Raw genomic sequence first — 54106 nt, forward strand, 5'->3', positions numbered from 1 at the left:
ACGAGTGGGTCGTACAGGCAGAATTCGTGGCCGTAGAGGCCGTGTTCCCCGTGAAGTTCTCCGTGGTCGGCACAGACGACGACCATGGTGTCGTCCCACTGGCCGGTCTCTTTCAGGTAGTCGAAGAGGCGAGTGAGCTGGTCGTCGATGTGGGCGATTTCGGCGTCGTAGAGGCCGCGAATGTCCTCCCACTCGTCGTCGTCGATCTCGTACGCGCCCGAGTTGTACTCCTTGGAGTTCTGGCACACTTCGGTCGAGTCGACGCCCGGTGCGAACTCCGCTTTGTACTCCGCAGGCGGGTGGTACGGGAGGTGTGCGTCCATCAGGTTGATGAACGCGAAGAACTGGTCGGCGTCGTCGACGAAGTCGATGGTCTGGTCGATGACCGCAGGGGTCTTCGAGTCAGCACCCTCGCCGCCGGCGAGATACTCGTGGGCGGTGTTGCCGAGACTGACGAGTTTGTCTGCGAGTGCACGGAGGGTGTCGCTGTCGTTCATCGTCTTCCAGGCTTTCGCCAACGGACCAGAGAGGAATTCCCCCGGCATGACCTCGAAGAAATTGTCCTGCTCCGCGAATCCGTCCGTCAGGTGGGTGTACGGCGTAATCCACGCGTTCGAGGAGTAACACGCGGTGTCGTATCCAGCGGCCGAGAGCGTCTCGGCCAGCGTGGTTGCGCCGTCGAGGTAGGGGTTCTCCTGGTCGGCACCGTGTTGACTCGGGTACATCCCGGTAAAGAGCGAGGCGTGAACCGGGAGGGTCCACGGTGCGGGCGCGACGGCCTGCTCGAAGACGGTCGCTTCTTCGGCGAATCGTTCGAGGCCCGGCGTCGTCGGGCGGTCGTAGCCGTACGGCGTGAGGTGGTCCTTTCGGACCGTGTCCATGACGACGAAGAGAACGTTCTCGGGCGACTCGGCAGTCATACCTGAGGGTGGGGTGTGGTCGCCGATAAAACTCCTGTTCTCCGACGCGTTTCGAAACGAAACGCCGGCGAATCCGACTTAGAACGGTGCTTGTGGGCCCTGGTCGTCTTCGATGTCGGTCGTGTCGCTGCTGGTCTCGCCGGGGAACGATGGCGAATCGCCACGACTCTGACCGCCCATGTCGCCGCCCATGCCGGTGTCGGCGTGGACTTCGTTGATCTCGGGAATCTCCTTGACCATGCGGGTCTTGATGGCCTGAATGGTCATCGGGGAGATACCGCACCCGGAGCAAGCACCGCCGAGAAGAATCGTGACCTCGCCGGTCTCGCGGTCCAGGTCGCGAATGGCCGCACTGCCGCCGTGCATCTGAATCTGTGGGAAGTTCCGACGGAGGAAGTTCACGACACGCTCTTTGAGGTCGTCCTCGCCGTCCTGCGTCTCCGTGCTCATAAACGCGCGTTCGGGATGAATGGGCTTAGGCCTTTGGATGGGTTACGCTTCGACGCCGAAGACACGGTAGAGTTCGGCCTCGATTTCGTCGAGATAGCGGTCGAGAACGGCTTCGAGTTTGTCGTCGTCGACGACGACTGCAGTGAGTCGTTCGGCCGGATTGTCGGGGAGTTCGACGAAGAATTCGCCGTCTTCGTAGAACGGTTCGGACTCGTTGAGAATCTGCTGGTCGATGCCGTGGATGAGCGTCGAGTCGAACTCGTCGTTCATCGTCTCGAAGGCGTTCTTGTACGCGCGCTGGAGCTGCGGGAAGTAGTGGACGTACTTGTCTTCGAACTTCTCCGGGTCGAAGTCGGTCATACCTGTCCTACCTTACTGGCGGCAAAAAATCGGACGGTTGGCCGGTGTCGATTTTCGGAGTTTCGTATAGCACCCTGCCATTTATCGAATGGGGTTCTCACTTGCGCTCGCGATGTCGGAATCTCTCCGTAAACTTGTTGCAGCGCTTCTCAACAGGCTCTGCGGGGATTTGCGTCTGGTACTTGCGTCGATTCCGGACCGTCCTGGGCTCCTGTTGCTCTGAAGTGGTGGGTTCGCATGAAAATGATGAGTGACGTGCCGCGCGTCACTCGATGAGTGGGGTGTCCACACGTGCGGCGAATAGTTCGCTCGCCGTGAAGATGGACACGAGTTCGTTGATCAGTTCGTCGTACGACTCGTCCTCCTCGCGCACTGCGTCGAGTCGCTCGACGGTTCGACGGTCCAACTCGACCGTCTCTGTTTGTACCTCCGGTTCGTAGCCAACCGGGTATTCGTATTCGAATCGGTTTGTTCTCGCGGTCGCCATCGTAGCCCTCGCCGGCCTTGGTTGCCGGTACCATGTCATACACAACCATGTGATAAGAGGATTTCGCGGATCGAGAACGCTGAGACAGTTCTCGTGGGGAGTTTCTGGTGAAACAGGACGTTTCACGACCCAGTCTATAAATCACATGCTGCGATACAAAACGGAGTTCACTTCCTCACACCGGGAGTGATACACATTATATTGGGTGTTTAAGGAGAAAGTGTTTTATCCGGGGCGTGGTCCCGATTGTGTGGACAAATGACTTTGAATTTGGAAAATACCCTGAACTATTTCACGAATAGCCGTGTGTTGGTTCCATTCCAGCACAGAACACTCGCCGGTCTCTCCCCCGGCCACCGCTCGAATCGTCGTGGAACCGTGCTTGGAACGCGGTGGGATACGCGTGGTCCGACCTAGTATGGTCGACCGTCGTGTTCTCATCGACGCCCTCGCGCATCGACCACTCCTCCGTCGGATGGTCCGCCCGCTCGTCGCGGTTGGACTCCTCGTCGTCGCTGGCGTCGTCGGATTCAGTACGTTGGGTGGGGCGAGCGTCGTCGACTCGGTGTTCTGGTTGCTCGACCCGACCAGTATCGAACTGCACTACCAGACGCACGAGGGGCCAGCGACGCTGGTCAAAGCGTACGCCATCGTGATACTCACCGGACTCCTCGGGACCGGTCTCTGGGCCGGCGAGACGTTCGTCTCGGCGGCGTTTGGCGGACAGATACAGGCTGAAATCGAACAGATGAAAATAGAACGAAAGATAGACGAACTCGAATCGCACGTCGTCGTCTGTGGATACGGTACGTTCGGCAAGACGGTGGCGTCTCGACTCCAATCGACGGGTCGCGGCGTCGTCGTCGTCGAGAGTCAAGAATCACAGTACAGACAGGCCCTCGACGCCGGGTTCCTCACAATCGAGGGAGACGCCCGGCGTGAGGAGAATCTGGCCGCTGCCGGCATCAAGCGGGCATCGACGCTCGTCGGTGCAATCGACGACTCGAAGATGAACATCCAGATCGCCATCACGGCGAGTCAACTCGCGCCGACGGCGAAACTCGTCGTCCGTGCGGGTGACCAGATGGACGAAGCGCTCGCACGCCGAGCGGGTGCCGACGAAGTCGTCGTTCCCGAAATCGTGAGCGGCGAGCAGGTCTGCTCGAACCTCTAATCGTCCGTTCGCGCCCGGTTCGCAAGCAGATGTACCCCCATCGAATGGAGCGGCGACTTCGGGACGGCGGAGAAGATGGGGCCGTGAAACGGAGGAGAGACGTGCTGCCTCTCATCGGTTCATCCTGTGTCGCGGGTGACGACTCCCCGTCCGCCCGTTTCGTCGCTAAACTGTGAGCCACGCTATATTTGGCAGGCTGTTTATACGTCTTCGCTTCGAGACGTTGGTCATGGGGACGTCAGGCCGGCCTCCAGAGAATTTACTCGACGACGTCCGAGCAGTCTTTTCTGACTTACCTCGGCCATGTACACCGGTCACCGCCACGGAGATAGCGGCCGAACTCGATTGCACTCCGCACACGGCGAAACAGCACCTCGAACAACTCACGGAATGGGGGGCGCTCGAGACGAAAGATGTCGATTCGGCTTGTCGTGTCTGGTGGCGACCGGCCGGAGACGACGAGTTCAGTGAGTTCGTGAATGCGGTAGAGGACTACGCCATCTTCACACTGGATTCCGATGGTGAAGTCGTCAGTTGGAATCGGGGTGCCGAACGAATCAAGGGATACACCGAAGACGAGATCCTGGGTGAGCACATCTCGGTCTTCTATACCGACGAAGAAGTCGAGCAAGGGACGCCAACGAAGAACCTCGAAACTGCCGTTGAACGTGGCCGCGTCGAAGACGAAGGGTGGCGGGTTCGAAAAGACGGCACCGTATTCTGGGCGAACGTCGTCATCACGGCGATACACGACGGCGACGGTTCACTCAGAGGATACACCAAAGTCACGCGTGACTTGACCGAGCGCAAAATCGAACGAGACAAGCGCCAGTTACACCACGACGTCGGGTCGTCGATTGCGACTGCGGACTCGCTTGAGGGTGGCTTCGAAAACGTCGTCACCGCCATCTGTCAGATGACCGATTGGGAGTACAGTGAAGTCTGGTATCCTACGGACAGGGACCGAGAGTTGACGTCGATTACACACACCGAGTCCGACGCGTTTGACTCGTTCGTCGAGATGACAAACGAGTACGAGGCACGCCCCAGTGAGGGACTCGTCGGTCGCGTCTGGCAGTCGGGCGAGTCGGTGTGGCTCTCGGACCTCTCGAACACGGACGACGACGTGTTTCGGCGAGGTGGCGTAGCGGCAGACGTCGGCCTCCAGTCGGCCTTCTGCGTTCCCGTCATCCCCGACGACGAAGTCGCAGCAGTAGCTTTGTTCGCCACGACGGAGTTCAGACAGGTCGAGACGTTGTTCATCGATGTCATCGAGTCAGTCGCCGTCAACCTCGCCGGGTTGATGGTTCGGATGCAGTCCGAAGAAGAACTCAGACGAGAACGCGAGTTCCTCGACCGAATCTTCGAAGCGGTACCGATGAGTATCTTCGTCGTGAACCGTGACGGGGAAGTCGAGCGGATGAACGAACGGGCGCGTAACCGACTTTGCGTCGGCAATTCCGACGATTACCCTGTCGGGGACCGAGACGTCTACGACGAGAATGGGGACCCGGTTCCGCTCGAAGAACGCCCCTGCATGCGCGTCTTGGAGACGGGTGACGCAGTATTCGATTGGGAGGGGCAGATAGACCTCCCCGGTGGTCGTTCGTGGATGTCGGTGACCGCCGTTCCACTCGATAACGGAACGCCACCCGAACGAGTCATCACCACCGTCAACGACATCACGAAACTCAAGACGCAAGCACGCCGACTCGAACACCGCCGAGACACCCTCGAAGCGGAGTTGAGAGGGGTCTACGAGCGAATCGACGACGCGTTCATCGCACTCGACGAAGAGTGGCGGTTTACACACGTCAACAACCACGCCGCAGAGCTGTTTGGCCGTGACGAAGCGGATATTCTCGGAGAGAACATTTGGGACCAGTTCCCCGGGGAGCGAGATGGAGTTCTCTGGGAGCAGTATCACGATGCCATGGAGACACAGGAGTCCGCCTCCTTCGAGTTCTATTTCGAAGCACTCGGGGCGTGGACGGAGGTCAACGTCTACCCGTCTGAGTCGGGACTGTCGGTGCACATCCAGGACATCTCCGACCGAAAGCAGTACGAAGACCGACTTCGGCTACTCTCCGCGACTGTGCAAGCCTTCTTACGGGCCGAATCGGAGTCGTCGGTTGACGAGACGGTGGTGGACGCAGCGAATCGAGCGCTCGACATCAAGGGCGTCGGTGTCTATCGGTTCGACGAGGACCGAGACGAACTGTACCCTGCCGCAAAGTCGCTCGATTCGGGTTTTATGCGGCGAAACTTCCCACGGATTCCCCCCGACGAGAGTACTCTCACCGGCCACATCTACAGTACGGGTGAACCAGAACGGTACGACGACGTCCTCGAGTCTCCGTACATTCAACTTGACCCCGAGGAGACGAAGATGCGTTCGGGGATGTTCGTCCCGATGGGGTCTCACGGGGTACTCATCGGTGCCGACTCCGAGATTGGTGCCTTCACCGACGAAGACCAACAACTTATCGAACTACTCGGTGCTAACGCGGCGGCAGCGTACGACCGTGTCAAACACGAGCGTGAACTCAAGACGCGGGCCCGGCAACAGGAAGTCGTCTCCGAACTCGGCCGTCTCGCACTCGAAGAGGTTGACCTCGACGACCTGTTCGAGCGAGCGTCACAACTCGTCGCAGACGCCCTCGACAACGACTACTGCAAGGTTCTCGACCTCGATGCCGGTGGGGAGACGTTGCTCCTACGACAGGGCGTCGGATGGGACGACGGCACCGTCGGCGAGGCGAGAGTCTCGGCCGTCGAAATGGATTCACAGGCGTCCTATACGTTACAGACAGCGGAACCCGTCGTCGTCACGAACCTCGAAACGGAGTCTCGGTTCTCCGGGCCGGACCTCCTCCGGTCACACGACGTGAAAAGTGGCATCAGCACCATCATCGGAACTCGGTCGGACCCGTGGGGGATTCTCGGGACTCACGACACCGCCCCGAAACAGTACAGTGACGAGGACGTGGCATTCATCCAGAGTGTCGCGAACATCCTCGCAAAGGCAATCGAGACGCAGACCTACCAGCGGCGACTCGAACGAATCGTCTCGGAACTCGAGGCGTCGAACGAGAAGTTAGAGCAGTTCGCGTATATCGCCTCTCACGACCTGCAGGAGCCCTTACGGATGGTCTCGAACTATCTCATGCTCCTCGAACGACGGTACAGTGACGAACTCGACGACGACGCGAACGACTTCATCGAGTTCGCAGTCGACGGGGCAGAACGGATGCGTGAGATGATACACGGCCTGTTGGCGTACTCACGTATCGACACTCGGTCGAACCCCCTCGAACCGATAGATTGCGAGTCCGTCGTCGAGGGTGTCCTCTCGGACCTCCAGTTCAAGATCGCCGAGACCAACGCCGAAGTCGCTGTCAGGTCACTGCCGACGGTCACTGCCGACCGTGTCCAACTCGAACAGGTGTTCCGGAATCTCATCTCGAATGCCCTCAAGTACCGGGACGACGACCCACCACGAATCGAAATCGGTGCCGAGAACCGTGATGGTGAGTGGGTGTTGTACGTCGAAGACGACGGAATCGGAATCGACCCAGAACAGCAAGACCAGATATTCGAGGTGTTCGAGCGACTCCACGGTCACGCAGAGTACCCGGGTACCGGCATCGGCCTCGCACTGTGTCAGAAGATTATTCACCGTCATGGTGGTCGAATCTGGGTCGAGTCCGAACCGGAGGCAGGCTCGACTTTTTATTTCTCTATCCCGTCGGAGGAGAGAGACAATGCGTGATTATCGCGTCGGTGACCCGGTCGATATCCTCGTCGTCGAGGACAACCCCGGTGACGTCCGACTCACAAAAGAGGCCTTCAAAGAGGCTCAGCTTTCGTGCGAACTCCACGTCGTCACCAACGGCGAGGAGGCACTGGATTTCCTCTACCGGCGTAACGAGTACGAGTCGGCAATCAGGCCACACTTCGTCCTTCTCGATTTGAACCTCCCGAAGGTCGATGGGATGACTGTCCTCGAGAAGATTTGTGACGAACCAGTCGTGCGACGGACGCCGGTCGTCGTGCTGACGAGTTCGGAGGCAGAAGAAGACATCGTGGAGGCCTACGAGTTGCAGGTGAACGCCTACCTCACCAAACCGAATACGCCGGACGACTTCGTCGAACTCGTCCAGACGCTCAACGAGTTCTGGTTCGAGTTGGCGAAACTTCCCCCGATTCAGAGCTGATGGTTCGAATCAGTCGGCTACGAACGGGCACGTAGTTACGAGATAGTCACTCCTCTACCGGGTAAGCGATGTCGATAAAGAACGAGGCCAGCGAGTGAGCGAGTTCGTCGTACCCGTCCGGGTCGAACGGTTTGGCAAAGTACGCGAGCGCATCCTTTTCGAGACTCTTCGACATATGGTTCACGTCCTGCGAATTCGTGAGCACGATTACGGGGATAGATTCTAACCCCTGAGTCTCTTTGAGTTCTTCGAGAATCTCCATTCCATCCATGTCGGGGAGGTGGAGGTCCAAGAGAATCACGTCCGGTCGTGACTCGTCTTCTCTCTCGTACCGTTCGTGGAGATACTCGAGTGCGTTCTGTCCCCGGTGGACGCTTTCGAGGTCCACCGAGATTTCTATCTCTTTGAACGCTTCTTCTGCAAGTCGAACGTCGCCTGGGTTATCCTCGACGAAGAGGACATCGACCGACTCACTACTTGGATCCTGACTCATCATCAAATCGATACAACAATCGAATACATCTGAATTATAACCTGAATATTGTTGCACACACTTTCGCGTCTTAGCGAACAGATAAGGCGGTGGAACAGTTGGCATTCTCCTCGGATAGCGACTTCGAGGTCGGATTCTTCGACACTCGATAGATTCGCTCTCCCACTATGCTATTTGTCCATAGGAGACGCTTACTGTGTATGACGAGTTCGGCCGAACACTACAACGACGAGGGGGTTCTGAAGAAGAAGCAGTACAAACGCGAGTTGAACCGCCTGCAAGAAGAACTCGTCAAACTCCAGCACTGGATTACGGAAGAAAACCTCCGCGTCTGCGTCATCTTCGAAGGCCGCGACGCGGCCGGGAAGGGTGGCGTCATCAAACGAATCACCCGCCGACTCAACCCCCGAGTTGCGCGCGTCGTCGCGCTCGGGAAACCGACCGAACGCGAGCAAGGCCAGTGGTACTTCCAGCGCTACGTCGAGCAACTGCCAACCGAAGGCGAGATGGTGCTGTTCGACCGGAGTTGGTACAACCGCGCGGGCGTCGAACACGTGATGGGATTCTGTACCGACGACGAGTACGACGAGTTCCTGCGAACCTGCCCCGAGTTCGAACGAATGCTCGTTCGGTCCGGCATTATCCTCGTCAAGTACTGGTTCTCCCTGAGCCACGACGAACAGGAACGTCGCTTCCAGAAGCGAAACGAGGACCCGAAGCGCCGGTGGAAACTCAGTCCGATGGACCTCCAGGCGCGGTCGAAGTGGGTCGAGTACTCGAAGGCCAAAGACGTGATGTTGGAACACACCGACACCGACGCGGCACCGTGGTACGTCGTCCACGCCGACGTGAAACGTCACGCTCGACTGAACTGTATTGCACATCTCTTGGACCAGATTCCGTACGAAGACCTGACGCCTGACCCAATCGAACTCCCGCCGCGACAGGACACGGACTACGAACGTCCGCCAATCCACGAGCAACACTGGGTCCCTGCACGGTTCGGGTCGAATCCGATAGACGAGTAATGGGTCTGCTCCGCTGAACCAGTCGGTGACTGCGTTCGTTACGCTAACTGCTCGCCGACGATGCGGTCCGCTTCGGCGATGAACGCCTCGACCGAGCCTTTTGGAATCGTCGCCCCCGCCGCGACGTTGTGCCCGCCGCCGTCGCCGCCGACTGCTCGCGACGCCTCGCGCATGACGACAGAGAGGTCGAGTCCGTCTCTGACCATCACGTACGACCCGCGCGAGGAGACTTTCACCTGCCCGTCTTCGTCGTCCGCGAAGGCCAAGACGGGGATTCCCGACCGGGTGGCGTTGGTGCCGACAGCCATCCCGGCGACGATGCCGACGATGGTCTCGCGAATCTCGTCGCCGGCGTCGAACCACTGGAGGTTCTCTTCCACACGCACACCGTGTTCTTTGACCCACTGAAGCCCGTTCGAGAGGTTCTTGCGGTGATTTCTGAGCAGTCGCCGACCTCTGTCGAGCGCGCGGTCACGGTCACCGAGACAGATAGCGAGACCCACGTCGCCTCGGTCGTACCGTGCCGTCGCGTTCAGGAGCGTCGAAAACTCGCTCACGTCGCGGAGTTCGGTCCCCTCCTGCTCACGCGCGAGGACGTACGTCGTCCCCACAAGGTCGTCGATGCGGGAGGCCGGGACGCCGCTGGCGATGGCCCGTCGAATCAGCGCGCTGGCGAGCGTCTGTCGCTGGTCGCCCGTGAGGTCGACCCACCGTTTCCACTCGCCGTCGTCGTCGCGGACGGGCACGTCGAGTTCGGTCAGGAACTCGATCGCGCCGGCCTCGTTGTTCGAGATGCCGGGGATGCGAACGTCGGTCGCGTACTGGAGGAGTTTCGGGAGTGCCCGCGTCTGTCGGCCGTAGATTCGGAGGTCGGTCCCTTCTTCGACGACGCCGGCGTCGATGCCTTCCTCGACGATTCCTTCGTTCGCGCCGGTGAGCGTCCCGTTCGTATCTTGCATGTCGCCGACTGCGCCGACGACGGCGAGAGCGGCGAGGTCACGGTTGTCTGCCCCCTCGGGTTCGAGTGCGCGCGCGAGGACGTAACTCGCCCCCGCACCGGAGAGCTCTGTCGCCCCGTCGAGACCGAACAAGAGTGGGTTGAGGTGGTGTTCGGTCTCGACATCCTCGGCGGGTTGGTGGTGGTCTGCGATGACCGGGTGGAAGTCGCCCGCCGATTCGTGTTCGGCGATGATGTCGAGCTGGCCACTCCCGAAGTCGGTAAAGAGAACGGTCTCGTACTCGGTCGCCGCGATGTCGGCGATGGCCGCTTCGTCGAGTTGCCGACAGAACACCGTCTCGAACGGAATTTCGGCGCGCTCGAGTGCCGTCGACGCGATGCCGGCGCTCGTCAACCCGTCGGCGTCGATGTGCGAAGCGAGGAGCACGCTGTCGGCGTCGCGGAGTCGGTCTGCACACGCCGCGGCGTGCTCGGTGAGGTCGGGGACGGGGCCTTCCATCAGTTGGGTAGTCACGTCGTCACCGGCATAAACACTGGCAGTTTCGCGAGCAACTCGGCCGGTCGGAAGTTCGCGTTCACTGTTCGGGTGTCGGTCACGATAGGACGCAGTGGTCTCGTCTCGGTACAAAAAGCTTCGTCACGGTTCTGTGCTCGATTCCGACCGTGGGCGGTTCGCAGTCGTGTGCGGGGTGAATCCGTTAGTTGGCTTCCTCGATGGCCGACTCGAGTTTGTCGAGCATCTCGGACTGTTCGTCTTCGCCAAGCGGGACGTAGCCGACTTCGTCGGCGACGATTTCCTTGCTGGTGGAGTTCTCCATCCAGTAGCGAGCGAACTCTGCGACGTGCTCTTCGGCGAGTGCATCCTTTGCAGGGTAGGTAAACAGCGGGCGCGACAGCGGGGTGTAGTCTCCAGAGAGCGCAGTTTCGAGTGACGGTTCGACGTAGCCATTCCCGTCGTCGATGGCGACTGCCTGGACTGCGTCGGTGTTCTCGCTGTAGTAGGCGTAGCCCATGTAGCCGATGGCGAACTCCGAGCCTTCGACACCCTGGATGATAGTGCGGTCCTGTTCGGTTGCGGAGTAGTCCTGCCGGTGACCCGGACCTTCTTCGCCGATGATGGCCTCGATGAAGTAGTCGTAGGTGCCGGATGCGTCAGTGGGACCGAAGATGTCGATTTCTTCGTCGGGCCAGTCGGCGTTCACGTCGGCCCACGTCGTCGGTTTCGACTCGGCGGAGAAGATGGTCTTGAGCTGCTCTGTGGTGAGTCCCTCGCCGATGAAGTCGTTGTCGTTGTTGACGATGACGGTCAGTGCGTCAGTCGCCACCTTCAGTTCGACAGGTTCGACGTCGCTGCCAGCACACTGGTCTTCTTCTTCGGGTTTGATGGGGCGCGAGGCGTTGTTGAAGTCGGTATCACCGGTACAGAAGTAGTTCGCGAAGCCACCACCGGACCCCGTTGACTGAAGGTTGACACGTACCTCGGGGTGCTGTTTCTGGAAGCGCTCGCCCATCGCGGTGGCGAGTGGGAACACCGTCGAAGACCCGGCGATGTCGATTGCACCCGAAAGCGTGTCCGGATTGGACACGGCGTTCTGAGATTCAGACCCACTGTCGCTCTCTGCACACCCAGCGAGGCCAGCGATTCCGGCGGCACCGGAGGCAATCAAGAACTTTCGGCGTGAAACGACGTCGTCCATCTTGCGCGTCATCATCGGTGACGACTGCAGATTTACTCAAGTACTCTGCTATTAGGTATATATAGGATATTGTTAGTATATAGGCCGAGGGGTAGTGATATCGACGCGTTCCGAGGCGAACCTTGTTAGAATACCTATATTTCGCTTATCGTTCGAAGAACCGCCGAGTGGCCGCACGGCAGTCGTCGTCGGCCCGAATCTGCTGGAATGCACCGCGAATCCGCTCGCGTGCGCCCGGGTCGGCCGCCCCGATTGCAGCGTTCTCCTTCGCGAGACGCGTCGAACGCCGTGGCGACACCGAAATCGACTCGACGAACTGGGTGACTGTCGTCGCCAGTTGGTCGGCCGAAACGACACGGTTCACGAGTCCCCAGTCCGCCGCCAGATTCGCGCCGATTGGGTCGCCGGTCAACGCGAGTTCCATGAGCCGCTTTTTTCCAATCGTCTCTGCCACGCGCTCGACTGCGTAGGGTGGATACGCGCCGATTTTCGTCTCTGGGAGCGCGAAGGTGGCGTCCTCGACGGCGACAGCGAGGTCACACGCGGCGACGAGTTCGCACCCGCCGCCGTAGGCGAGGCCGTTGACCGCGGCGACGACGGGAATCTCCAGCGACTCGATGCCGAACAGCACGTCGTAGAGGGTGTCGACGAGTGTCTCGATGTCGTCGGCCGTCTCCGCGTCGTCGATGAGGGAGATGTCGTCACCGGCGCAGAACACGTCTTCGACGCCAGTCAGGACGGCCACGCGCGACTCGTCTGCCGCCCGATCGAGGCCATCTCGGAGTTCTCGCCACCCGTCGAGGTGGAGCGCGTTCTTCTTCTCCGGCCGGTCGAGTGTGAGCCAACTGGCGTCGCCCCGCGTGTCGTATCGTAACATGGGACGTAGTGCGGCGACCAGTGAGAATAGTGTGCGGGTTCACACGTTGACGTTGGCTCTGGCGCGGTGCAGCGAGCGCCGCGGCCGTGAAAAACGGTGTCTTCAGAGACGTCGCGTGACGACGAACAAGAGCACCGCCGCCGCAACCGTGGACACCGCGACGAACACCCACCCAGCATCGTATCCGACTGATTCGACGATGATGCCGAAAATCGGCGGTGCGAGCAGTCCGCCCGTGTTGATTGCGGTCTGACCCCCGGCAGTCGCCGCACCGATGTCGTCGTCGGCGACGACGCCGCTCAGACAGGAGTAAAACACTCCTGTCGACCCGTGGATGGTGAGGCCGAGTGCGACGAACACGACGACTGTGAGCGCGAGCGACCCGCCCGCACCGGCGAGTAAGCCAAACAGGACGACTGAACCGGCGAGTTGTACGAGTGCGACAGTCGCCGCACCGCGTGCGCCGCCGAGTCTGTCCGCGAGGCTTCCGGCACCGATACGGCCGATGCTTCCGGTCACCTGTGTCGCCGCGAGGATGCCGCCCGCGATTGCGGGACCCGCACCGGCCACGTCCTGCACGTAGAGCACGGTGTACCCGAGCATCGAGAAGATGGATGCGCCGATGAACAACCCTGCGCCGACGAGGGCGACGTACGCTCGATTTCCCCGCAGGCCGCCGACCTGTGGCCATTCGAGACGCCCCGTTCCGGGAACGCCCCGATAGCGGACGGCGAAGACCAGCGCGTAGCCGACTGCGACGGCAGCAATCACCCAGAAGCCAACCTGCCACGCTGCGAAGACGGCGATGCCCGTGACGATGAGCGACGACGCGCCGCTTCCGAACGTCACGCCGACCTGTTTCAACCCCATCGCGAGGTTTGTGCTCCCTGCGGGCGCGGCGGCGACGATACCGCGATTCGACCCCGGCATCGCCGTCGAGTAGGCCGCGCCGAGGAGGGCGGCCGTCACCAACAACAACGCGTAGGACGGCGCGAACGAGACGCCGACGAGCGCGGCAGCGAGTGCGAGGAGGCCGACGACCATCACCGGCTTTTCGCCGTAGCCATCGACGGCGGCACCGGTGGGAAACAGCATGAACGTGTACCCGAGGAGGGCCGCGGTCAGAAAGACGCCGACGAGCGATTCCGACAGCGAGAACGTGTCGCGGACGAATCCCGTCGCGGCGAAGATGGTGTAGTAACAGAGACTGGCCGCCGTTTGCCACCCGGTAACTGTCGCGACGGACCGCCACGACCCACCGGGTTGAGACGCACCCGAACTGGACGCACTCGAATCGGATGCAGCCGCAGCTGACGGGTTCGTAGACGTCTCCGCGTGAGCAGTTTGCGTCACTCGTGGTAGGATGGCGCTGCCATCTCGACTACGTCACACGCGAGCGCTTCGAACGTCGCTTCGTCGGGAACGACGTCCACGTCGATGCCGTGTGACGTGGCTGTCTCGCGTGTCGGTGCACCGATTGCGCCGACGACGGCGCGATTCAACCCCGAGATAGCCGCTTCACGGATGCCGCGTTCGGCGGCGGCGTCGAGGAAGTGTTCGACCGTCAGCGACGAGGTAAAGAGGGCCGCTTCGAGGTCACCGTCGGCCGCCATGACTGCCGACGCTCCCGAGCCTTCGGGCCGGACGAGTCGGTAGAGAACCGTCTCGTGAACGTCGGCACCGGCGTCGCGGAGACCATCGAGGAGCACCTGACTGCCGTGGTCGCTCCGAGCGACTTCGACCGTCCGGCCGCCGACGTCGGGTGCGAGGTGGGCGACCAACCCGGCCGAGGTGTACTCGTCCGGAACTCGGTCGACAGTCCATCCGGCCTCGCGGGCGGCATCGGCAGTCGCCGGACCGATACAGCAGAGCACTGCGTCGCCGGGTTCCCACCCTGCGTCGGCCAGCAGTTCGACGCCGGTCTTACTCGTGAGGACCACGAACTCGGCTGGTTCCGGCGTGGCGTCGGTCGGTTCGACGGCCAGCATCGGGTCGGCGACCGGCGTCGCGCCGAGCGATTCGAGCAGTTCGACCGCTGCGTCGATACGCTCGTCGTCCGGGCGGAAGACGGCGGCGCGGACCTGTTGACTCATTCGTCCCTCTCCTCGTCGTCCCCTGTCTTCGTTCCGTCGGTCGATGCAGTGTTGGCCAGCGCGTCGACACCGCCGCCGAGAAGGAACGATTTCACGCGGTCACGGGTCGCCGCAACCGCGCCGATGACGGTGATTGCCGGCGGTTCGATGTCTGCTTCGTCGCGCACGTCGACGATGGTGTCGAGTGTGCCGGTGGCGACGCGCATCTCGGGCCACGTCGCGCGTTCGATGAGTGCGACGGGCGTGTCGCCGTCCATACCTGCGTCTCGGAGTTCGCCCGTGTAGAGCGGAAGTTTGCCAACGCCCATGAGGACGACGAGCGTCCCACCTGTCGCCGCGAGCGCGTGCCAGTCGATTGCCGACTCGTCTTTCGTCGGGTCTTCGTGGCCCGTGACGAACGAGACTGACGAGACGTGGTCGCGGTGGGTGACGGGGATGCCCGCCGACCCCGGTCCGGCGACGGCCGAGGTGATACCGGGGACGATTGTGAACGGAATCTCGTGTTCTGCGAGATGCTCCATCTCCTCGCCGCCGCGCCCGAAGACGAACGGGTCGCCACCTTTCAGGCGGACGACGTCCTTGCCGTCGCGAGCGAGTTCGACCAGTCGGGCGTTGGTGTACTCCTGTGGCGTCCACTCGCCGCCGGCACGCTTGCCAACGTCTTCGCGTTTCTCGGCCGGAATCATGCCGAGAATCTCCGGGCCGGGGAGTTTGTCGTGGAGGACCACGTCCGCCTCGTCGATGAGGCGGGCCGCTTTCATCGTCAGCAGTTCCGGGTCGCCGGGGCCGCTCCCGACGAGGTGAACTGTGCCGACGGCGTCGGCGGCAGTCGCGTCGGCGTCAGTGGCAGTCGCGTCGGCGTCGGCGGCCGGTGCGTCAGTCGCGTCTGAATCGTCCTCCACAGTCATCTTACTCTTCCTCTTCCTCTTCTTCTTCCGCTGCTTCCTTCCGCGCAGCTTCGACGAGTTCGGCCGCACCGCGCTCACGAAGGCTCGCTGCGAATTCGCGGGCGGCGTTCGCGTGGTTGCCGACCGGCAGGTCACGACCGGCGTTGATGGCTTCCGACCCGTCGGTTGCGAGCACCTGCACGTCCACGTGGACGTGTTCTCCCTGCAGGAGTGCGTGAACGCCGACCGGTGCGATACAGCCGCCACCGAGCTCGGCGAGAATGGTGCGCTCGACAGTCGTCTCGACACGCGTTCGCGGGTGGTCGATTTTGTCGTGGACGAGGTCGATAATCTCGGGGTCCGAGGCCGTCACCGCGATTGCACCCTGTCCGGGTGCGGGGACGAACGACGTTCGGTCGAGGCGTTCGTACTCGATTTTGTCCGTGAGTCCGCTTCGCTTCAGACCCGCCTCTGCGAGGACGATGGCGTCGTACTCGGTGTCGACCTTTCGGCCCATCGCCTGTCGCTGGAGTTCGGTGAGGCTGTCGAACCACTCGTCTGGCCGTTTTTCGAACTTCCGTTCGTAGTCGGTCTTGCCTTTCTGGCCCTTGGCTTGCTCGTCGTCGTCGATTCGCGCTTCGTGTTCGCGCTGGAGGCTCGTCGCCAGCAACTTCTCGACGCGCGTATCGACGTTGCCACGGAGCGGCGCGACTTCGATGTCGTCGCGGTAACTGCGCAGTTGGGCCTGTCGCCGAAGCGACGAGGTTCCGACGACTGCGCCCTCGGGGAGTTCGTCGATATCCTTCCCGTCGGGGGTGACGAGAACGTCGCCTGCGGGTGCGCGCTCGGGAACGCCCGCGACGACGAGATTGTCGGGTTTCTCCGTCGGCATGTCTTTCATCGAGTGGACCGCCGCGTCGACCTCGCCGCTGAGGACGCGCTCGTCGAGTGAGCGGACGAACGCGCCCGTCTTGCCCAGTCGGTGGATGAGTTCGTCCTGAATTCGGTCTCCTTCGGTCTCGACTTCGACGAGTTCGACGTCGAGCCGTCGGGTCGCGAGCGCCTCCTGTACACTCGCGGCCTGTGCAAGAGCGAGCGCCGACCCTCGCGTCGCCAAGCGAAGCGTCCGTGTAGTCATACGCAGAAGTCTGGCGTCCGCGTTGAAAAGCCCACCAGTTCGCCGCCGGTGCGGTGGCGCGTGACGCGCCGCACACCAAGTACCCAAATACGTGCGAGTGGTCCGCCAGAGGGAAAGAGGCATACTCACCCCACGCGACGACACTTCCATGCCCTCTCTCGGTTCTATCGCCCGTCAGGTCGGTGATTTCGTCGTCGTGGCGCTCTTCTTCTTCGCTCTGACCTCGGTGTTTGGACCACTGGACCCACTGTTACTCTCGCTCGGCATCGACCCGCCGTGGTTTCTCGGTGCCGTCGCCGCGGGCGGTGTGGGTGCCGTCTTGCTGCTCTTTCGCCCGCTTCGCCTTCGACTCGTGGTTCGCGTGTGGCTTGTCGGCCTCGTCACCACGGTTGTCACGACGACGCTGCTCGTCTTCCTGAACCTGCAGGAGAGCCCCTTCGGAATCCTCTCCGCGTGGATTCTCGGCGTCGGTCTGGGTCTCGTTCTCGCGTACCCGCCGCTGTGGAGACGGGCGGAAGCGAGACTGCGAGTGGAAGAAGAGTAGGTTGTCGAAACGGCGAGTGGAAGAATAGGACGAGGGCGAGACGGCGAGTGGACGTAGAGAACGTGGCCGAAACGGCAGGCCGAAGCAAAGAACGTCGCTTACAGCGCTTCCTTGTAGGCTTCGAGCGTTTCCTCGATATCTTCGTCCGTGTGTGCGTAGGAGACGAACTGCGACTCGAACTGGTTCGCGGTGAGGAAGATGCCGTGGTCTTTCATCTCGTGCCAGAAGACACGCTCCCAGCGGTCGGTTTCGGCGCTCGCCACGTCGGCACCGGTTTTGGGACAGGCGTCGAAGTTGTCGCAGGAGTCGTCCTGTACGCAGCCGCTCTTACAGGCGTCCGAACGGCCGCTCGCTCCGTGACGCGTGAAGACCGTCTTGAACATCGAGTCCGACCCGACGACGGTGTACTCGGGAGCCTGGTCTTCGAGGATGTCGGAGATACCGGTCCGGAGTCTCTTGCCGAGGCGGTTGATGTGGTCGTAGACGCCGTTTTCTGCGGCGTACTTCAGATACTCGTGACCGGCGGCCATCGCGACCGGGTGGCCGGAGAAGGTGCCTGACTGGAAGACGTTCCCGCTGGGGGTGAACTGCTCGATGAGTTCGGCTTTGCCGCCGATTGCGCCGACCGGGAACCCGCCGCCGATAATCTTGCCGAACGTCGTGATGTCGGGTGTGACGCCGAACTTGCCCTGTGCGCACTGGAGGCCGCCGACGCGGAAGCCGGTGATGACCTCGTCGAAGATGAGGAGCGACCCGTGTTCGTCGGTCACGTCGCGGAGCGTCTGGAGGTAGCCATCGACGGGGTGGACGATGCCCATGTTCGCGAGGATGGGTTCGGCCATGACCGCCGCGATGTCGTCGCCGTGTTTTTCGAACACGTCGTGAATCGCTTCGGTGTCGTTGAACGGGACGGGAATCGTGTGTTCGGCGAACGAGGAGGGGATGCCGGCCGTACTCGGGTGAGCGTCGTCGGGCCCGCCGTCGACGAGTGTGGACTCCTGTGCGCCGTGATAGCCGCCCTGCATGATGACGATTTTGTCGCGTCCGGTGACGCCTCGGGCGAGGCGGACTGCCGAAACAGTGGCTTCGGTTCCGGAGTTGACGAAGCGAATCATCTCGACAGAGGGGACGTGTCGGGCGACGAACTCGGCGTGTTCGACCTCGATTTCGGTGGGTGCACCGTACATCGGGCCGGCGGCGGCGTGTTTCTGGACTGCCGCCTGGACGGGTTCTGGGGCGTCGTGGCCGTACAGAAGCGGCCCGTAGCCCATCACGTAGTCGATGTAGCGATTCCCGTCGGCGTCGATGACGTGCGCGCCGTCACCGCGTTCGACGAAGAATGGGTACGGCTTTGTCGCCCGAACCGAGGAGTTCACGCCGCCTGCGAGGACCGAGAGCGCTCGGTCGTACAACGCACGGGACTCGTCGTGTCTCATGGCCGGCGGTTCGCCCCCTCGTGGCAAAGACCTTACTGAGTCGTTTTACTGGGCCGTTCTACTGGGCCGTTCTACTGGGCCGTTCTACTGGGTCGTTCTACTGGGTCGTTCTACTGGGTCGTTCCTTCGGCGGTGGTGCCAGTGGTCGACCCCACTAACAGCAACCCGGCGGCGTCGTTGAGCGCGTGGATGGCCATCAGGGCTACCACGTCGCGGACGAGGAGGTACATGACCGTCGTCAACAGTGCCGGGACGGCGATACGAACGACTGCGTCACGGTTCCAGCCGAGTGCGTGGCCGGCGGTGAACGCGACGAACGAGACACTCCCGGCGAGGAGTGGACTTCCGGTCGCTTCGAGGAGTCGCTCGATAGCGTAGCCGTGAAACAGGGCTTCTTCGGTGACGCCAGCAGTGAACGCGACGAAGAGGCGATGGCGTCGCGACAGCGTCCCGAACTGCGACAGTTCGCCACCGAGGCCACCGACCCCGACGCGGTCGAAGAGCGGTGCCGTCACCACGTTCGCGACGAGCAAGACCACGACGCCGCCCCCGACGACGGCGACGAACGAAGGCGGGTCGAGTGAGCGACCAGACAGCGACGAGAGTGGTCGACCTTCGACGACGACGACGTAGCCACAGAGCAGAGCAAAGACGCCCCATTTCGAGATGTCGCTCACGAACAGGTCGGTTCGTGGGTCGTCGATGTCGCGGAGATACCGGTCGGCACCGACGCCAACGATGGACATTCCGGCGAGTGCAATCGTCAGGCCGCCCACGAGTTCCACACTCAGCACGGGGGGACACCGTTCATCGTCACATCGCTTCGCGCGGAGGAGAAAAATGGTTTCGCGTGGGTCCGGCTCTCGCCCCGATGGCGGGCCGACCGTCTCCTTCGGCCGTGTGAATATCGCAGCGTCGCCCCTCAGCGATGGAGAAAAATCGGAAAAAGCGGGAGGTTCAGACCGCGTCGCGTCCGGTCTTTCCGGTTCGGACCTGATACGCTTCCTCGACGGGGAGGATGAATATCTTGCCGTCACCTTTCTCGCCCGTGTGGGCGGCCTCAGCGATGGCGTTGGCAACGTCTTCGGCGGGCGTCTCGGCGACGACGCACTCGACTTTGACCTTCTGGTGGAGGTCGACGGTGTACTCTTCACCGCGCCACTGGCTCTTCTTTGCGGGTTGCGAGCCGCGGCCAGAGACGTTCGAGACGGTGAGTGACGGTGCGCCCACTTCCGCGAGCGCCGTCTTCACGTCCGCGAGTTTGTCGGGGCGAATGATGGCCATCACGAGCTTGATACCACCGTCGTTTGGCAGGTCAGCGTTGCTCATGAGTTATTCATCCTCCCGAGTCGACATGAAACCACTCCCGTGGGGAATGCCGGACCCATCGGCACGGATTCCGGTGTCCGGGTCGCGGGACCCGAACTCGGGGTAGGTATCGACGCCGTGTTCGGCCGTGTCGAGACCCTGTCTCTCGTGGTCGGCGGAGACGCGGGCCTGTCCGACGGAACGGAAGACGCCGAAGACTGCGGCAGTCGCGAGGAACGTCCAGAGGGCGATGACGCCGACGCCGATGACTTGCGGCACTGCCAGCGAGACGAACGATGCGCCGCCGTGCCAGAGTGGCATGGCGAAGACGGGGTAGAGGAGCGTCCCGAGGACGCCCGCAGACCCGTGGACCGGGAAGACCGCACACACGTCGTCGATGCGGAGGCGTTTTTCGACGAATTCGAAGACGATGGGAAGCTGTGCGCCGGCGAGGAGGCCGACGATGAGCGCACCCGGCCAGATGATGTCGTCTGCGATTGCGGTGACACCGACGAGGCCTGCGAGGAGGCCGTTGGCAACGTAGAGGGTGTCAACCTTTCCAGTCTTGTACATGGAGACACCGCCCGCACCGATCGCGCCGGCGGCCATACCGAGGGTGGTCACGAGGGCGACGCGGCCGACGTAGGCGAACGACCCGAGCGTGATTTCGCCGTCAGCGTACGCGAGCGGTGCGGCGGCGGTGCCGACGTTGAAGCCGTACCAGCCGAACGCGAGGATGAGCGTTCCGAGCACGGCGAACGTGATCGAGTGACCGGGGATGACGTTCGCGGTTCCATCGGAATTAAACCGATTCATGCGCGGGCCGATGAGCCACGCGGCGGTGAGCCCGGCGATGCCGCCCATTCCGTGGACGATCATGCCGCCGGCGAAGTCGTGGAAGCCGAGTCCACCGAGGAAGCCGCCGGCCCACGTGACGCCGACGACGACGGGGTAGATGATGCCCGCGATGAAGATGGTGTACGTCAGGTACGCACGGAGTCTCGCACGACCAGCGACGGCACCGGAGACGATGGTGGCGGCGGTCATGGCGAAGACGGCACCGAAGAGCCAATCGACCCACGCCGTCGTTGCCGACGCGTCAGGTGCGTAGAGACCCATGAATGCGTCAGTGATGGTCGTCGAGGGACCACCGGTGACGCCGGCGACGATAGCTGAGACGGCCGCACCGAGGAGGAAGAACACGATGACGCCGATACTCCACGTCAGGAGGTTCTTCGTGAGTTGATTTGCGACGTTCTTCGCACGAACTTGCCCGGCTTCGAGCATGGCGAAGCCAGCGTGCATGAAGAAGATGAGGAACGTGACGGTCAGAACCCAGACGAGGTTGACGCCTTCGACGACACTCGCGAGGTCAGCCTGGAGCGGTGTCAGCATACGATTCCTCCGGTTGGCGATTCAGGGACGGACGCAGTTGGACGGTCGTTCATGTTAGTGCTCGATTCGCGACCAAATGTTTCGCGAATCATGGGAGAAAGTATTCACATGGGAGTACATAATCATTTGCGTTGACAATTGTCCTAATATAGTCGATTTATACGACGTATGTCCGCTTTAAAATGGGATATGATTTATTTAAGGTCGTAAGTCACGGACTAACTGGACAAATGTTGCCGAGCAATTTGACGTATGTAGTGTAAGAAAACTGACGTGGGGTCTGGGGCACAATCGAGACCCTCCAGCGGGATGTTGCCGCGAGCGCGGCGGCGAAGGACAGAGTTAATCGGTGTTATGTGCTCAAACTGCTGGTTTTCCCTCCTTGCCAGTCCGGACCTGCACCGCCGCTTCGACGGGGATGACGAACACCTTGCCGTCACCTTTCTCGCCCGTGTGGGCGGCCTCAGCGATGGCATCGACCACGTCTTCGACCGGCGTGTCGGCGACGACGCACTCGATTTTGACCTTCTGGTGGAGGTCGACGGTGTACTCTTCACCGCGCCACTGGCCTTTCTTCGCGGGTTGCGAGCCGCGGCCAGAGACGTTCGAGACGGTGAGCGACGGGGCACCCGCTTCCGCGAGCGCCGTCTTCACGTCCGCGAGTTTGTCGGGGCGGATGATGGCCATTACGAGCTTGATGCCGTCAGCGTCGCTCATTGGTCGTCACCTCCTTCGACTGCGGTGTTGGCCTCGCGTTCGGCCGTGTTACCGCCGTCAGTGCGCACGTTTTGACCACCGTCGGACGTTTCGTCCGACGAGTTCTCACCGATGGTGACACCACCGTCGGTGGCCGCAGGCGCGCCGAGTCCACGGTCCGGGCCGGAGTCGCCGACGAACTCGGGGTAGACCGAGACGCCGTGTTCGCCGAGGTCGAGGCCTTCGACTTCCTCTTCTTCCGAGACGCGGAGGCTGAAGAGTGCGCTCGTCGCGACGAGGACGACTGCGGATGCGACGATGGTCCAGAGGGCGATGATACCGACGCCAGCGACCTGCATGACCAGTTGCGTGGCGGAGAACCCGCTGACTGCGAACACGGGGATGAGGGCCGTGCCGACTGCACCTGCGACGCCGTGGACGGCGAAGACGCCACACACGTCGTCGATATTGAGCGTGTCGACCGTAAAGCGGTACGCGGGCAGGACGATTGCACCGCCGAGTGCGCCGAGGATGAGGCCGCCCCACCACGTGACGTGGGGAACAGCGCCCGTGACGGCGACGAGACCGGCGAGCAGACCGTTCGCCATCCAGAGGGGGTCGGGTTTGCCCTGGTATTGCGTCGAGACGATGACCGCAGCGACTGCGCCGGCACCCATGCCGAGCGTGGTCACGAGTGCGACGCGGCCGAGTGCGGCACCCATGAACTCGAGTCCACCGCTCTCGGTGGCCGCGAGGACGGTCGCCTGCGTGCCGACGTTGAAGCCGTACCAGCCGAACGCGAGGATGAGCGTGCCGAGGACTGCCAGCAGCATCGAGTGGCCGGGAATCGGTTGACTGTTACCGTTCTTGTCGAAGCGTCCCTTGCGCGGGCCAACCATCTTTGCAGCGACGAGGCCGGCGACACCACCGCACATGTGGACGACGGTCGCACCGGCGAAGTCGAGGTAGCCCGTCCCGAGAATCGCACCGAGGTATCCGCTTCCGGCGAGCAGGCCGCCGGACCACGTCAGGCCCTGCACGACGGGGTAGATGATGCCCGTCATGACGGCCGCGAAGACGACGTACGCACGGAAGTCCATGCGTTCTGCGACGGCACCGGAGACGATGGTGGCGGCGGTCATGGCGAAGACGGCACCGAAGAGCCAGTCGATCCACGTTCCGGAGTCACCGATGTACGAGAACGCGGCCGCGACCGAGAAGCCACCCGGCGAGGTGAGGCCGCCGATTATCGTCGCCACGCCCGCACCGACGATGAAGTAGACGAGGACGCCCAGCGCCCAGTCGGTCATGTTCTTCATCAGGACGTTGCCGACGTTCTTCGCGCGAACCTGCCCCGCTTCGAGCAGCGCGAAGCCTGGCTGCATGAAGAAGATGAGGAACGACACGACGAGGATCCAAACGTAGTTGACCCCTTGCGCGATGACTGATGGGTCGACTTGCAGTGGCGTCACGTGTGTCCACCCCCGAGATTGAGAGGTGAACATTCGGGTACTTTTCTACTGAATCCGTGTGGATTGTGGTGCTTCATCACGGTTGGGCTTCATGGTGAGGTAATACATAAAGTATAGGGTTGAAAAACACAAAGATATTGGGGCGTAATACCACACTCGAACAAAATTGGTTAGAATATTACGCATATAAGGTTGTATACCGTCCACAATCTATGCGAATGTTTCGCGAAGAGTGGACGAACGTTCAGGAAAATGTTGCCACGAGTGGGTGATTTGGCCGTGCGCACTGCCGCTTCGACGCCCTTCGGACCTCGGTGGCCACCAGTCGTTATCTTTCGGACGTGAGTGTCTCGGCGACACTTTCGGCGAAATACGTGATGATGAGGTCCGCACCGGCACGCTTCATCGACAGCAGTGACTCGTGTGCGGTTGCGTCGAGGTCCAACCAGCCTTTCTCGGCGGCGGCGTGGAGCATCGCGTACTCGCCGGAGACGTTGTAGGCGGCGACAGGGTGGTCGAAGTTCTCGCGAACGGCCCGGATGATGTCGAGATAGGGCAACCCGGGTTTGACCATCAGCACGTCTGCTCCCTGTTCGACGTCGAGGGCGACTTCGCGCATCGCCTCGCGGGCGTTGGCGGGGTCCATCTGGTAATGTCGCCGGTTACCGAAGGCGGGTGCGCCATCTGCGGCGTCGCGGAAGGGTCCGTAAAAGGCGCTCTCGTACTTCGCGGCGTAGGACATGATTGGGATGTCGCTGTATCCCGCGGCGTCCAATCCCTCGCGAATCGCACCGACCATTCCGTCGGTCATCGACGATGGGGCGACCATGTCCGCGCCCGCCTCGGCGTGCGAAACGGCCGTCTTGGTGAGCAGGTCGAGTGTGGGGTCGTTTTCGACGGTCAGCGTCGGGTCGTCTTCGGCGTGTTCCTCGACGACTTCGCCGCGGCGAAGCCGCTCCCAGCTCTCACTCGCTTCGCTCGTGAGAACGCCACAATGTCCGTGGTCGGTGTACTCACAGAGGCACACGTCGGTGATGACGTACGCGTCCGTCTCGGCAGTGATTCGCCTGACGGCCTCCTGTACAACTCCATCGCTCGCGTACGCGCGCGACCCCTCGGCGTCTTTCGACTCGGGGATCCCGAAGACGATGACTGCCTCGACGCCCGTCTCGCGGACTTCGGCCACGCGGTCAGCCGCGTCTGAGAGCGGGACGCGTTCGTGGCCCGGCATGGACTCGATCGGAATTCGCTCGTCCGTGGTGGCGTCCACGAAGACGGGCGCGACGAGGTCTGTCGCGTCGAGCGACGTCTCGGAGACGAGCGGTCGAATCCCGTCCGAGCGAAGTCGTCGCGGGCGGTCGGTGAGGTCCATACCCTGCCTTCGACAGGTGGGAGCAAAATGGCGTCGCTCTCTGTTCGACTGACGGTCACAATCGATTTGCACGTCCTCGGACTACAGACAAACGATGAGTTCCGTAGTCCCCGAGCTGCCGACGTTCCTCTACGACCTGCTGGTGTCCGACGCGGCGTTCGTCGCGCTCTTCTTGGTGTTCGTCCTCGAAGGCGCGATGCTCCTCTACGTCGCACCCAGTGAGTTGCTCGTCCCGGGTGCGCTGGCGCTCATCGGTGAGAGCTATCTCCTCCCCATCCTCGCGGTCGCCGTCGCCGGCGCGACGGTCGGTCAGTTCCTCCTGTTTCTGGTCGCGAAGTACGGTGGCCGAGAGTATCTGCTCTCTCGGTCGTGGTTCCGTCTCGACGAGTCGAGACTCGACAGGTTCGACGCGTGGTTCGATCGCTGGGGACCGGTCGCCATCCCGGCGAGTAACGCGATGTTGTTCACGCGCGGAATGCTCACCGTGCCCGCGGGGTTCGCAGAGATGTCGTCTCGGCGGTTCGTCGTGCTGTCGGCGACGGGGACGCTCGTCTTCGAGAGTGCGCTCGCGGCGCTCTACGTGTTCGGTGGACGAATCATCGGGTAAAAGCCCGTTCTGACGGATGGTAGGAGGTGCTTACTCGGGGTGCGTCCGTGGCTAGGCCGTCACTTTGTTCGGTTAATGTCGAGTTTTTCTTTCAAGCCTTTGAGTTCCTCAGACTCGGCGAGTTCCTCGACACGTTTGCGGAAGTGGCGCTCACAGAGGCCAACCTTGATGTGGTCTTTCTCGGCCGCATATGCGGCCTCACGGTCGCAGTAGTGACACTGCATACCCGCTCATCAGTCGTCACAGGATTTAAGTTTACGCCCCCGGGTAATCCGGAGTTATTACCTGGCTAACCAGTTAGAGTCCCGGCATTTTGTCAGCGAACCGAACATACGCTGATTTGGGAGGACCGGCCCGGCCGAGCGTCTCGTCGTGTGCGTCGCTCCCGCCAGTCGCGAGCAAGTCGTACTCCTCGATTGCCGCGTCCACCAGTGAACTGTCAGTGTCGTATCCGTACGGATAGTATCGCTCGACTGCGTCGAGGTCGGCACACAGGTCGAGTGCGCCTTTGGTGTCGCGATACCGGAAGGGGTGTGCGAGCCCCACGACTGCGCATGCGTCGTTCAGCACGCCGACGCCGTGGTCGAACGAGGGGAGGTCACGCGGGACGTAACACGGGCCGTCTGCGCCGATGAGTTCGTCGAACGCTCCCTGATAGTCGTACGGAGCGTCGCTGACGTCGATTGCGTGGGCGATGTGTGGACGGCCGATACCCTCGTGAATGTCGATATCGAGGTGGACGCCAGTGGTCTCTTCGACGTAGTCGACGATTTTCCGTGCGCGTTCGACGCGGTTTCGCTGCAGTCGCTCGACTTCAGCCTGGAGCCCATCGCGCGGTTCGACACCGTATCCGAGGAGGTCGACGCGTCTCTCGCCCGCGTCGACACGGAGTTCGATGCCGTGGATAATGGTCACGCCGTCGCGTTCGACGACCGGACCGTCGAGTTCGGGGTGATACCGGTCGTGGTCTGTGACTGCGACCACGTCGACACCGCCTGCGCGTGCCGCGTCGGGGAGGCGGTCGATCGTGAGGCGACCGTCAGACGCGGTCGTATGAAGGTGTAAATCCGCGACTGGGCGGTCGTCGTCCATGAAACGTCATCGACGTGCGGGGGCAACAAACCTTGCGCCGAGTTCTCAATTAAGGATGATTAAGGACTATCGATTCTCTAAGGACAATCATGGAAAATCATTAAGAATGATGCCCGGATTTGTGTGGCTGTAATGCGCCTGAATGGACTCGGCGACGCAATCGATCGCCACGAATACCCGACTAGCTCGACAGACTTCGCCCAACACTATGGGGACGAAGTAATCGAGCTTCAGAACGGTCAGGAGACGGTCGCAGCGATTCTGGCCCGTCTCGGAGACGAGACGTACACCTGCCCGCAGGACGTGCGCGATGCCCTCTTCACCGGTGTTGGCCACGAGGCCATCGGTCGGCGGTACTACAGCGACCGCGACCCCTCACCGCTCGGCGAGGACGGACCAGAGATGGTCTCGTTCTAAGTACTGCGAACCCTCTGGTACTTTCTTCGAACACACCTCGACCCCGGATAGCCACCGGCTCGTCGATGAACTGCGATACTGGGACCGACTCGACTACTGAGCAGAACGCGATTCGATTACTCGACAGAACCCAACTCGACTACTGGACAGAACGCGATTCGATTACGAGAGCCACTCGAGGTCTACGGGCACCGAACCTTTCGAGTAGCCTTCGACGTGTCCCGATGGCCGGAGTCTGAACACGACTGCCGGTCGATGACGGACGTCAGGTTGTTCACCCATGATGGCGGACCAGTCGTCGTCGGGGAACGACGAACAGTCGACGAAGAGCGTCACACCACCGCCGTGTTCGGCGAGTTGTCCCTCGCCGTTGGTCTTGGTCTGTGCCGTGTCTCGAATCGCAGCGACCGGGTTGCTCACAGCACGTCGGTCCGGTGGAAGCGGCCGCGTCACCTCGATGAGCGCGCCACCGGCACGAGTGTTCTCGGCGCGGAAGTCGATGGAGTGCCCCGTCGCAACTTCGATTTCTGGTGTCACCTCGTAGCCCGCTTCGGTGAGGAGGTACGCCACGTCGAACTCGCCCATCGCTGCGGCCATTCTGGTGGGGTCGAAGTACTCGGACGTGCCGAGTTTGCCGGCCATCACCTCGCGATACTCGTCCAAGACGCCCGTCGCGAAGAACGCCTCGTAGAACTCGAGCGCCTCGTCGCGCGTCGCGTCCGGGAACCCCGCCGCGTGGTCGGCGAAGAACGACTGCGTCGTCTCTCGGCCGTCTTTCGAGAGGAACACGGGGAGGAAGAACCACGAGAGATGGGGATACGGCTTCAGCCACGGCGACTCTTTGAACAGTTCCGCGATGAGTTCGCGCTGGGCCCACCGCGACATCTCGAAGGGTGCGTCACTGAACGCCTCTTTGTCGGTTCGCCACAGCGAACTCGGTGTCTCGGTGTTACCGACCCAGTACGCGTGGTCGTCGGTCCACGCTAACAGCGCGGTATCACCGTTGTCCATGTCGAAGCGTCTGGCCTCGTATCCCGGTGGTGGGTCGTACCACGGGGCGCTCATCGTCGCGCCGAGGTTCTCATCGAGGGGCTGAAACACGTCGCGGGTGACCCGCGACAGGTCCCAGCGACCGGGGGCTAAGCGAAAGCGAAGGGGACGTGCCACATATGGTGTTGTTCGGCAGGTGGTTTTATGCTTTCCCGCTGGCGGCCCATCTGTGCCGGTAGTTTCGCCCCGTTTACGACAAATAGTGTCAATATACTGAATGTCTCCGATAAATATATGTGGTATACACATACATGGTATGGTGTATCATGTCAATGGGTGCCTACGATGAAGCCGAACACGAACGCCGTGAGCGAATGACGAGCCAGGTCGAACCCGGCACCGACGACGACCGGACGACCTACCATGGAACCATCGAGTACGACTCCGGCGACTCGGCGGATGCGCTCCTCGAACAGTTCAAGCAGATGAAGTCCGACAAGTAAGTCGGTTTACTCCTTATCCTGGGCTCACGTCCGTATGAGCGCCGCTGCCGTCACTGAAACGACGGTAACGGCGACGACGTGACCGCTCACCGCGAGCAGCAGGATTGGCTGGTCGAGGATGAACGGAACTAACAGCACCTGTGTGACGCCGAATCCGACGTTCAACAGGTTCACTCGCCGCATCTCTCGAGCGGTCGGTTCGTCGAACCGATAGCGGAGTGCACCCCAGAGGCCGACGACGGCCGCCCACCACGAGGTGCCGATTCGGTAACAGAGGTCCCACAGAATCAGGAGCATCAAGTAGACGACGACGATTGGCGGGTCGGGGCCGAAGAGGACCGTCACGAGTGGTGTCGTCGACTGCCGTGGGTCGAAGACGAACAGGTGCGTGACGAGTGCGACGAACGCGAGGATGCCGAGGACGACTTCGATACTCGACCCGAAGAGGAGTCGTCGATACGGTGTCGGAACTGCGGCGGCGCGGGTTCGTTCACCCATTCGGAGCATCACGACGCTGCCGACAGCGGCGACGACGATGGCCGCCGTCCCGGCGAGTGCAGCGGTCCAGAGGTCGTACACCCACGCAAAGAAGAGCACCGCTGTCTCGAAGATGGCAATCTGGAGCGCGATGGCACCTCGCTCACCGAAATTGACACCCGGAAGCGCGCCGACGATGCTCTCGTACACCCACGTTTCGCCGTAGTTTGGCGCGTCGCTCATCGCGTCGTCCTCTGTTCTCCGACCGTATCAATCACCGTCGTCACGAGGCGTTGGTCTTCGATTCGATGGGAATGTGCAACGACTCGGGCTCGTCGTGTAACGCACGTTCGACCGCAACGTCGAAGGGTGTCTCGTCTATCGGGATGATGTCTCGGATTCGGTCGTCGTTGACGACGACTGGGTTCTTCAGCCCCTCGATGAGTGGTCGGGCGACGTCGGTATCGACGTCGGTCACGAGTCCAATCCAGTAGGAAGATAATCGCGGAGACAACACGGGCACCGAGACGATTCGCGGTGCGTGTCCGAGATGAACACCGACTTGTTGGAGCATCTCGCGGTACGTGAGTACGTCAGGACCACCGATTTCGTACGTTTCCCCCGCTGTCTCAGGATGGTCGAGCACGCCGACGAGGTAGGCGACCACGTCGTCGATCGCGATGGGCTGGCACTTCGTTTCGACCCACTGCGGCGTCACCATCACGGGGAGGCGTTTCGCGAGCTGTTGCACCATGTCGAAGCTCGCACTGCCGCTCCCGACGATAATTGCTGCCCGAAGCGTGGTGAGTTCGAACGACCCCGAGCCGAGAAGATGCTCGACTTCCCGCCGCGAGCGCAGGTGCGGTGACAGCTGGTCGCGTTCTTCGCCCAGTCCACCGAGGTAGACGACGCGTTCGACACCAGCGTCCGATGCCGCAGCGACGAAGTTACGCGCTGCGAGGCGGTCACGTGCTTCGAAATCCCCACCCGAACGCATGGAGTGGACGAGGTAGTACGCCGCATCGACACCCGCCATGGCTGGGGCGAGCGTCGCCGAATCGAATACGTCGCCTTCGACGACATCGACTCCCGACGGGCCTGTGTATCGACCCGCGTCGCGGACGAACGCGACCACGTCGTGGCCAGCGTCGAGGAGGGCAGGGACGAGTCGGCGGCCGACGAATCCGGTCGCTCCGGTTACGAGGACTCTCATGGTGTATGGGAACGCGCCTCAACGTGTTAAACTCTCGTCAGCGGCTGTCTTGGAGCTGCTCAGTTGTCGACGTGAATCGCATCCCATCCCGCCGTCTCGGGCGCACCACGCGCCACTTCCACGTCGTCTGCGTGTGGTGCGTGTGTCGCGGGTGCGCCGAGTTCCGTCACTGCGTCGTCCCACACGTCGATGAGTTCGCCGGCCCACGATGTCGTTTCGAGCGTCTGTGCCCGCGCGTCTCGTGCGCGTTCGTCGTCGACTTCGGTCGAACCGGGGTGTGAACCGACTGCAATTCCGACGAACTCTGCTCTGTCCGCGGGTGTGAGCGCTCGGTTCTGGAGTCGCTCGACAACGCCCGTGAGCCGGGCTGGGTCTGGGTGGACGAACAGTTTCGCGCCGAGTGCGTGCGGACCGAGGAGGAGGCCGTGTTGGTCCGCTGGGGGCGTGTCGTCGAGGAGTCGCTCACCACCGTGCGTCGCTTCGACGCGTTCGCATTCGGTCTGTTGGTCGAGCGTGAGATTGTGCCCGGGATACTCGGCGCACTCGTCAGGGTAGAGGTCGGTGTCGTGGATGCGGCACTGGAGCGTCTCTGGGTCGAGGAACGTACACGCGCGAAGCCACGTCCGTTCGAGACCGAACGGTGCGACCGGTTTCGGTGGTTTGCGCATCCCGACGAAGAACGCTGGCTTCCCGCCGATGCTCGCCACTTCGATACCGTCGATTTCGATGCCGTCGCCGGCTGGGACTTCCCAGAGTCTCGGGGTGAGAACGTCGCCGAGTCCGGCGTCGACGAAGTTACGAATCTCGTCGCGGGTCAACGGCACGAGATTGTACGTGTCGTCCAGTGGTGCACGCGGGCCGCGTCGCTCGTGGTCCAGCGAAACGGGCGAGACTGGTCGCCAGTCGATACAGCAGCCGGCACAACCCTCGCAGTCGACACGCATGCCATAGAAGTTATACGCCGAGCGACATGAACCCCCCGGCAGTCCAGCGCCATCGGGTGACGCCGGACCACCGGTCAGGGCGGGGTGTTTTTCTCGCTTCGTCGCCTCACTCGTCGTATGACCTCCCAACCGTGTGACGCCTGTGGGAAGGGCGTCCGCATCGCCGGCGGTATCGGTGACATCTGGAACTTCCCAACGTCGTCGTCTGGCGGGATGACGCTCGAACTCGTCGACGGGTCCGAACACTTCCTCTGTTTCGAGTGTATGGAGCAGTTGCCGGGTGACCGTGAACCGACCGCAGAAGACGTTGCGGGACTCTAACACCTCGTTTTTCTCCTCAGCAGTCTCGACTGGGAGCGGTGGATTTAGGCGTCCGCACCGACAGGAACCATCGTGGACCCGTCACGCATCCTCGACTCGTTCCCCGCTCCCAGTTTTCGCGGCAATCAGGAGCAAGCCCTGCGTGACATACGCGACGCGTTCGAGGGCGGCAAGGACGTGGTGCTGGTCAGAGCACCGACCGGCAGCGGGAAGTCACTCCTCGCACGCTCCATCGCGGGCGCGGCCCAGACCGTCGAAGAGTCGTCACCCGCAGACGCGACGAACGCCTACTACACCACGCCGCAGGTGTCGCAACTCGACGACGTCGCCGAAGACGACCTGCTCTCGGACCTCAAGATAATCCGCGGGAAGTCGAACTACAACTGCATCATTCGGGGCGAAGAGAACACGCCCGTCAACCAGGCACCCTGCGCCCGCGAACGCGGATTCGACTGCAGTATTCGACACCGGTGTCCGTACTATTCGGACCGCGCCATCGCGTCGAATCGCCAGATTGCGGCGATGACGCTCGCGTACTTCATGCAGACTGCCGGGTCGGACGTGTTCCGCAAGCGCGACGTGGTCGTCATCGACGAAGCACACGGACTGGCCGAGTGGGCCGAGATGTACGCGACTATCGACCTCAAACCCCGAACCGTGCCGGTGTGGGACGATATCGGCGTCCCGGACCTCTCGGAGGCGGGCGACCCGGTCGAACGCGCCTCGCGATTCGCCCAGACGCTCGTCGGCGTCTGCAAGCGGGCGAAAGACGAGTTGCTGACGAAATCCGAGTTGACTCCGGAGGAGGCGGCCCGTCGCGACCGATTTCAGGAACTCATCTCGGAACTGAAGTGGTTCGTCGAAGATTATCGCGACCCGCAGAGTCCGACGACGTGGGTCGTCGACCAACACGACGGCGAAGGCTCACCGATAGCCATCAAACCGCTCGACCCGGCGAAGTACCTCCAGCACACCGTCTGGGACCGAGGCAACAAGTTCGCCCTCCTGTCGGCGACGATTCTGAACAAAGACGCGTTCTGTCGGTCGGTCGGACTGAACCCCTCGAACGTCGCGCTCGTGGACGTTGGCCACACGTTCCCGGTCGAAAATCGGCCGCTGTACGACGTGACACAGGGGAAGATGACCTACGAACACCGCGACGAGACGGTCCCCAAAATCGCCCGTCTCATCGTCCGATTGATGGCCAAACACCCCGACGAGAAGGGGTTGATTCACTGCCACTCGTATGCGATTCAGGCGGAACTTCGTCGGCGACTCGCCGAGATGGGGCTCGGCAACCGCATCCACGGCCACGACAGAGACAACCGGAACGTCGAGTTAGAGACGTGGAAGGCCACCGACGACCCGGAGGTGTTCCTCTCGGTCAAGATGGAAGAGGCACTCGATTTGAAAGGTGACCTCTGTCGGTGGCAGGTGCTCTGTAAAGCGCCGTATCTCAACACGAACGACTCGCGCGTCGCCCGACGCCTCGAAGATGGGCAGTGGGCGTGGTACCGCCGCGCCGCCTTACGGACTGTTATTCAGGCCTGTGGCCGGGTCGTCCGCGCGCCTGACGACTACGGCGACACCTACATCGCAGACAGCAGTCTCCTCCAACTGTTCGAGAAGACGCGCTCCGACATGCCCGGGTGGTTCGCAGAACAGGTCGACCTGATGTCGAAACCGGACCTCCCCGAGTTCGACCCGGTTGCCGCCGGTGGACGTGGAAGCAACGCTGGTCGGAAGCAGACGAACCTCGGCGGGCAATCGAGCACTCGCTCGACGTCTCGGTCACAACGCTCTCCGAATGGGTCGTCCGCGACTGGGTCAGGTGGTTCAGGCGGTTCAAGCGAGTCCGGTGGGTCAGGCGGGTCTGGAAGTGGCCGGTCGTCGGGACGCAGTCGCTCGACAGGCAGTGGGTCGAGCGACGATGGGCGGGGTAATCACCCACTTTCGGACGTGTGGGGCGAGTGATTACAGAACGAAACTGACGCCGGACAGTAGCATCGAACCCATCATCAGCGCCACGAGTATCAGTGCGAGCAGTTGCTGGCGGTCCATACTCATGGCCTCGTCCAACCGCTAATTAACGCTTTTCCACCGATTGTCGAACGTGATACCGGCGAGACGACGTTCATATTTCTCGACTTCAGTACTACTGGATTAATATGTATTAATATATCGTAATACTGGTAAAATACTCGCTCCGTCCAAGGGTACCCGCCGCGACGACACAAATCCTCAATGATTGTTAATGGGTCTGTGCGTTTGAGGTAGCAAAATCCGAATAAACTCGACATATGTAAACACATATGCTCCTTAATCATGTATCTGGCACGCTTTCTCACGAAATAGTTAACAATGAGGGGGTTGATATCGATATATCGGTCATGCACTCCACCGCACTCGCCACGGCGATTACACTGTATCGTAGTGGAACACTGACGCTCTCACAGGCGGCAACCCGGTCTGGATACTCCGCGGACGAACTCGTCGTCGCCCTCCACCGCCACGGTGTCCCCGTGCGAGAGGAAGACGCGCCCACTGCAGTCACGTCGGCCGATCACTCTGCGAGTGCGGACTGAGCACGACTTCGACTGATTCTCCGACGTTCTGCGTCTCGATTCGTTCCGACACGAAAGCGACTGGTGTCAAGCGAAAAGCAGCGGTGTGTTCGAATCCCATCGCGCTCGCGCGACGGACATCGCAAACGCTTCGCGTTTGCGCAATCCCGCGTGTGTCCGTTATTACTCGTCTTCGTCGTCGACGGCGTCGTCGGGGACGATGTGAATTCCCGACTGACTCTTCAGCACCGGAACCATCGCGGCGTCCGGGTCGAAGTAGTCCGGTCGAGGAATCGTCTTCGCTTCGAACGTCACGGGGTCGAGTACCTGCACTGCGTACTCGTCTTCGACAGTGACGACGGTCGTCTCTTCGACGTCGTCGGTCGACCCGAGATGTTCTGCGTCGGGTCGTTCACCGTCTTCGAACTCGGATTCGTAGTCGTCGCCGCTGGCGAGTCGAACTCCCTTGAGTCGTCCCCGGTTGCTCCTGACGAGGACCGGTCCGTCGCCGTCTTCGGGGTCGATGATGTCGCCGGCAGTGTAGCGCGGCAGTCGGTTGACGAAGGTGACGCGGTAGACTTCGTTCCCATCACCGTCTTCCGTGACGAGCGTCGGGTGTTCGTCGATCGTCCCACCCAGTCGCTCGCGGATCTGTTTGGCGACGCTGCTTCCCATCTTGTTGGTCGAAATCTTGATGTTCGGGCCGTTGGGCGTCCGTTTGATGCTCGAGATGAACGCGTCGCGGTCGCCTTTCTCTTCACGTTCGGCGATGTAGGTTTCGGCGATCTCGATGGCTTCTTCGGCCTCTTCTTTCGTCGGCGTTCGGTCGTCGGCGCGGACCTGGAGGAGACTCGCGAAGTAGCCACCGGCGATGCGGCCACAGCGCTGGCACGTCTCGCGGGAGATGCTCACCGGCACGACGATCGATTCGTCGACTGGCGTGCCGCGGACGATACCCGAGAAGTGGCAGTGCATCCGGATGTTGTTCTCGTCTATCTGTTCGGGTTCGACGCCCCAGCTGACTTCCTGTGCGTTGAGGTGGACACCGAGCGAGTTCGACACCTCTTCGATAGCGATGTCGGTGTAGTCGCGGGCACCGACGTCCACCCACCGGTTTCCTCGGTGAATCGCACCGCACTGCGCACAGACGTGGACCTGTACCTTGTCGGGCGCATCGACGAGGTCGAAATCCTCGAAGTAACACGAGTCGCAGACCACGTCGTCTCGTTCACGCGGCATTCCGGGGAGCGGGTCTGCTCGCTCTGGAATGGGGTCCCCACATCGGGGACAGAAGTCGCGGGATTCGCTCATCGGCGGGTCTAGTCCGTTCGGGCGCTTAAGTTCCGCGTCATGCGTCCGATAGCCTCCGCTCGTCTCAAGGCCAGATGTTCAACCCGGTGGTCACCCCGATGGTCACTCGGTGTCGAGATACGCCGCGGCGTCTTCGTCCGATACTTGCGAGAAGTCGCGGTAGAACACCCCAACTGCGCCGAACGCCTCGGGGGATTCGACGGTGACGACGGCGTCGCATTCGTCTGCGAGTTCGCGCACGGTGTTCGGCGGCGCAACTGGCACGGCGAGGACGACGCGTTCTGCCCCGCTGGCGACGACCTGTCGCAGACAGGCACGGGCGGTTGCACCCGTGGCGACACCGTCGTCGACGACGATGACGCGCTTGCCTTCCACGTCGGGGAGTGGGCCGTCACCGCGGTACAGCAGCACTTTCTCGCGGGCGGTCTCCGCCTCACGTTCGCGCTCTCGTTCGAGATACTCGTCGTCGACGTCGAGGTACGACAGGAGTTCGTCGTTCCACCACGCGCTTCCATCGCCAGCGACGGCCCCGAGTGCGAGTTCCGGGTTCCCCGGCGCGCCGACTTTCGACGCGACGACGACGTCGAGCGGTGCCATGAGTCGGTCGGCCACTTCTCTGCCGACTGGGAGTCCTCCCCGGGGGATGGCGAGGACGAGGTCCGCCTCTTCTCCCTGCTCGTCGAGCAGGTCTGCTAGCCGCCGGCCCGCGTCTTTTCTATCGGCGAACATGTTATCTGGTCATATGCACCCTGCCGGGAAAATGATGTGCCTTATTTTCGTCCGACGCGGGCGGGCTACTCACTCCCAGAGCGCCGGTTTCGGCACGGATTCGTCGGTGGCCCGTCGCCACGAATGGGCTGGTTCCCAGTCGAATAGTTCTCCTGCTTTGACCGTCGAGAGGGCCGATTCCTCGCCGTCGAGAGTACACTCGGCCGGCAACTCGCCCCAGAACTCCTCGACTGCGTCAGCAGTTGGTCGTCCGAGGTACGTCTCTGCGGCCGCCGCGTGGATTGCTTCGTGGCCGTCGACGGGCGTGTCGAGCGCGGCAGCGACGAGTTCTGCCACGTCGCGCACGTCCACGTAGGACCAACAGTTGCCCGCCCCGCCCGCGAGGTCACCCGATTCTGCGACACCGCGGCAGTTGTACTCGCCGGGATACTGAATCCACGACGGCCGAATCGCACACGTCGAAGCGCCGTACTTCCGTGCGACCATCTTCGACACCTCCTCGCCCGCGACTTTGGCAGTTCCGTAGGGGTCTTCGGGTCGAAGTGGGTGGTCTTCGGTGATGGGGAGGAAGTCGGGGAGCGGCGTCTCGTCTGCGAACGCGAATCCGTACGCACTCTCGGAGGAGGCCCAGACGATTCGCGCGTCGGCACGGGCGGCAGCGACGAGGACGTTGTACGTCGATTGGACGTTCGTCTCGAAGACGCGGGTTCCAGCGTGGCGCGTCGGCGACGGGATGGCCGCCCAGTGGACCACTGCGCCAGGGTCGATATCGGCCACGAGGTCGGCGACCTCACCCATGTTCGTCAGGTCGGCAGCGCGGAAATCGAGGGTCTCGCGGGCATCGATTTCGAATCCTGGTTGGTCGAGGTCCACGGCGACCACGTCGTACTCGTCGGCCAGTCGGTCGGTAATCCAGCGACCGGAGCGCCCGAGTGCGCCGGTGACGATGACAGTTTCCATATGTTGTCGATTGTAAGCGAGCGTGCTAAAGCCACGTGTCTCAGTTTGGTCGCCAGCAGTGTGCTACCTTGTCGCATTCCAACAGCGTTTATTAGTCGGATTACTAATCACGGGGTATGGAATGGAAACCGGACTGGGGACTTCGCGGGCGCATGGCGTTTACGATGTTCCTCCTGTTCGCTCTCTACATCGTCTTCGCAGGGGTGTTGGCCCTTTACTTCACCAACCTCTCTGTCGTAGTCGCGTTCATGGGCATCTTCCTCTTCGCCCAGTTCTTCTTCAGCGACAAAATCGCGCTCTACAGCATGGGCGCACACGTCGTCGACGAAGACGACGGGCCACAGGCGGCGAAACTGCACGCGATGATTGGCCGTCTCTCCCAGCAGGCCGACCTGCCGAAACCGAAGGTGGCGATCTCGGATTCGTCCATGCCGAACGCCTTCGCGACGGGTCGCTCGCAGAAGAGCTCGGCCGTCTGTGTGACGACCGGCCTGCTTCGCACCCTCGACGACGACGAGTTAGAGGGTGTGCTCGCGCACGAACTCGCACACGTGAAGAATCGCGACGTGATGGTCATGACGATCGCGTCGTTCCTCTCCAGCATCGCGTTCCTCATCGTCCGCTGGGGCTGGTTGTTCGGCGGCGACGACAACCGCCAGAACATGCCTGTCATCGTCGCAATCGCCGCGTCGCTCGTCGTCTGGATTATCTCGTACCTGCTCATTCGGGCGCTCTCGCGCTACCGTGAGTTCGCCGCAGACCGCGGGGCGGCAATCATCACGGGCCGACCATCGGCGCTGGCGTCTGCCCTGCTGAAGATTTCGGGCCGGATGGAGAACGTCCCCAAGCGCGACATGCGCGATACCTCGGAGATGAACGCGTTCTTCATCATCCCAATCAAGTCCGACTTCATCGGAAAACTGTTCAGCACCCACCCATCGACCGACAAGCGCGTCGAGCGCCTCCGCGACATGGAACGCGAGATGGAGACGTTCTAACCCGGACTCGATTCCGCTCTCGGTTCGATTCGCTTTCGTTTCGATACACCCTATAAGTTCTCGGACACCCTAGCGATGGCTATGGGACTCTTCGATTCACTTCGGTCTGTCCTCGGAATCAGCGCCGAGTCGGACGCGACGACTCGGGCCGACCCCGACGACCTCTTTGGGATGAGTACGGCGTATCTGACGATGGAGGCTGACCTCGGATTCGACTCGGCCGACGAAGCGGCACTCTGTTTTTCCTCTGTAGACAGCACCGACTTCGCAGACACCGTCGACTCCGTCGAAGCCATCCTCAGCGCCGGGAGCGAAGAGACTGGCACGGAGTTCAAGCGCCACACTGACGAACACGGCTACAACTGGGTCGTCCTCACAGACGACGACCCGGAGGACCTCGTGACGAGCGTCCACTTCGCAGCAGACGAGTTCATCGAGCGTGGCTACGGATCTCGCCTCCTCGCCGCACTCTTCGGATTCCGAAAGGGAGGCGACAGAGCCTACTGGATTTACTCGTTCCGCCGGGGCGCGTACTACCCATTCTCGCCGCAGAGCACGTCGAAGCGAAACCAGAAACTGGAGTTCAAACTCGAATCCGTCCTCGACGGCGAACTCGAAATCGAAGACGACGAAGGCTACTGGTACCCGCTGTGGCCCTCGACGCCCGACGGCCACCCGTGGGAGTGACGACGAACAACTGCTTCTGAGGTCTCTTTTTCCTCACCTCGACGCTCTGTTCGCACCGCAATCTGTGCGGCTTCCGACTTGAACCCTCGTCAGACGCTCGTCATCGGCCCCTCGAAGTCTATCGATTTCACTTTCACTCTGCTGTTAACGAGGGTTTATGGTGGTATAGGCGGAACGACGATGTATGGCAGAAGACGATCTCGAAAGTCTCCCCGGAGTCGGCCCAGCGACCGCCGACAAACTCACGGACACCGGCTACGACAGCTATCAATCGATTGCAGTCGCGAGCCCGAGTGAACTCTCGAACAAGGCTGACATCGGTACGAGCACTGCGTCCGACATCATCAACGCCGCACGAAAAGCCGCTGACATCGGTGGCTTCGAGACCGGTTCGATGGTTCTCGAACGGCGCATGCAGATCGGCAAGCTCAGCTGGCAAATCGACGAGGTAGACGAACTCCTCGGCGGCGGACTCGAAACGCAGTCCATCACCGAAGTGTACGGTGAGTTCGGTTCCGGGAAGTCCCAGATTACCCACCAACTCGCAGTCAACATCCAACTCCCCAGCGAATTCGGCGGCCTCGAAGGCGGTTGTATCTTCGTCGACTCCGAAGACACGTTCCGCCCCGAGCGTATCGACGACATGGTCCGCGGCCTCGAAGACGACGTGCTCCAGGCGACGATGGACGACCGCGGAATCGAAGGCTCTCCAAGTGACGAAGACGCGATGGACGCGCTCATCGCGGACGTCCTCGACAAGATTCACGTTGCGAAGGCGTTCAACTCCAACCACCAGATTCTCCTCGCCGAGAAGGCCAAGGAACTCGCCGGTGAACACGAAGACACCGACTGGCCGATTCGACTGGTCTGTGTCGACTCGCTCACTGCCCACTTCCGCGCCGAATACGTCGGCCGTGGCCAGCTCGCAGAACGCCAGCAGAAGCTCAACAAGCACCTGCACGACCTGATGCGCATCGGCGACCTCTTCAACACGGCAATTCTCGTGACGAACCAGGTCGCGTCGAACCCCGACTCCTACTTCGGTGACCCGACCCAGCCAATCGGTGGCAACATCCTCGGCCACACCTCGACGTTCCGTATCTACCTCCGCAAGTCCAAGGGCGACAAGCGTATCGTCCGCCTCGTCGACGCGCCGAACCTCGCCGACGGCGAAGCCGTCATGCGCGTGCAGGAAGCCGGTCTGAAGCCCGAGTAAGGTTCACACTCTGTTTCCTCTTCCCCTTTTCCACCGTTCGGGAGCGGAGCGACCGAACGGGCCGAGGAACGACCAACGGGAGTGACGAGGCTTTTGGTCCAGCTTTTGCCGAGGACTGCAACGCAGTCCGCAGCGCAAAAGGTGGGCGTGTACAGGAAGCCGGTCTGAAGCCCGAGTAAGGCAGTACACCGCTGACCGACGCGCTCTATTCTTTCCCCCTTCCGCCGCCGGCGAGCGACGGTACAGAACCGAAGAAGGAGAACCAGCCGCTGCGCTCGCCACTCGGTCGAACGAAGAGAACTCGCAGGTCGGCTTACGCGCCGTCTTCGGTCTTCGTCTTGTCTATCTCGATTTCGCCTTCGTGAATCTTCGCACCGTCCTGTGCGACCTGTCGCGCGAGGACGGCACATTTGATGCGCATCGGCGAGATATCGACACCGAGCATCTGCGTGATGTCGTCGGTGTCCATCGCTTCCAGTTCGGAGAGTGTCGTCCCCGGAAGTCGTTGCGTGAGCATGCTCGCGGACGCCTGACTGATGGCACACCCATCACCGGAGAACGCGACGCGCTCGATCGTCTCGCCGTCGTCAGCGAGCTGCACGTCCATCGTAATCGTATCGCCGCAGGAGGGATTCTCCCCCGTGTGACTGAACGTCGGAGACTCCAGTCGGCCGTGGTTACGGGGGTTCTTGTAGTGGTCCAAAATCTGCTGACGATACATGTCTGAGCCAATGCCCATTGGTGTTCGTCGGGGGTACGCCCGAGCGCCGTAAAAGGGTTCCGGGGCGGCCGAATCGTCCGATTTCGGCGCTTACACCGTCTCGGTCGCGGCGGCAGTCGTCGCCTCCATCTCGTCGTACTTCGTCCACTTCTTTTCGACGTCGCGGTTGGCGACGACGACGGTGTCGCCTTCGTCGCTCTCGAATCGCGTCTTCCGGAGTTCGATGGCGGTCACCGTGCCGGTGACGGGGTCGGCTTTTACCCTGTCGCCGGGGTTGAAATCGGGGTCACGGAGGAGATAGACACCGGCGACGGTGTCGGCAATCATGTTCGACAGCGCGTAGGAGACGCCGAGTGCGATGAACCCGGCGGCGGTCCCGAGACTCGCCGCGATTTCGGTCATTCCGACGATGTTCAACAGTGCCAGCGCCGCGCCGAACCAGAGGAAGACACTGGCGATCGCGACGCCGAGGTCGACGACGAGATCCTGTTCTTCCGGGTAGATTCCGTCGAGGACGCCCCGAAGGACGTACAGAATCGCTCTGATACCGACGTACGCGAGGCCGACGAAGACGATTCCCGTGAGTATCTTCGGTGTGGCGTTGCGAACGACGTTCCCGAACTCGACGAGCGTCGTCTCGAACGTATCGAGGAGAAATCCGGTCACCGTTTGGAGCATACGACCGGATGACGTGTCAGCAGAACAAATGTATTGGGGCGAGTGAAACTCGCCCTCGTCCGTCCCTAGTCAGGCGAAGATGTCGCGTGCGACCTGCAGTCCCTCGACCAGTTTGTCGATTTCCTCTTTCGTGTTGTAGATGTAGAAGGACGCTCGCGTCGATGCGGCGGCACCGAGCACTTCGTGGAGTGGTTGCGTACAGTGGTCGCCGGCGCGGATGGCGATACCCTGTTCGTTGAGGATGCTCGACAGGTCGTGGGCGTGGACGCCGTCGAGGTTGAACGCGACGAGGCCGCCTCTGTCGTCGCCCGGCGGGCCGTAGATTTCGATGTCGTCGAACTCGCTCAGGCGGTCGTAGGCGTACTCGGCGAGGAGTTCTTCGTGTGCCTGGACGTTCTCCATGCCGATGTCGTCGAGGTAGTCGACGGCGGCACTGAATCCGATACCCTGTGCGATGGGTGGCGTTCCCGCTTCGAACTTCCACGGAAGGTCCTCCCACGTCGAATCCTCGAAGGTGACACGACGTATCATCTCGCCGCCGAAGAGGTACGGTTGCATCTCGTCGAGGATGTGGCGTTTGCCGTAGAGCGCACCGATGCCCGTCGGTCCGCACATCTTGTGGCCGGAGAACGCGAAGAAGTCGGCGTCGATAGCCTCCACGTCGACGGGGCGGGTCGGAACCGACTGCGCACCGTCGACGAAGATGTACGACCCGACTTCGTGGGCCATGTCGGCGAGTTCGGCGACAGGGTTGATGGTACCCAACGTGTTCGACACGTGGACGACAGAGACCATCTTCGTGGAGTCGTCGATGAGTTCTTTCGCGTGCTCCATGTCGAGTCGGCCGTCGTCGTCGACGCGGATGAAGCGCGTCTCTGCGCCGGTCTTCTTGGCGATTTGCTGCCACGTGACCAGCGAGGCGTGGTGTTCCATCTGCGTGAGGACGACAGAGTCACCCGGTCCGAGTTCTTCGAGACCCCACGCGTAGGCGACGAGGTTCATCGACTCGGTGGTGTTCTTCGTGAAGACGAGTTCTTCGCGTCCGCCGGAGGCACCGATGAACTCGGCGACTCGGTCGTGCGCGTTCTCGTACGCGACAGAGGCTTCCTGACTCAGGCTGTGGATACCACGGTGGACGTTCGAGTTGTACCCGTAGTAGTAGTCGACGATGGCGTCGACGACCTGTTTCGGCGTCTGACTCGTCGCGGCGTTGTCGAGATAGACGAGGGGGATGGTATCGTCGTCGTGCTCACCGGGCGTCGAGATGTCGCCGCCGACCTTCCGCTGAAGAATAGGATAGTCCTTGCGGATGGCATCGACGTCGACAGGGTACGGTTCCTGCACTCCCATTGTGATTGAGTTTAGCCCCGAGGCACAACACGTCTTCGGTCCAAACGTGCTGATGAAACCATTCGTGGTTTCGAACATCCGGCCAGCGATGCCGGAATCTCCGACGTTCGATGGTGACTGCGGTGTTCAGTCGCTGCCCGCCGCGTACCGACTCAGGTTCTGAAGATAGGCGTACCATCCGACGACACCGAGGATGGCGATGACGAGGACGCCGACGACACCGAAGACGCCCGAGAGCGTGATGGCGATGAGTGCGAGAAGGAGGCTCACGACGAGCAGTAACCCGATTATCGCGTCGAGTTTGACGAGAACGGCGGGATGCGTGGTCGATTTCGAGGGCACACCTGCTATCGATACGCTGAAAGAAAATAACTGCCGGCGCACACCGCTGGCGGGCGAACCATCAAGTAGTGGACGCTGGTTAGTGTGGGTATGTCTCCTTCGTCTCCCCTCGCCACCTCCAGTCTGGAGGCACTGCCGATGCAACTCGCGATTTTAGATACGGACGGAGAGATTCTCTACACGAATCGAGCGTGGCGAACGTTCGGAGAGGAAAACGGCTACGTCGGTGACGCCGCTTCTATCGGGAGCAACTATCTCGGTGTCTGCGAGGTGAGCGACGACGTCGAGGTGGGCGATATCGGCGCGGGGATTCGCTCGGTCATCGACGGCGAACGAGACGCGTTCTCGCACGAATACCCGTGTCACTCTCCCGGCGAGCGCCGGTGGTTCACGATGCGGGCGTCTCGGTTCTCCCACGAGGGCGAAACCTACGTCCAGGTCGTCCACTTGAACATCACCGACCGGAAGCTCGCTGAACTCGAAGCAGACGAAAAGGCCAGTCGCCTGCGGAACGTCGCCAGCATCCTCTCACACGACCTGCGAAACCCGCTGTCTGTCGCCCTCGGCTACGCCCAAACGCTGCTGGACGACGGCGTCGAAACTGGCCGTCTCGGCCGCATCGTCGATGCACTCGAACGCATGGACGAAATCATCTCGGACGCACTCGTGTTGGCCCGACACGACAGCGTGACCGAGTGGGCGACTGTCGAACTCGAGACGGAAGCGGAATCGGCGTGGCGACACGTCGAGACGGGCGATGCGTCGCTGGTCGTCACCGACTCGATACGATTCGAAGCCGACCCGAACCTCCTCTCACACGTCTTCGAGAACCTGTATCGGAACGCCGTGGAACACGGTTCGACAGGCAACCAGACTGCGTCTGGTTACGCAGTGGAGCATGGCAAACCGGACGACGACCCGGTGACGGTGACAGTCGGACCGCTCACCGACGAGGACCGAACTGGCATCTACGTCGAAGACGACGGCGTCGGGATTCCACCCGACGAGCGCGACACGGTGTTCGAAGACGGCTACTCCTCGGGGACGGACGGAACGGGTCTCGGACTCTCGATCGTCTCACAGGTGGTCGCAGCGCACGGTTGGTGTCTGGACCTCACCGAGTCGGAATCCGGCGGTGCGCGGTTCGAAATCACGGGCGTCGAACTGGTGGACTAACGCCGGTCGAACGTGTCGGAGAAGAACGGGCGAAAAACCGAACGACTGTGACGAGGCAGCGACGACGTGAACCGATTATCGAAGCCAGAGCAGTTGTGCGTGGAGCGTGCCACCGACTTCGAGAACCGTCTCTTCGTCGATGAGTCCGGCGTCGATGGCGACTCTCACTGACTCTTCGCCGACGATGTTGGCGACGGTGGCGCGGGTGAGACTCTCGACGACGGCGTCCTGGTCCACCGTCTCGGCCTCGTCGCCACCGTAGAAGTCCTCGGTCACGTCCAGCGAGACGCCGCCGTCGGTGTACGTCTCTCCGAGGCAGTCTACGTCACAGACCGAGACGAGAAGCCCTTCCGGGGTCTCGCGTTCGCGCAGGAGCATCAGTACTCCTCGACGAGTTCCGCTTCGGCCTGCTCGCGGATGTCGTCGGCCTGCTGTTGTGCCTGCTCTGCCTCTTCGTCACGGCCGAGTTCTTCGAGTGCGCGTGCCTTCTCCTCGTGGACTGCAGGGGTGCGCATTCCGAGACGGATGGCGTTGTCGAAGGCGTTGACGGCGTCTTCGCTCAGGCCGCGTTCGAGGAGGAAGAAGCCACGGTTGTACCACGCCTGCGGGAAGCGCGGGTCGAGTTCGACGGCGCGTTCGGCGTGGTCGAGGGCGTCGGCGGTCTGGCCCGACTCCCACAGCGCGTACGCGAGGTTGGTGTGGGCCGTCGCGGCGTGTTCGCTATCGTCGTCGATTCGGAGCGCCTCTCGGTACGACCCGACCGCTTCGTCCCACTCTTCGAGTTGGGCGTGTGCGGCACCTTTGTTCACCCACGCCTCCTGTTCGATGGACGAGTCGTCCTCGGCGAAGCGTGCGGCCCGCTCGAATGCCTCTGTCGCCTCTTCGAAGCGGTTGATTTGCATGTACGAGAGCGCGATGTCGAGCAGTTTCTCGACATCGACGTCTTCGGGGTCGATGTTCCGCCGGTCGAGGATGTCGGTCAGGACGCGCGAGTCGACTGGGTCGACCTTCGTCGGGTCCACCGAGAGTTCGGGCGGGTCGAGCGAGAAGTCGGAGTAATCCTCGTCGAACCCCTGCCCTTCAGAGAATCGGTGGGGTCGCTTGCCGTCGTCGGTCATATGGGCGCGATTAGGATTCACGGCGGTTAAACGCTACGTCAGAGGCGCGTCACCGACCGCTTTTTAGCGTCAGTCGGCGTACGTCCCCAGAATGCCGTACCCCGCGACGACAGTGGTTTCGTTCGTCCGACACGCTCACTCCCCGTACGTTCCAGACGCCGAACGGAGTCGTGGTCTCTCGGCCCGTGGCCGACGGGATGCCGCCGCAGTCACTGCCCACCTCGCGTCCGTCGCGGATGTCGTCGTTACGAGTCCGTTCGCGCGCGCCCGCGCCACCGTCGAGGGCATCGCAGACGCCGCAGGCGTCCCGCTCATCGAAGACGAGGACCTTCGGGAACGCGAACTCGCGGACGAACACGTCGACGACTTCGAGTGGGCCGTCGAACGACTCTGGGCGAATCCAACTGCGTCACACCCCGGTGGCGAGTCACACGCCGAGGCGCAGGAACGCGGTGTCGCAGCCGTCGAACGAGTCGTCGAGGCGTACCCCGGCCGACACGTCGTCGTCGGCACCCACGGAACGCTCATGGCACTCGTCTTCAACGCCTTCGACCCGCGCTACGGCTACGAGTTTTGGAACAGTCTGTCGATGCCAGACGTGTACGAAGCGACGTTCATCGAAGGGGAACTCGCTGGCCTCGTCCGGACGTGGACGCCACCGGATGAGGAACCGGCGGAAGCTTAACGTCGTTTTCACATCAATTGATTGCCATGCGACTCTTCCTCGCTATCGACATCCCGTCGTCGCTCTCGGAGGGTGTCGCGGCGGCCCAGTCGTTGCTCGAAGACGCAGACGGCCTCCGGTTCACCGACTCTGAACAGGCACACGTCACGCTCAAATTCCTCGGTGAGACGCCGTCGGACCGCGTTCCTGCGGTGGAAGATGCCGTCGAAACAGCCATCGACGACGCCGGTGTCGACCAGTTCGACGCGTCGGTCGGTGGTCTCGGTGTGTTTCCATCACTCGACTACATCCGCGTCGTCTGGACCGGTGTCGAAGACGGTGCCGACGAGATGATTCGGCTCCACGACGCGATCGAACGAGAGACGACAGAAATCGGATTCGAGGCCGAGAGCCACGACTTCTCTCCGCACGTCACGCTCGCCCGCATGAACGACGCACGCGGGAAGGACTACGTTCGTCGCGTCGTCGAACGCGAAGACCCGACAATCGGGTCGTTCCGTGTTCGCGAGGTTCGGCTGAAGAAGAGCGAACTCGGACCTGACGGCCCAGAGTACGAGACTGTGTCGCGGTTTTCGCTGTGAGTTTCGAACCACTCACTCGTCGCTCGGTGTTCGAGTTCGGGTTCGGTCCACGGCACGGCGGAGTTCTCCGCGAACCGCGTCTCGTTTGAACAGCAGGAACCCGACGAAGATGAGGGTGAACCCGGCGACGGTCGAGAGCGTCGGAACTCGGCTGAGGACGACCCACTCGGCGAGGGCGGCGAACAGTGGGATGACGTACTCGAGGAGGCCAACTTCGATAGGTCCGACCCGGTCGAGAAGCCAGAAGTAGAGCAGGAACCCACCCGCTCCGGCGACGACAGCGAGGTACGCCGTCGAGACAAGTGCTGCTGGTACCCACACTGCGTCGGCGGCGGACTCCCACGGGAGTGCGATGCTCGTCAAGTGGAGGGTGACAGCACCGATGAGCATCATCCACGACTGGACCGCGAGCAGTGACATGCTCGTCTCGCTGTCGTGGGTGAAGACGGCCCCGAGTGCGAAGGCGAGCGCCGACCCGAGCACCAACCCGATGCCGAGGAGGTTCGACGAGAGGAGGTTTTCGGGGTCCGGATTGGCGATGACGATGAGACCGAGAAATCCGACCGTGAGACCTGCAAGCTGGACGGGTCTGAGCCGTTTTCGCGAACTGGTGAGGCGAGTGAGCGTCGGCGTCGCCAGTGGGACGATTCCGAGGAGGACGGACGCAACCGACCCGGCGATGTACACCTGCCCCGAGAACAACAGTGCGTGGTGCGCCCCGATGCTGAGCACACCGCCAGTGAGAATCGGCCGCCACTCGGCGCGTGCCGCCGGAAGGAACCGGTCGCCGCGAGCGATGGTGAGTGCGAACAAGAGCACTGCCGCGATGTCGAACCGAACCGCAGCGAGGAACGCCGGCGGAACTGTCTGGAGGGCGATATCGGTCGCGAGGAACGCACTCCCCCAGACCGCAGAGATGGTGAGAAAGACGACGAGGGTTCGGACCCGACTCATTCACGCAGGGCTTGACGACCCACGAACCTGAATGAGTCGATTCTCTTCGCAGTCGGCCGAATCGGACAGCGTTCGGTGCATTCCCCGGATAAACCGTGTAGATTCGGGCCTGTGGACGGTTCTCACACCCCTGAAACGCGAAGGAACAAGATTTTATGCGGAGGAAGGAAACTGTAGGCCACTATGGGTAAGAAGTCGAAGGCTAAGAAGAAGCGTCTGGCGAAGCTCGAACGTCAGAACAGTCGTGTCCCAGCGTGGGTCATGCTCAAAACCGACATGGAAGTTACGCGAAACCCCAAGCGTCGCAACTGGCGGCGAAGCAACACGGACGAGTAAGCAATGAGCGCAAACGACTTCGAGGAGCGCGTCGTCACCGTCCCGCTCCGCGACGTGAAAGCTGTCCCGTCCTACGAACGAGCAGGCCGCGCGATGAAGATCATCCGCGAGCACCTCGCGAAGCACTTCAAGGTCGACGCCGACGACGTGCGTCTCGACCCCCAGATCAACGAGAGCATCTGGGCAAGCGGTCGACAGGACCCGCCGAGCAAGTTCCGCGTCCGCGCCGCGCGCTTCGACGAGGACGGCGAGTCGGTCGTCGAAGCCGAACCGGCCGAGTAAACGGTGCTCCGCGCCTCCTTCGCCGGTTCATCCTACATCGGCGTCTTCGCTCGGGCGACCGACGACATCCTCCTGGTTCGCCCCGACGCCGACGATTCACTCGCCGAGCGGATGGCCGAGGAACTCGACGTGCCGCTGGTCAAGACGACCATCGGTGGGTCCGGGACCGTCGGTGCGTTAGCGACGGGTAACGAGAACGGACTACTCGTGTCGAGTCGAGCGACGACCCGCGAAAAGGAGGCTCTCACCGAAGTCGTAGACCTTCCCGTCTACGAACTTCCCGGTCGAATCAACGCCGCTGGGAACGTCGTTCTCGCGAACGACTACGGTGCGTACGTCCACGCTGATCTCTCCGACGAAGCCGTCGCGGCCGTCGAAGAAGCGTTGGCAGTTCCCGTCGAACGCGGTGACCTCGGTGACGTTCGAACCGTGGGGATGGCCGCAGTCGCCACCAACCGTGGCGTCCTCTGCCATCCGAAATCCCGCGAACCCGAACTCGAAGCACTCGAAGAACTGCTGAACGTTCGCGCCGACCTTGGAACCATCAACTACGGTGGGCCACTCGTCGGGTCTGGCCTCGTCGCCAACGACGAGTCGTACATCGTCGGTGAAGATACGACCGGTCCGGAACTGGGCCGCATCGAAGACGCCCTCGACTACATCGACTGAGGGCCGCTCGTTCCACCTTTTCGCGGCTCGTTTTCGCTCCGAGTAGGAAGACTCTTCCCGCTTGCCACCTGACCGAAATCCATGAGCCAGTTCACTATCTCTGGAAGCTTCACGAGTCGTGGAGTGACCCACAAGTTCACCAAAACTGTGGACGCACCCAACGAGAACGTCGCACAAGAACGTGTTTTCTCCCTCATCGGCAGTGAACACGGTATCAAGCGTATGAAGGTCGAACTCTCGGAGGTGTCCGCAGCATGATGGGTGGCGGTCAGCAGCAACTTCAGCAGCTCTCCCAGGAACTGCAGGCACTCGACCAGGAGATCGAAGGCCTCGAAGGTGAGGTCTCGGACCTCGAAGACGAGAAGGCCGAAATCGACGAAGCCGTCGAAGCAATCGAGACGCTCGAGACGGGCTCGACCGTGCAGGTCCCGCTCGGTGGCGACGCGTACCTCCGCGCCGAAGTGCAGGACATCGACGAAATCATCGTCTCGCTCGGTGCGAACTACGCGGCCGAACAGAACCAGTCTGACGCTGTCGAAGCGCTGCGCCGCAAGCAGGACATGCTCGACGAAGAGATTGCGAGCCTCCGCGGCCAGATCGAAGAGCTCGAAGAAGAGAGCGAACAGATCGAACAGCAGGCGATGCAGGCCCAACAGCAGATGCAGCAACAGCAGATGCAGCAGATGCAGCAGATGCAGGCCGAGAGCGAAGACGGCGACGACGAGTAACCTCGTAACCCACTATTCAGATGTTCGACGGACTGAAGAAGAAACTCGACCGCTTCCGGGAAGACGTCGAAGACACCGCCGAAGAGAAAGCCGAAGCAGCAGCTTCGGAGGCCGAGGCAGACGCCGAGGCAGCGGCGGAATCCGACGACGCGATGGAACCAGCACAGGCAGACGCCGCGTCTGCCGAGACCGAGACGGTCGATTCGTCGACTGCCGAGACGACGGCCGAATCGGACGCAGACACGGGTTCCGAACCGGAAGTTGACGCGGCCGAAGCGTCGACAGCTGCCGACACCGACGCCGCGGGAGTTGCAACTGCGGATGCCGAAGAAGTTGCAACTGCGGATGCCGAAGAAGTTGCAACTGCGGACGCCGACGCCGATACCGACGCCGACGAACCTGCGCGAGAGTCGCTCGCGTCGGACGCGGCGAAGCAGGCGCTCGCCAACACCGACGAGAAAGACGCGTCGAGTGCGAGTCGATTGAAGCGTGCCGCGGCGTTCGCCACCGGGAAAGTCGTCATCGAGGAAGAAGACCTCGAAGACCCGCTGTGGGAACTCGAGATGGCACTGCTTCAGAGCGACGTGGAGATGCAGGTTGCCGAAGAGATTCTCGACACGATTCGCGAGAAACTCGTCGGCGAGACGCGAAAGCAGGTCCAGAGTACGGGCCAACTCGTCTCCGAAGCGCTCCACGACGCCCTCTACGACGTCATCAGCGTCGGGCAGTTCGACTTCGACCAGCACATCGCAGAAGCGGACAAACCTGTCACCCTCATCTTCACCGGCATCAACGGCGTCGGGAAGACGACGACCATCGCGAAGCTCGCCCGCTACTTCGAGAAGCAGGGCTACTCGACGGTGCTCGCCAACGGTGACACCTACCGCGCAGGTGCGAACGAGCAGATTCGCGAACACGCGAAGGCGCTCGACAAGAAACTCATCACCCACGAACAGGGTGGCGACCCGGCGGCAGTCATCTACGACGCCGTCGAGTACGCCGACGCGCACGACGTCGACATCGTGCTCGGTGACACGGCCGGTCGCCTCCACACGTCGAACGACCTGATGGCGCAGTTAGAGAAAATCGACCGCGTCGTCGGTCCGGACCTCACCATCTTCGTGGACGAGGCAGTCGCCGGACAGGACGCCGTCGAACGCGCCCGGAAGTTCAACGACGCGGCGTCCATCGACGGTGCCATCCTCACGAAGGCCGACGCCGACTCCAACGGCGGTGCGGCGATTTCCATCGCCTACGTGACGGGCAAGCCAATCTTGTTCCTCGGCGTCGGGCAGGGGTACGAGCACATCGAGCGGTTCGACCCCGAAGCGATGGTCGAACGCCTCCTCGGCGAGGACGAGTAAGCACTGTCGTCGCTGGCGCTCTGCTGTCCAGTCCGTTTCTTTTCTCGTTTCAGTCCGTCGTTTCTTCTTCGGTCCGCCGTCTCATTCCACTGCGAGTACGACACCCAGTAGCAGCATCGTCCCCGCGCCGACGTAGTTGAGTATCCGACTGACGCGCGTCTCGGCGAGGGTGTCGCCGAGTCGGTCAGAGCCGAGTGCGACACCGGAGAGGTATATCGCCGTCAACACCGCATACAGTGCTCCCAAGAGTGCCATCCGCGCTGCTGCATCCGGTCCGCGTCCGGCGAATCCGGGAAGGAACGCGAGGAAGAACAGCGCTACCTTCGGGTTCAGGGCGTTGACGAGAACGCCGCGCCGGAAACTCCCCGACGCGCCCGTCTCGACAGACGGGTCGAACTCGTCGTCCCGGAAGGCGACGATTCCGAGATAGATGAGGTAGGCCGCGCCGACGTACTGGATAGCCATCGCCGCCTCGGGAACCGCTCGGAGGAGAGCGGCGACACCGAGCGTCGCCAAGAGCGTGTGAAAGAGCACGCCCGTTGCGATGCCGAACGCCGACCGAACACCCGATTTGCGCCCGTCGAGGCCGCGGGCGAGGACGTACATCGTATCCGGGCCGGGGGTGAGGATGAGTGCGATTGCCGCCCCGGAGAACGCGAGGAGAGTCGTCAGCTGCAATCCGAAGACGAGCGCCGTCATCGACTTCCGCTATGTGTTCTCGGATGAAGTACGTGCGGTTTCGGGAAGCACCTGGTTCCGGAGCGGCGTCTCGGCCGTCCCCGCGTCGTCGCTGGACGCCAATCGCTCGACGTTCTCCGCGAGGATATCCGCCAACCGCGTGAAGTAGTGCGGCGTGTAGCCCGAGACGTGCGGCGTGAGGTAGACGTTCTCGAAGTCCCACAGCGGGTGGTCGTTCGGGAGCGGTTCGGGGTCGGTCACGTCGAGTGCGGCGGCCCGAATGCCGTTGCGCTGAATCGACCTGACGAGTGCGTCGGTCTCGACGACACCACCGCGGGCGATGTTCACGAGGACGGCGTGACCCGGCAGCGAGGTGAACGCCTGTTGGTCTATCAGGCCGCTCGTCTCGTCGGTCAACGGACACGCGAGAACGAGATAATCCGTCTCGACCAGCGCGGATTCCATCTCGTCGAAGCCGACCACGCGGTCTGTCGGCCCGCCTTTCTCGGGTGTGTAGCGAACGCCGATCGTCTCGACACCGAAGGGTTCGAGACGCTCGACGATCGCTTGCCCGATTGCGCCCAGACCGACGACGGTCACAGTCGAACCCATGAGTTCACCGTATGCCTGAAACGCCCGCCACTCGTGTCGTTCCTGCCGACGAATGCCTTCGTCGAGGCGGCGCGTAATCGACAGCAGCCAGCCGATGACGTGTTCGGCGATGTTGGGGCCGTGGACACCAGAGGCGTTCGTGACGACGACGCCTCGCTCACGGAGTTCGGCAAGTGGGAGGTGGTCGTATCCCGCTGCCGCGCCCGCGAATAGCTGGAGGCTGTCTGCAGCGGCGAGCACGTCGTCGTTGAGGTAGGTTCCCGTGATGACGTCGGCGTCGCGGGCGGCGTCGATCGTTTCGGCGGTTGTCTTCGTGTGGACGATAGTCGCCTCTGGTAGTCGCTCTCGGAGCGCATCGGCGTACTCTCCGGCGGGAATGTCGTGAGCGGGTTGGTCCAATACGAGGATTCGAGTCATTGTGCTGCTTGTTGGTCGCATACCCGATAGGTGTTCGCCTGCGGACGCGACGGATAAAGCCTTTACCCGCGCGACGGCGTAGGTTGGGACAATGGTACTCGATAATCTCGGGAGTTCTCTCCGCGGCAGTCTCGACAAGCTGCGGGGTAAATCCCGTCTCGACGAGGAGGACGTCCAGGAGATCGTCAAGGAGATTCAGCGCTCCTTGCTCTCTGCAGACGTCGACGTCAGCCTCGTCATGGACCTCTCTGACTCCATCAAGACCCGGGCACTGGAGGAAGAGCCTCCGGGTGGGACGAACGCTCGCGACCACGTCCTGAAAATCGTCTACGAAGAACTCGTCGGCCTCATCGGTGAGTCGACGGAGATTCCGCTCGAATCGCAGACGATTATGCTCGCCGGCCTGCAGGGGTCGGGCAAGACCACCACCTCCGCCAAGATGGCGTGGTGGTTCTCGAAGAAAGGACTTCGTCCGGCAGTCATCCAGACCGACACCTTCCGCCCCGGTGCCTACGACCAGGCCAAGCAGATGTGTGAACGCGCCGAGGTCGAGTTCTACGGCGACCCCGACTGCGACGACCCGGTCCAGATCGCCCGCGAGGGCCTCGAAGCGACCAAAGACGCCGATATCCACATCGTGGACACGGCCGGTCGCCACGCCCTCGAAGACGACCTCATCGCCGAAATCGAAGAGATAGAATCGGTCGTCCAACCCGACTTGAACCTGCTCGTCCTCGACGCGGCAATCGGGCAAGGTGCGAAAGACCAGGCTCAGCAGTTCGACGAGTCCATCGGTATCGGCGGCGTCGTCATCACCAAACTCGACGGGACGGCGAAAGGTGGCGGTGCGCTGACCGCCGTCAACGAGACGGAGTCGTCTATCGCCTTCCTCGGAATGGGTGAGACCGTCCAGGACATCGAACGATTCGAACCGAACGGCTTCATCTCCCGCCTGCTCGGGATGGGCGACCTGAAGCAACTCTCCGAGCGCGTCGAACGCGCCATGTCCGAGACCCAGGCCGAAGACGAAGACTGGGACCCCGAGGAGATGATGAAGGGGAACTTCACCCTCAAGGACATGCAAAAGCAGATGGAAGCGATGAACAAGATGGGGCCACTCGACCAGGTCCTCGACATGATTCCGGGTCTCGGCGGCGGCCTCAAAGACCAGTTACCGGACGACGCGATGGACGTGACCAAAGACCGGATGCGTTCGTTCGAGGTCATCATGGACTCCATGACCGACGAAGAACTGGAGAACCCGCGCATCGTCGGCGCGTCTCGCGTCAAACGCATCGCGCAAGGGTCCGGACAGGACGAAGAGACGATTCAGGAACTCCTCGAACAACACCGCATGATGGAACAGACCATCAAACAGTTCCAG

Annotated in this window: 61 protein-coding genes (2 of these 61 only partly in view); 24 read left to right on the top strand and 37 right to left on the bottom strand. The window is 62.0% G+C overall.

The genetic code is table 11. The annotated features are described in order from the left end of the window. The 4 genes from ACK3SC_RS00825 to ACK3SC_RS00840 form a co-directional block, all read right to left on the bottom strand. Positions 1-920, bottom strand: the 5' portion of a protein-coding gene (locus ACK3SC_RS00825; protein ID WP_416838236.1) for a sulfatase. The gene continues 622 nt to the left of window position 1, outside the view; only the first 920 of its 1542 coding nucleotides appear in the window; its start codon is at positions 918-920; its stop codon lies off the left edge, out of view. 78 nt (positions 921-998) lie between these two features. Next, positions 999-1370: a NifU family protein gene (locus ACK3SC_RS00830; RefSeq protein WP_416838237.1), complete on the bottom strand. Its 372-nt coding sequence runs from the start codon at positions 1368-1370 to the stop codon at positions 999-1001. Positions 1371-1412: 42 nt separating this feature from the next. After that, positions 1413-1730: a DUF5783 family protein gene (locus ACK3SC_RS00835; protein ID WP_416838238.1), complete on the bottom strand. Its 318-nt coding sequence runs from the start codon at positions 1728-1730 to the stop codon at positions 1413-1415. Between the two features lie 265 nt (positions 1731-1995). Then, on the bottom strand, positions 1996-2217 hold the full coding sequence (locus ACK3SC_RS00840; RefSeq protein ID WP_416839974.1) for a hypothetical protein: 222 nt from the start codon (positions 2215-2217) through the stop codon (positions 1996-1998). 418 nt (positions 2218-2635) lie between these two features. On the opposite strand from ACK3SC_RS00840, the gene ACK3SC_RS00845 reads away from it, so the two are divergent. The 3 genes from ACK3SC_RS00845 to ACK3SC_RS00855 all read left to right on the top strand — a co-directional run bounded on the left by ACK3SC_RS00845 (position 2636) and on the right by ACK3SC_RS00855 (position 7608). Then, the gene (locus tag ACK3SC_RS00845; protein WP_416838239.1) at positions 2636-3391 is read left to right on the top strand and encodes a potassium channel family protein; all 756 of its coding nucleotides are present in this window, start codon (positions 2636-2638) and stop codon (positions 3389-3391) included. Positions 3392-3620: 229 nt separating this feature from the next. Beyond that, on the top strand, positions 3621-7163 hold the full coding sequence (locus tag ACK3SC_RS00850; RefSeq protein WP_416838240.1) for a GAF domain-containing protein: 3543 nt from the start codon (positions 3621-3623) through the stop codon (positions 7161-7163). Next, positions 7156-7608, top strand: a complete 453-nt coding sequence (locus tag ACK3SC_RS00855) for a response regulator (protein WP_416838241.1) — start codon at positions 7156-7158, stop codon at positions 7606-7608. The genes ACK3SC_RS00850 and ACK3SC_RS00855 overlap by 8 nt, the downstream gene beginning before the upstream one ends. Positions 7609-7654: 46 nt before the next feature. Here the strand turns inward: ACK3SC_RS00855 and ACK3SC_RS00860 are convergent, their stop codons facing one another. Continuing rightward, positions 7655-8104 carry a response regulator gene (locus ACK3SC_RS00860; protein WP_416838242.1) on the bottom strand — a complete coding sequence of 150 codons (450 nt, stop codon included), beginning with the start codon at positions 8102-8104 and terminating at the stop codon, positions 7655-7657. Positions 8105-8301: 197 nt separating this feature from the next. On the opposite strand from ACK3SC_RS00860, the gene ppk2 reads away from it, so the two are divergent. Then, positions 8302-9129 (top strand): polyphosphate kinase 2, encoded by an 828-nt coding sequence (ppk2, locus tag ACK3SC_RS00865; protein WP_416838243.1) that lies wholly within the window; start codon positions 8302-8304, stop codon positions 9127-9129. A gap of 38 nt (positions 9130-9167) precedes the next feature. Here ppk2 and ACK3SC_RS00870 read toward each other — a convergent pair whose 3' ends face one another. The 7 genes from ACK3SC_RS00870 to hemC all read right to left on the bottom strand — a co-directional run bounded on the left by ACK3SC_RS00870 (position 9168) and on the right by hemC (position 16779). Continuing rightward, positions 9168-10586 (bottom strand): DHHA1 domain-containing protein, encoded by a 1419-nt coding sequence (locus ACK3SC_RS00870; RefSeq protein WP_416838244.1) that lies wholly within the window; start codon positions 10584-10586, stop codon positions 9168-9170. Positions 10587-10785: 199 nt separating this feature from the next. After that, entirely contained in the window at positions 10786-11796 is a 1011-nt protein-coding gene (locus ACK3SC_RS00875; RefSeq protein ID WP_416839915.1) for a PstS family phosphate ABC transporter substrate-binding protein, read from the bottom strand. A gap of 133 nt (positions 11797-11929) precedes the next feature. Then, a complete protein-coding gene (locus ACK3SC_RS00880) occupies positions 11930-12661 on the bottom strand; it encodes an enoyl-CoA hydratase/isomerase family protein (protein WP_416838245.1) in 732 nt (243 codons plus the stop codon). A gap of 102 nt (positions 12662-12763) precedes the next feature. Continuing rightward, positions 12764-14014: an MFS transporter gene (locus tag ACK3SC_RS00885; protein WP_416838246.1), complete on the bottom strand. Its 1251-nt coding sequence runs from the start codon at positions 14012-14014 to the stop codon at positions 12764-12766. Then, positions 14011-14754: a uroporphyrinogen-III synthase gene (locus ACK3SC_RS00890; RefSeq protein WP_416838247.1), complete on the bottom strand. Its 744-nt coding sequence runs from the start codon at positions 14752-14754 to the stop codon at positions 14011-14013. The genes ACK3SC_RS00885 and ACK3SC_RS00890 overlap by 4 nt, the downstream gene beginning before the upstream one ends. Continuing rightward, a complete protein-coding gene (cobA, locus tag ACK3SC_RS00895) occupies positions 14751-15662 on the bottom strand; it encodes a uroporphyrinogen-III C-methyltransferase (protein ID WP_416838248.1) in 912 nt (303 codons plus the stop codon). The genes ACK3SC_RS00890 and cobA overlap by 4 nt, the downstream gene beginning before the upstream one ends. 1 nt (position 15663) lies before the next feature. Then, complete coding sequence (hemC, locus tag ACK3SC_RS00900; protein ID WP_416838249.1) at positions 15664-16779, bottom strand: hydroxymethylbilane synthase; 1116 nt, start codon at positions 16777-16779, stop codon at positions 15664-15666. Positions 16780-16927: 148 nt separating this feature from the next. Here hemC and ACK3SC_RS00905 point away from each other — a divergent pair, with 148 nt between their 5' ends. Beyond that, on the top strand, positions 16928-17323 hold the full coding sequence (locus ACK3SC_RS00905; RefSeq protein WP_416838250.1) for a hypothetical protein: 396 nt from the start codon (positions 16928-16930) through the stop codon (positions 17321-17323). A gap of 98 nt (positions 17324-17421) precedes the next feature. On the opposite strand, the gene hemL is transcribed toward ACK3SC_RS00905, so the two are convergent. The 7 genes from hemL to hemB all read right to left on the bottom strand — a co-directional run bounded on the left by hemL (position 17422) and on the right by hemB (position 25002). Then, complete coding sequence (hemL, locus tag ACK3SC_RS00910; RefSeq protein ID WP_416838251.1) at positions 17422-18759, bottom strand: glutamate-1-semialdehyde 2,1-aminomutase; 1338 nt, start codon at positions 18757-18759, stop codon at positions 17422-17424. 110 nt (positions 18760-18869) lie between these two features. Next, positions 18870-19505, bottom strand: a complete 636-nt coding sequence (locus ACK3SC_RS00915) for a type II CAAX prenyl endopeptidase Rce1 family protein (protein ID WP_416839916.1) — start codon at positions 19503-19505, stop codon at positions 18870-18872. Positions 19506-19716: 211 nt separating this feature from the next. Then, complete coding sequence (locus ACK3SC_RS00920; RefSeq protein WP_416838252.1) at positions 19717-20088, bottom strand: P-II family nitrogen regulator; 372 nt, start codon at positions 20086-20088, stop codon at positions 19717-19719. Between the two features lie 3 nt (positions 20089-20091). Continuing rightward, complete coding sequence (locus ACK3SC_RS00925) at positions 20092-21462, bottom strand: ammonium transporter (RefSeq protein ID WP_416838253.1); 1371 nt, start codon at positions 21460-21462, stop codon at positions 20092-20094. A 360-nt stretch (positions 21463-21822) separates the two neighbouring features. Then, complete coding sequence (locus ACK3SC_RS00930) at positions 21823-22179, bottom strand: P-II family nitrogen regulator (protein WP_416838254.1); 357 nt, start codon at positions 22177-22179, stop codon at positions 21823-21825. Next, a complete protein-coding gene (locus ACK3SC_RS00935; RefSeq protein WP_416838255.1) occupies positions 22176-23663 on the bottom strand; it encodes an ammonium transporter in 1488 nt (495 codons plus the stop codon). Before ACK3SC_RS00935 ends, ACK3SC_RS00930 begins: the two co-directional genes overlap by 4 nt. Positions 23664-23958: 295 nt before the next feature. Next, positions 23959-25002: a porphobilinogen synthase gene (gene hemB, locus ACK3SC_RS00940; protein WP_416838256.1), complete on the bottom strand. Its 1044-nt coding sequence runs from the start codon at positions 25000-25002 to the stop codon at positions 23959-23961. Positions 25003-25096: 94 nt separating this feature from the next. Here hemB and ACK3SC_RS00945 point away from each other — a divergent pair, with 94 nt between their 5' ends. Continuing rightward, positions 25097-25609: a DedA family protein gene (locus ACK3SC_RS00945; RefSeq protein WP_416838257.1), complete on the top strand. Its 513-nt coding sequence runs from the start codon at positions 25097-25099 to the stop codon at positions 25607-25609. A gap of 59 nt (positions 25610-25668) precedes the next feature. Here the strand turns inward: ACK3SC_RS00945 and ACK3SC_RS00950 are convergent, their stop codons facing one another. Together ACK3SC_RS00950 and ACK3SC_RS00955 are read right to left on the bottom strand one after the other, a co-directional pair. Continuing rightward, a complete protein-coding gene (locus ACK3SC_RS00950) occupies positions 25669-25833 on the bottom strand; it encodes a DUF6757 family protein (protein WP_191967095.1) in 165 nt (54 codons plus the stop codon). A gap of 73 nt (positions 25834-25906) precedes the next feature. Continuing rightward, the gene (locus tag ACK3SC_RS00955) at positions 25907-26701 is read right to left on the bottom strand and encodes a PHP domain-containing protein (RefSeq protein ID WP_416838258.1); all 795 of its coding nucleotides are present in this window, start codon (positions 26699-26701) and stop codon (positions 25907-25909) included. 132 nt (positions 26702-26833) lie between these two features. On the opposite strand from ACK3SC_RS00955, the gene ACK3SC_RS00960 reads away from it, so the two are divergent. Further along, on the top strand, positions 26834-27118 hold the full coding sequence (locus tag ACK3SC_RS00960) for a DUF2795 domain-containing protein (protein ID WP_416838259.1): 285 nt from the start codon (positions 26834-26836) through the stop codon (positions 27116-27118). 162 nt (positions 27119-27280) lie between these two features. On the opposite strand, the gene ACK3SC_RS00965 is transcribed toward ACK3SC_RS00960, so the two are convergent. Further along, positions 27281-28285: a DUF5784 family protein gene (locus tag ACK3SC_RS00965; RefSeq protein ID WP_416838260.1), complete on the bottom strand. Its 1005-nt coding sequence runs from the start codon at positions 28283-28285 to the stop codon at positions 27281-27283. A gap of 149 nt (positions 28286-28434) precedes the next feature. Here ACK3SC_RS00965 and ACK3SC_RS00970 point away from each other — a divergent pair, with 149 nt between their 5' ends. Further along, the gene (locus tag ACK3SC_RS00970) at positions 28435-28611 is read left to right on the top strand and encodes a DUF5786 family protein (RefSeq protein ID WP_416838261.1); all 177 of its coding nucleotides are present in this window, start codon (positions 28435-28437) and stop codon (positions 28609-28611) included. Positions 28612-28635: 24 nt separating this feature from the next. On the opposite strand, the gene ACK3SC_RS00975 is transcribed toward ACK3SC_RS00970, so the two are convergent. From ACK3SC_RS00975 to ACK3SC_RS00985, 3 genes are read right to left on the bottom strand one after another with little or no spacing between them, the layout of a single operon-like run. Beyond that, the gene (locus ACK3SC_RS00975; protein ID WP_416838262.1) at positions 28636-29331 is read right to left on the bottom strand and encodes a hypothetical protein; all 696 of its coding nucleotides are present in this window, start codon (positions 29329-29331) and stop codon (positions 28636-28638) included. A gap of 40 nt (positions 29332-29371) precedes the next feature. After that, positions 29372-30301, bottom strand: coding sequence for an NAD(P)H-binding protein (locus ACK3SC_RS00980; RefSeq protein ID WP_416838263.1), 930 nt, complete (start codon positions 30299-30301; stop codon positions 29372-29374). A gap of 59 nt (positions 30302-30360) precedes the next feature. Then, the gene (locus ACK3SC_RS00985; protein ID WP_416838264.1) at positions 30361-31245 is read right to left on the bottom strand and encodes a YkgJ family cysteine cluster protein; all 885 of its coding nucleotides are present in this window, start codon (positions 31243-31245) and stop codon (positions 30361-30363) included. A 117-nt stretch (positions 31246-31362) separates the two neighbouring features. Here ACK3SC_RS00985 and ACK3SC_RS00990 point away from each other — a divergent pair, with 117 nt between their 5' ends. The 3 genes from ACK3SC_RS00990 (at position 31363) to ACK3SC_RS01000 (ending at position 34151) form a co-directional block, all read left to right on the top strand. Then, positions 31363-31566 carry a hypothetical protein gene (locus tag ACK3SC_RS00990; RefSeq protein ID WP_416838265.1) on the top strand — a complete coding sequence of 68 codons (204 nt, stop codon included), beginning with the start codon at positions 31363-31365 and terminating at the stop codon, positions 31564-31566. Positions 31567-31638: 72 nt separating this feature from the next. Continuing rightward, positions 31639-33540 (top strand): helicase C-terminal domain-containing protein, encoded by a 1902-nt coding sequence (locus ACK3SC_RS00995; RefSeq protein WP_416838266.1) that lies wholly within the window; start codon positions 31639-31641, stop codon positions 33538-33540. 416 nt (positions 33541-33956) lie between these two features. Next, positions 33957-34151, top strand: coding sequence for a UPF0175 family protein (locus ACK3SC_RS01000; protein WP_416838267.1), 195 nt, complete (start codon positions 33957-33959; stop codon positions 34149-34151). A 162-nt stretch (positions 34152-34313) separates the two neighbouring features. Here ACK3SC_RS01000 and ACK3SC_RS01005 read toward each other — a convergent pair whose 3' ends face one another. From ACK3SC_RS01005 to ACK3SC_RS01015, 3 genes are all read right to left on the bottom strand, one after another. Continuing rightward, complete coding sequence (locus ACK3SC_RS01005; RefSeq protein WP_416838268.1) at positions 34314-35441, bottom strand: 60S ribosomal export protein NMD3; 1128 nt, start codon at positions 35439-35441, stop codon at positions 34314-34316. A gap of 102 nt (positions 35442-35543) precedes the next feature. Next, complete coding sequence (locus tag ACK3SC_RS01010) at positions 35544-36170, bottom strand: phosphoribosyltransferase (protein WP_416838269.1); 627 nt, start codon at positions 36168-36170, stop codon at positions 35544-35546. A 69-nt stretch (positions 36171-36239) separates the two neighbouring features. Beyond that, complete coding sequence (locus ACK3SC_RS01015) at positions 36240-37130, bottom strand: NAD-dependent epimerase/dehydratase family protein (RefSeq protein WP_416838270.1); 891 nt, start codon at positions 37128-37130, stop codon at positions 36240-36242. 116 nt (positions 37131-37246) lie between these two features. Between ACK3SC_RS01015 and htpX the strand changes: the two genes are divergently transcribed. The 3 genes from htpX to radA all read left to right on the top strand — a co-directional run bounded on the left by htpX (position 37247) and on the right by radA (position 40031). Then, a complete protein-coding gene (htpX, locus tag ACK3SC_RS01020; RefSeq protein ID WP_416838271.1) occupies positions 37247-38128 on the top strand; it encodes a zinc metalloprotease HtpX in 882 nt (293 codons plus the stop codon). Positions 38129-38209: 81 nt separating this feature from the next. Beyond that, a complete protein-coding gene (pspAB, locus tag ACK3SC_RS01025; protein ID WP_416838272.1) occupies positions 38210-38815 on the top strand; it encodes a PspA-associated protein PspAB in 606 nt (201 codons plus the stop codon). Positions 38816-38999: 184 nt separating this feature from the next. Further along, complete coding sequence (gene radA / locus ACK3SC_RS01030; protein WP_416838273.1) at positions 39000-40031, top strand: DNA repair and recombination protein RadA; 1032 nt, start codon at positions 39000-39002, stop codon at positions 40029-40031. Positions 40032-40344: 313 nt separating this feature from the next. On the opposite strand, the gene sufU is transcribed toward radA, so the two are convergent. From sufU to ACK3SC_RS01050, 4 genes are all read right to left on the bottom strand, one after another. Next, positions 40345-40770: a Fe-S cluster assembly sulfur transfer protein SufU gene (sufU, locus tag ACK3SC_RS01035; protein ID WP_416838274.1), complete on the bottom strand. Its 426-nt coding sequence runs from the start codon at positions 40768-40770 to the stop codon at positions 40345-40347. A 72-nt stretch (positions 40771-40842) separates the two neighbouring features. Continuing rightward, a complete protein-coding gene (locus ACK3SC_RS01040) occupies positions 40843-41430 on the bottom strand; it encodes a mechanosensitive ion channel domain-containing protein (RefSeq protein WP_416838275.1) in 588 nt (195 codons plus the stop codon). 69 nt (positions 41431-41499) lie between these two features. Then, entirely contained in the window at positions 41500-42774 is a 1275-nt protein-coding gene (gene sufS / locus ACK3SC_RS01045; protein ID WP_416839917.1) for a bifunctional cysteine desulfurase/selenocysteine lyase SufS, read from the bottom strand. A 132-nt stretch (positions 42775-42906) separates the two neighbouring features. Further along, complete coding sequence (locus ACK3SC_RS01050; RefSeq protein ID WP_416838276.1) at positions 42907-43122, bottom strand: hypothetical protein; 216 nt, start codon at positions 43120-43122, stop codon at positions 42907-42909. Between the two features lie 90 nt (positions 43123-43212). Between ACK3SC_RS01050 and ACK3SC_RS01055 the strand changes: the two genes are divergently transcribed. Next, the gene (locus tag ACK3SC_RS01055) at positions 43213-44298 is read left to right on the top strand and encodes an ATP-binding protein (protein WP_416838277.1); all 1086 of its coding nucleotides are present in this window, start codon (positions 43213-43215) and stop codon (positions 44296-44298) included. A 75-nt stretch (positions 44299-44373) separates the two neighbouring features. Here ACK3SC_RS01055 and ACK3SC_RS01060 read toward each other — a convergent pair whose 3' ends face one another. Beyond that, entirely contained in the window at positions 44374-44676 is a 303-nt protein-coding gene (locus ACK3SC_RS01060; RefSeq protein ID WP_416838278.1) for a DUF424 domain-containing protein, read from the bottom strand. Continuing rightward, positions 44676-45416, bottom strand: a complete 741-nt coding sequence (locus tag ACK3SC_RS01065) for a tetratricopeptide repeat protein (RefSeq protein WP_416838279.1) — start codon at positions 45414-45416, stop codon at positions 44676-44678. The genes ACK3SC_RS01060 and ACK3SC_RS01065 overlap by 1 nt, the downstream gene beginning before the upstream one ends. 91 nt (positions 45417-45507) lie before the next feature. Between ACK3SC_RS01065 and ACK3SC_RS01070 the strand changes: the two genes are divergently transcribed. Both ACK3SC_RS01070 and thpR read left to right on the top strand, forming a co-directional pair. Beyond that, positions 45508-46101, top strand: coding sequence for a histidine phosphatase family protein (locus ACK3SC_RS01070; RefSeq protein WP_416838280.1), 594 nt, complete (start codon positions 45508-45510; stop codon positions 46099-46101). 26 nt (positions 46102-46127) lie between these two features. Then, positions 46128-46682, top strand: a complete 555-nt coding sequence (gene thpR, locus ACK3SC_RS01075) for an RNA 2',3'-cyclic phosphodiesterase (protein ID WP_416838281.1) — start codon at positions 46128-46130, stop codon at positions 46680-46682. Between the two features lie 12 nt (positions 46683-46694). Here the strand turns inward: thpR and ACK3SC_RS01080 are convergent, their stop codons facing one another. After that, positions 46695-47636, bottom strand: coding sequence for a DMT family transporter (locus tag ACK3SC_RS01080; protein ID WP_416838282.1), 942 nt, complete (start codon positions 47634-47636; stop codon positions 46695-46697). Positions 47637-47819: 183 nt separating this feature from the next. On the opposite strand from ACK3SC_RS01080, the gene ACK3SC_RS01085 reads away from it, so the two are divergent. The 6 genes from ACK3SC_RS01085 to ftsY all read left to right on the top strand — a co-directional run bounded on the left by ACK3SC_RS01085 (position 47820) and on the right by ftsY (position 51015). Beyond that, complete coding sequence (locus ACK3SC_RS01085; protein ID WP_007544136.1) at positions 47820-47972, top strand: 50S ribosomal protein L39e; 153 nt, start codon at positions 47820-47822, stop codon at positions 47970-47972. A gap of 3 nt (positions 47973-47975) precedes the next feature. Then, positions 47976-48254, top strand: coding sequence for a 50S ribosomal protein L31e (locus tag ACK3SC_RS01090; protein WP_151111239.1), 279 nt, complete (start codon positions 47976-47978; stop codon positions 48252-48254). A 3-nt stretch (positions 48255-48257) separates the two neighbouring features. Continuing rightward, entirely contained in the window at positions 48258-48923 is a 666-nt protein-coding gene (locus tag ACK3SC_RS01095) for a translation initiation factor IF-6 (RefSeq protein ID WP_416838283.1), read from the top strand. A gap of 81 nt (positions 48924-49004) precedes the next feature. Then, a complete protein-coding gene (rpl18a, locus tag ACK3SC_RS01100) occupies positions 49005-49181 on the top strand; it encodes a 50S ribosomal protein L18Ae (protein ID WP_416838284.1) in 177 nt (58 codons plus the stop codon). After that, positions 49181-49651, top strand: a complete 471-nt coding sequence (gene pfdA / locus ACK3SC_RS01105; protein ID WP_416839918.1) for a prefoldin subunit alpha — start codon at positions 49181-49183, stop codon at positions 49649-49651. Before rpl18a ends, pfdA begins: the two co-directional genes overlap by 1 nt. Before the next feature lie 20 nt (positions 49652-49671). Then, the gene (gene ftsY, locus ACK3SC_RS01110; protein WP_416838285.1) at positions 49672-51015 is read left to right on the top strand and encodes a signal recognition particle-docking protein FtsY; all 1344 of its coding nucleotides are present in this window, start codon (positions 49672-49674) and stop codon (positions 51013-51015) included. Between the two features lie 81 nt (positions 51016-51096). On the opposite strand, the gene ACK3SC_RS01115 is transcribed toward ftsY, so the two are convergent. Together ACK3SC_RS01115 and ACK3SC_RS01120 are read right to left on the bottom strand one after the other, a co-directional pair. After that, the gene (locus tag ACK3SC_RS01115) at positions 51097-51714 is read right to left on the bottom strand and encodes a LysE family translocator (RefSeq protein WP_416838286.1); all 618 of its coding nucleotides are present in this window, start codon (positions 51712-51714) and stop codon (positions 51097-51099) included. 9 nt (positions 51715-51723) lie between these two features. After that, entirely contained in the window at positions 51724-52722 is a 999-nt protein-coding gene (locus tag ACK3SC_RS01120; RefSeq protein WP_416838287.1) for a D-2-hydroxyacid dehydrogenase, read from the bottom strand. Positions 52723-52813: 91 nt separating this feature from the next. Here ACK3SC_RS01120 and ACK3SC_RS01125 point away from each other — a divergent pair, with 91 nt between their 5' ends. Then, positions 52814-54106 carry the 5' portion of a signal recognition particle protein Srp54 gene (locus ACK3SC_RS01125; RefSeq protein ID WP_416838288.1) on the top strand. The gene runs 96 nt beyond the window's last position, so only the first 1293 of its 1389 coding nucleotides appear in the window; the start codon lies at positions 52814-52816; its stop codon lies off the right edge, out of view.

It is taken from the genome of Haloferax sp. DFSO52 (assembly GCF_048158745.1).
GTDB lineage: Archaea > Halobacteriota > Halobacteria > Halobacteriales > Haloferacaceae > Haloferax.

Coding starts and splice junctions, on each gene's coding strand:
- ACK3SC_RS00830 (WP_416838237.1), bottom strand. CDS start 1,370: ATGAGCACGGAGACGCAGGACGGCGAGGACGACCTCAAAGAGCGTGTC.
- ACK3SC_RS00835 (WP_416838238.1), bottom strand. CDS start 1,730: ATGACCGACTTCGACCCGGAGAAGTTCGAAGACAAGTACGTCCACTAC.
- ACK3SC_RS00840 (WP_416839974.1), bottom strand. CDS start 2,217: ATGGCGACCGCGAGAACAAACCGATTCGAATACGAATACCCGGTTGGC.
- ACK3SC_RS00845 (WP_416838239.1), top strand. CDS start 2,636: ATGGTCGACCGTCGTGTTCTCATCGACGCCCTCGCGCATCGACCACTC.
- ACK3SC_RS00850 (WP_416838240.1), top strand. CDS start 3,621: ATGGGGACGTCAGGCCGGCCTCCAGAGAATTTACTCGACGACGTCCGA.
- ACK3SC_RS00855 (WP_416838241.1), top strand. CDS start 7,156: ATGCGTGATTATCGCGTCGGTGACCCGGTCGATATCCTCGTCGTCGAG.
- ACK3SC_RS00860 (WP_416838242.1), bottom strand. CDS start 8,104: ATGATGAGTCAGGATCCAAGTAGTGAGTCGGTCGATGTCCTCTTCGTC.
- ppk2 (WP_416838243.1), top strand. CDS start 8,302: ATGACGAGTTCGGCCGAACACTACAACGACGAGGGGGTTCTGAAGAAG.
- ACK3SC_RS00870 (WP_416838244.1), bottom strand. CDS start 10,586: ATGGAAGGCCCCGTCCCCGACCTCACCGAGCACGCCGCGGCGTGTGCA.
- ACK3SC_RS00875 (WP_416839915.1), bottom strand. CDS start 11,796: ATGACGCGCAAGATGGACGACGTCGTTTCACGCCGAAAGTTCTTGATT.
- ACK3SC_RS00880 (WP_416838245.1), bottom strand. CDS start 12,661: ATGTTACGATACGACACGCGGGGCGACGCCAGTTGGCTCACACTCGAC.
- ACK3SC_RS00890 (WP_416838247.1), bottom strand. CDS start 14,754: ATGAGTCAACAGGTCCGCGCCGCCGTCTTCCGCCCGGACGACGAGCGT.
- cobA (WP_416838248.1), bottom strand. CDS start 15,662: ATGACTGTGGAGGACGATTCAGACGCGACTGACGCACCGGCCGCCGAC.
- hemC (WP_416838249.1), bottom strand. CDS start 16,779: ATGACTACACGGACGCTTCGCTTGGCGACGCGAGGGTCGGCGCTCGCT.
- ACK3SC_RS00905 (WP_416838250.1), top strand. CDS start 16,928: ATGCCCTCTCTCGGTTCTATCGCCCGTCAGGTCGGTGATTTCGTCGTC.
- hemL (WP_416838251.1), bottom strand. CDS start 18,759: ATGAGACACGACGAGTCCCGTGCGTTGTACGACCGAGCGCTCTCGGTC.
- ACK3SC_RS00915 (WP_416839916.1), bottom strand. CDS start 19,505: ATGTCCATCGTTGGCGTCGGTGCCGACCGGTATCTCCGCGACATCGAC.
- ACK3SC_RS00920 (WP_416838252.1), bottom strand. CDS start 20,088: ATGAGCAACGCTGACCTGCCAAACGACGGTGGTATCAAGCTCGTGATG.
- ACK3SC_RS00925 (WP_416838253.1), bottom strand. CDS start 21,462: ATGCTGACACCGCTCCAGGCTGACCTCGCGAGTGTCGTCGAAGGCGTC.
- ACK3SC_RS00930 (WP_416838254.1), bottom strand. CDS start 22,179: ATGAGCGACGCTGACGGCATCAAGCTCGTAATGGCCATCATCCGCCCC.
- ACK3SC_RS00935 (WP_416838255.1), bottom strand. CDS start 23,663: ATGTTCACCTCTCAATCTCGGGGGTGGACACACGTGACGCCACTGCAA.
- hemB (WP_416838256.1), bottom strand. CDS start 25,002: ATGGACCTCACCGACCGCCCGCGACGACTTCGCTCGGACGGGATTCGA.
- ACK3SC_RS00945 (WP_416838257.1), top strand. CDS start 25,097: ATGAGTTCCGTAGTCCCCGAGCTGCCGACGTTCCTCTACGACCTGCTG.
- ACK3SC_RS00950 (WP_191967095.1), bottom strand. CDS start 25,833: ATGCAGTGTCACTACTGCGACCGTGAGGCCGCATATGCGGCCGAGAAA.
- ACK3SC_RS00955 (WP_416838258.1), bottom strand. CDS start 26,701: ATGGACGACGACCGCCCAGTCGCGGATTTACACCTTCATACGACCGCG.
- ACK3SC_RS00960 (WP_416838259.1), top strand. CDS start 26,834: ATGCGCCTGAATGGACTCGGCGACGCAATCGATCGCCACGAATACCCG.
- ACK3SC_RS00970 (WP_416838261.1), top strand. CDS start 28,435: ATGTCAATGGGTGCCTACGATGAAGCCGAACACGAACGCCGTGAGCGA.
- ACK3SC_RS00975 (WP_416838262.1), bottom strand. CDS start 29,331: ATGAGCGACGCGCCAAACTACGGCGAAACGTGGGTGTACGAGAGCATC.
- ACK3SC_RS00980 (WP_416838263.1), bottom strand. CDS start 30,301: ATGAGAGTCCTCGTAACCGGAGCGACCGGATTCGTCGGCCGCCGACTC.
- ACK3SC_RS00985 (WP_416838264.1), bottom strand. CDS start 31,245: ATGCGTGTCGACTGCGAGGGTTGTGCCGGCTGCTGTATCGACTGGCGA.
- ACK3SC_RS00990 (WP_416838265.1), top strand. CDS start 31,363: ATGACCTCCCAACCGTGTGACGCCTGTGGGAAGGGCGTCCGCATCGCC.
- ACK3SC_RS01000 (WP_416838267.1), top strand. CDS start 33,957: ATGCACTCCACCGCACTCGCCACGGCGATTACACTGTATCGTAGTGGA.
- ACK3SC_RS01005 (WP_416838268.1), bottom strand. CDS start 35,441: ATGAGCGAATCCCGCGACTTCTGTCCCCGATGTGGGGACCCCATTCCA.
- ACK3SC_RS01010 (WP_416838269.1), bottom strand. CDS start 36,170: ATGTTCGCCGATAGAAAAGACGCGGGCCGGCGGCTAGCAGACCTGCTC.
- ACK3SC_RS01015 (WP_416838270.1), bottom strand. CDS start 37,130: ATGGAAACTGTCATCGTCACCGGCGCACTCGGGCGCTCCGGTCGCTGG.
- htpX (WP_416838271.1), top strand. CDS start 37,247: ATGGAATGGAAACCGGACTGGGGACTTCGCGGGCGCATGGCGTTTACG.
- pspAB (WP_416838272.1), top strand. CDS start 38,210: ATGGGACTCTTCGATTCACTTCGGTCTGTCCTCGGAATCAGCGCCGAG.
- radA (WP_416838273.1), top strand. CDS start 39,000: ATGGCAGAAGACGATCTCGAAAGTCTCCCCGGAGTCGGCCCAGCGACC.
- sufU (WP_416838274.1), bottom strand. CDS start 40,770: ATGGGCATTGGCTCAGACATGTATCGTCAGCAGATTTTGGACCACTAC.
- ACK3SC_RS01040 (WP_416838275.1), bottom strand. CDS start 41,430: ATGCTCCAAACGGTGACCGGATTTCTCCTCGATACGTTCGAGACGACG.
- ACK3SC_RS01055 (WP_416838277.1), top strand. CDS start 43,213: ATGTCTCCTTCGTCTCCCCTCGCCACCTCCAGTCTGGAGGCACTGCCG.
- ACK3SC_RS01060 (WP_416838278.1), bottom strand. CDS start 44,676: ATGCTCCTGCGCGAACGCGAGACCCCGGAAGGGCTTCTCGTCTCGGTC.
- ACK3SC_RS01065 (WP_416838279.1), bottom strand. CDS start 45,416: ATGACCGACGACGGCAAGCGACCCCACCGATTCTCTGAAGGGCAGGGG.
- ACK3SC_RS01070 (WP_416838280.1), top strand. CDS start 45,508: ATGCCGTACCCCGCGACGACAGTGGTTTCGTTCGTCCGACACGCTCAC.
- thpR (WP_416838281.1), top strand. CDS start 46,128: ATGCGACTCTTCCTCGCTATCGACATCCCGTCGTCGCTCTCGGAGGGT.
- ACK3SC_RS01080 (WP_416838282.1), bottom strand. CDS start 47,636: ATGAGTCGGGTCCGAACCCTCGTCGTCTTTCTCACCATCTCTGCGGTC.
- ACK3SC_RS01085 (WP_007544136.1), top strand. CDS start 47,820: ATGGGTAAGAAGTCGAAGGCTAAGAAGAAGCGTCTGGCGAAGCTCGAA.
- ACK3SC_RS01090 (WP_151111239.1), top strand. CDS start 47,976: ATGAGCGCAAACGACTTCGAGGAGCGCGTCGTCACCGTCCCGCTCCGC.
- rpl18a (WP_416838284.1), top strand. CDS start 49,005: ATGAGCCAGTTCACTATCTCTGGAAGCTTCACGAGTCGTGGAGTGACC.
- pfdA (WP_416839918.1), top strand. CDS start 49,181: ATGGGTGGCGGTCAGCAGCAACTTCAGCAGCTCTCCCAGGAACTGCAG.
- ftsY (WP_416838285.1), top strand. CDS start 49,672: ATGTTCGACGGACTGAAGAAGAAACTCGACCGCTTCCGGGAAGACGTC.
- ACK3SC_RS01115 (WP_416838286.1), bottom strand. CDS start 51,714: ATGACGGCGCTCGTCTTCGGATTGCAGCTGACGACTCTCCTCGCGTTC.
- ACK3SC_RS01120 (WP_416838287.1), bottom strand. CDS start 52,722: ATGACTCGAATCCTCGTATTGGACCAACCCGCTCACGACATTCCCGCC.